At 59.4% G+C, this 55690-nt stretch carries 58 protein-coding genes (2 of these 58 cut by a window edge); 19 read left to right on the top strand and 39 right to left on the bottom strand.

Features of this window, described 5'->3' with window-relative positions:
• The 4 genes from hrpA to HJ583_RS17575 all read right to left on the bottom strand — a co-directional run.
• Positions 1 to 1310, bottom strand: partial view of an ATP-dependent RNA helicase HrpA gene (hrpA, locus tag HJ583_RS19210; protein ID WP_235943915.1) — the 5' end (the start) only. 3025 nt of this gene lie to the left of the window's left edge; the window shows 1310 of its 4335 coding nt (coding positions 1–1310); the start codon lies at positions 1308 to 1310; its stop codon lies beyond the left edge, outside the window.
• A 235-nt stretch (positions 1311 to 1545) separates the two neighbouring features.
• Complete coding sequence (gene infA / locus HJ583_RS17585; protein WP_101943769.1) at positions 1546 to 1806, bottom strand: translation initiation factor IF-1; 261 nt, start codon at positions 1804 to 1806, stop codon at positions 1546 to 1548.
• A gap of 101 nt (positions 1807 to 1907) precedes the next feature.
• Positions 1908 to 2111 carry a cold-shock protein gene (locus tag HJ583_RS17580; protein WP_101943770.1) on the bottom strand — a complete coding sequence of 68 codons (204 nt, stop codon included), beginning with the start codon at positions 2109 to 2111 and terminating at the stop codon, positions 1908 to 1910.
• 279 nt (positions 2112 to 2390) lie between these two features.
• Positions 2391 to 3287: a LysR family transcriptional regulator ArgP gene (locus tag HJ583_RS17575; protein ID WP_170023129.1), complete on the bottom strand. Its 897-nt coding sequence runs from the start codon at positions 3285 to 3287 to the stop codon at positions 2391 to 2393.
• Positions 3288 to 3396: 109 nt separating this feature from the next.
• On the opposite strand from HJ583_RS17575, the gene HJ583_RS17570 reads away from it, so the two are divergent.
• A complete protein-coding gene (locus HJ583_RS17570) occupies positions 3397 to 3996 on the top strand; it encodes a LysE/ArgO family amino acid transporter (protein ID WP_170023128.1) in 600 nt (199 codons plus the stop codon).
• 18 nt (positions 3997 to 4014) lie between these two features.
• Positions 4015 to 4479: a potassium channel family protein gene (locus HJ583_RS17565; RefSeq protein WP_170023127.1), complete on the top strand. Its 465-nt coding sequence runs from the start codon at positions 4015 to 4017 to the stop codon at positions 4477 to 4479.
• A 4-nt stretch (positions 4480 to 4483) separates the two neighbouring features.
• On the opposite strand, the gene HJ583_RS17560 is transcribed toward HJ583_RS17565, so the two are convergent.
• Positions 4484 to 6439, bottom strand: a complete 1956-nt coding sequence (locus HJ583_RS17560) for an acetoacetate--CoA ligase (protein ID WP_170023126.1) — start codon at positions 6437 to 6439, stop codon at positions 4484 to 4486.
• A 218-nt stretch (positions 6440 to 6657) separates the two neighbouring features.
• On the opposite strand from HJ583_RS17560, the gene HJ583_RS17555 reads away from it, so the two are divergent.
• Entirely contained in the window at positions 6658 to 7500 is an 843-nt protein-coding gene (locus HJ583_RS17555; RefSeq protein WP_170023125.1) for a class I SAM-dependent methyltransferase, read from the top strand.
• Positions 7501 to 7504: 4 nt separating this feature from the next.
• Here the strand turns inward: HJ583_RS17555 and cysE are convergent, their stop codons facing one another.
• Positions 7505 to 8242, bottom strand: a complete 738-nt coding sequence (cysE, locus tag HJ583_RS17550; protein WP_170023124.1) for a serine O-acetyltransferase — start codon at positions 8240 to 8242, stop codon at positions 7505 to 7507.
• A gap of 47 nt (positions 8243 to 8289) precedes the next feature.
• On the bottom strand, positions 8290 to 9036 hold the full coding sequence (locus HJ583_RS17545) for an RNA methyltransferase (protein WP_170023123.1): 747 nt from the start codon (positions 9034 to 9036) through the stop codon (positions 8290 to 8292).
• A 69-nt stretch (positions 9037 to 9105) separates the two neighbouring features.
• On the opposite strand from HJ583_RS17545, the gene HJ583_RS17540 reads away from it, so the two are divergent.
• Entirely contained in the window at positions 9106 to 9906 is an 801-nt protein-coding gene (locus tag HJ583_RS17540) for an inositol monophosphatase family protein (RefSeq protein ID WP_170023122.1), read from the top strand.
• 42 nt (positions 9907 to 9948) lie between these two features.
• Here the strand turns inward: HJ583_RS17540 and HJ583_RS17535 are convergent, their stop codons facing one another.
• The 9 genes from HJ583_RS17535 to HJ583_RS17495 all read right to left on the bottom strand — a co-directional run bounded on the left by HJ583_RS17535 (position 9949) and on the right by HJ583_RS17495 (position 20711).
• Complete coding sequence (locus tag HJ583_RS17535; RefSeq protein ID WP_170023121.1) at positions 9949 to 10719, bottom strand: TatD family hydrolase; 771 nt, start codon at positions 10717 to 10719, stop codon at positions 9949 to 9951.
• Between the two features lie 63 nt (positions 10720 to 10782).
• Positions 10783 to 11145, bottom strand: coding sequence for a PilZ domain-containing protein (locus HJ583_RS17530; RefSeq protein ID WP_101943784.1), 363 nt, complete (start codon positions 11143 to 11145; stop codon positions 10783 to 10785).
• Between the two features lie 118 nt (positions 11146 to 11263).
• Entirely contained in the window at positions 11264 to 13693 is a 2430-nt protein-coding gene (gene lon / locus HJ583_RS17525; RefSeq protein ID WP_170023120.1) for an endopeptidase La, read from the bottom strand.
• Positions 13694 to 13774: 81 nt separating this feature from the next.
• A complete protein-coding gene (gene clpX / locus HJ583_RS17520; RefSeq protein WP_101943788.1) occupies positions 13775 to 15043 on the bottom strand; it encodes an ATP-dependent Clp protease ATP-binding subunit ClpX in 1269 nt (422 codons plus the stop codon).
• Positions 15044 to 15076: 33 nt separating this feature from the next.
• Positions 15077 to 15661: an ATP-dependent Clp endopeptidase proteolytic subunit ClpP gene (gene clpP, locus HJ583_RS17515; protein ID WP_101944027.1), complete on the bottom strand. Its 585-nt coding sequence runs from the start codon at positions 15659 to 15661 to the stop codon at positions 15077 to 15079.
• A gap of 120 nt (positions 15662 to 15781) precedes the next feature.
• Complete coding sequence (gene tig, locus HJ583_RS17510) at positions 15782 to 17092, bottom strand: trigger factor (RefSeq protein ID WP_170023119.1); 1311 nt, start codon at positions 17090 to 17092, stop codon at positions 15782 to 15784.
• A gap of 219 nt (positions 17093 to 17311) precedes the next feature.
• Complete coding sequence (locus HJ583_RS17505) at positions 17312 to 17614, bottom strand: HU family DNA-binding protein (protein WP_101943790.1); 303 nt, start codon at positions 17612 to 17614, stop codon at positions 17312 to 17314.
• Positions 17615 to 17765: 151 nt separating this feature from the next.
• Positions 17766 to 18734, bottom strand: coding sequence for a TIGR01212 family radical SAM protein (locus tag HJ583_RS17500; RefSeq protein WP_170023118.1), 969 nt, complete (start codon positions 18732 to 18734; stop codon positions 17766 to 17768).
• A gap of 3 nt (positions 18735 to 18737) precedes the next feature.
• Positions 18738 to 20711 carry a DNA topoisomerase IV subunit B gene (locus HJ583_RS17495; RefSeq protein WP_170023117.1) on the bottom strand — a complete coding sequence of 658 codons (1974 nt, stop codon included), beginning with the start codon at positions 20709 to 20711 and terminating at the stop codon, positions 18738 to 18740.
• A 130-nt stretch (positions 20712 to 20841) separates the two neighbouring features.
• On the opposite strand from HJ583_RS17495, the gene HJ583_RS17490 reads away from it, so the two are divergent.
• The gene (locus tag HJ583_RS17490) at positions 20842 to 21948 is read left to right on the top strand and encodes an HD-GYP domain-containing protein (RefSeq protein WP_170023116.1); all 1107 of its coding nucleotides are present in this window, start codon (positions 20842 to 20844) and stop codon (positions 21946 to 21948) included.
• Here HJ583_RS17490 and dnaQ read toward each other — a convergent pair whose 3' ends face one another.
• The 5 genes from dnaQ to HJ583_RS17465 form a co-directional block, all read right to left on the bottom strand.
• On the bottom strand, positions 21949 to 22662 hold the full coding sequence (gene dnaQ / locus HJ583_RS17485; RefSeq protein WP_170023115.1) for a DNA polymerase III subunit epsilon: 714 nt from the start codon (positions 22660 to 22662) through the stop codon (positions 21949 to 21951).
• A complete protein-coding gene (gene tpiA, locus HJ583_RS17480; protein WP_101943799.1) occupies positions 22659 to 23432 on the bottom strand; it encodes a triose-phosphate isomerase in 774 nt (257 codons plus the stop codon). Before tpiA ends, dnaQ begins: the two co-directional genes overlap by 4 nt.
• Positions 23433 to 23507: 75 nt before the next feature.
• Positions 23508 to 24869 (bottom strand): DNA repair protein RadA, encoded by a 1362-nt coding sequence (radA, locus tag HJ583_RS17475; protein ID WP_170023114.1) that lies wholly within the window; start codon positions 24867 to 24869, stop codon positions 23508 to 23510.
• On the bottom strand, positions 24869 to 25936 hold the full coding sequence (alr, locus tag HJ583_RS17470; protein ID WP_170023113.1) for an alanine racemase: 1068 nt from the start codon (positions 25934 to 25936) through the stop codon (positions 24869 to 24871). Before alr ends, radA begins: the two co-directional genes overlap by 1 nt.
• Entirely contained in the window at positions 25933 to 26889 is a 957-nt protein-coding gene (locus HJ583_RS17465; RefSeq protein WP_170023112.1) for a LysR family transcriptional regulator, read from the bottom strand. The genes alr and HJ583_RS17465 overlap by 4 nt, the downstream gene beginning before the upstream one ends.
• A 172-nt stretch (positions 26890 to 27061) precedes the next feature.
• Here HJ583_RS17465 and lplT point away from each other — a divergent pair, with 172 nt between their 5' ends.
• Complete coding sequence (gene lplT / locus HJ583_RS17460) at positions 27062 to 28324, top strand: lysophospholipid transporter LplT (protein ID WP_170023111.1); 1263 nt, start codon at positions 27062 to 27064, stop codon at positions 28322 to 28324.
• A gap of 6 nt (positions 28325 to 28330) precedes the next feature.
• Here lplT and HJ583_RS17455 read toward each other — a convergent pair whose 3' ends face one another.
• From HJ583_RS17455 to HJ583_RS17440, 4 genes are read right to left on the bottom strand one after another with little or no spacing between them, the layout of a single operon-like run.
• Positions 28331 to 29116, bottom strand: coding sequence for a uracil-DNA glycosylase (locus tag HJ583_RS17455; protein ID WP_170023110.1), 786 nt, complete (start codon positions 29114 to 29116; stop codon positions 28331 to 28333).
• A complete protein-coding gene (gene rimI / locus HJ583_RS17450; RefSeq protein WP_170023109.1) occupies positions 29113 to 29571 on the bottom strand; it encodes a ribosomal protein S18-alanine N-acetyltransferase in 459 nt (152 codons plus the stop codon). The genes HJ583_RS17455 and rimI overlap by 4 nt, the downstream gene beginning before the upstream one ends.
• Positions 29568 to 30245: a tRNA (adenosine(37)-N6)-threonylcarbamoyltransferase complex dimerization subunit type 1 TsaB gene (gene tsaB / locus HJ583_RS17445; RefSeq protein WP_170023108.1), complete on the bottom strand. Its 678-nt coding sequence runs from the start codon at positions 30243 to 30245 to the stop codon at positions 29568 to 29570. The genes rimI and tsaB overlap by 4 nt, the downstream gene beginning before the upstream one ends.
• 36 nt (positions 30246 to 30281) lie before the next feature.
• Positions 30282 to 30842 carry a hypothetical protein gene (locus HJ583_RS17440; protein WP_170023107.1) on the bottom strand — a complete coding sequence of 187 codons (561 nt, stop codon included), beginning with the start codon at positions 30840 to 30842 and terminating at the stop codon, positions 30282 to 30284.
• On the opposite strand from HJ583_RS17440, the gene ompR reads away from it, so the two are divergent.
• The 6 genes from ompR to fabI all read left to right on the top strand — a co-directional run bounded on the left by ompR (position 30841) and on the right by fabI (position 35630).
• Entirely contained in the window at positions 30841 to 31575 is a 735-nt protein-coding gene (gene ompR / locus HJ583_RS17435) for an osmolarity response regulator transcription factor OmpR (RefSeq protein WP_170023106.1), read from the top strand. The two genes, HJ583_RS17440 and ompR, sit on opposite strands and share 2 nt — an antisense overlap.
• Positions 31575 to 32894, top strand: a complete 1320-nt coding sequence (locus tag HJ583_RS17430; RefSeq protein ID WP_170023105.1) for an ATP-binding protein — start codon at positions 31575 to 31577, stop codon at positions 32892 to 32894. The genes ompR and HJ583_RS17430 overlap by 1 nt, the downstream gene beginning before the upstream one ends.
• Before the next feature lie 56 nt (positions 32895 to 32950).
• Positions 32951 to 33589 (top strand): septation protein A, encoded by a 639-nt coding sequence (locus tag HJ583_RS17425; RefSeq protein ID WP_170023104.1) that lies wholly within the window; start codon positions 32951 to 32953, stop codon positions 33587 to 33589.
• 1 nt (position 33590) lies between these two features.
• Positions 33591 to 33863 (top strand): BolA family protein, encoded by a 273-nt coding sequence (locus tag HJ583_RS17420; RefSeq protein ID WP_170023103.1) that lies wholly within the window; start codon positions 33591 to 33593, stop codon positions 33861 to 33863.
• Between the two features lie 42 nt (positions 33864 to 33905).
• Positions 33906 to 34688: a peptidylprolyl isomerase gene (locus tag HJ583_RS17415; protein ID WP_170023102.1), complete on the top strand. Its 783-nt coding sequence runs from the start codon at positions 33906 to 33908 to the stop codon at positions 34686 to 34688.
• A 150-nt stretch (positions 34689 to 34838) separates the two neighbouring features.
• The gene (fabI, locus tag HJ583_RS17410; RefSeq protein WP_101943822.1) at positions 34839 to 35630 is read left to right on the top strand and encodes an enoyl-ACP reductase FabI; all 792 of its coding nucleotides are present in this window, start codon (positions 34839 to 34841) and stop codon (positions 35628 to 35630) included.
• Positions 35631 to 35639: 9 nt separating this feature from the next.
• Here the strand turns inward: fabI and HJ583_RS17405 are convergent, their stop codons facing one another.
• The 12 genes from HJ583_RS17405 to HJ583_RS17350 all read right to left on the bottom strand — a co-directional run bounded on the left by HJ583_RS17405 (position 35640) and on the right by HJ583_RS17350 (position 46154).
• Positions 35640 to 36077 (bottom strand): hypothetical protein, encoded by a 438-nt coding sequence (locus tag HJ583_RS17405; RefSeq protein WP_170023101.1) that lies wholly within the window; start codon positions 36075 to 36077, stop codon positions 35640 to 35642.
• Between the two features lie 9 nt (positions 36078 to 36086).
• A complete protein-coding gene (gene flgL / locus HJ583_RS17400; protein ID WP_170023100.1) occupies positions 36087 to 37301 on the bottom strand; it encodes a flagellar hook-associated protein FlgL in 1215 nt (404 codons plus the stop codon).
• A 5-nt stretch (positions 37302 to 37306) separates the two neighbouring features.
• Positions 37307 to 39244 carry a flagellar hook-associated protein FlgK gene (gene flgK / locus HJ583_RS17395; RefSeq protein ID WP_170023099.1) on the bottom strand — a complete coding sequence of 646 codons (1938 nt, stop codon included), beginning with the start codon at positions 39242 to 39244 and terminating at the stop codon, positions 37307 to 37309.
• Positions 39245 to 39444: 200 nt separating this feature from the next.
• Complete coding sequence (iscX, locus tag HJ583_RS17390; RefSeq protein WP_101943829.1) at positions 39445 to 39639, bottom strand: Fe-S cluster assembly protein IscX; 195 nt, start codon at positions 39637 to 39639, stop codon at positions 39445 to 39447.
• Positions 39636 to 39980 (bottom strand): ISC system 2Fe-2S type ferredoxin, encoded by a 345-nt coding sequence (gene fdx / locus HJ583_RS17385; protein WP_170023098.1) that lies wholly within the window; start codon positions 39978 to 39980, stop codon positions 39636 to 39638. Before fdx ends, iscX begins: the two co-directional genes overlap by 4 nt.
• A gap of 12 nt (positions 39981 to 39992) precedes the next feature.
• Positions 39993 to 41861 (bottom strand): Fe-S protein assembly chaperone HscA, encoded by a 1869-nt coding sequence (gene hscA / locus HJ583_RS17380; protein WP_170023097.1) that lies wholly within the window; start codon positions 41859 to 41861, stop codon positions 39993 to 39995.
• On the bottom strand, positions 41861 to 42373 hold the full coding sequence (hscB, locus tag HJ583_RS17375) for a Fe-S protein assembly co-chaperone HscB (RefSeq protein WP_170023096.1): 513 nt from the start codon (positions 42371 to 42373) through the stop codon (positions 41861 to 41863). Before hscB ends, hscA begins: the two co-directional genes overlap by 1 nt.
• 149 nt (positions 42374 to 42522) lie before the next feature.
• Complete coding sequence (iscA, locus tag HJ583_RS17370) at positions 42523 to 42846, bottom strand: iron-sulfur cluster assembly protein IscA (protein ID WP_170023095.1); 324 nt, start codon at positions 42844 to 42846, stop codon at positions 42523 to 42525.
• Entirely contained in the window at positions 42847 to 43236 is a 390-nt protein-coding gene (gene iscU / locus HJ583_RS17365) for a Fe-S cluster assembly scaffold IscU (protein WP_101943839.1), read from the bottom strand. It abuts the gene before it with no gap.
• Between the two features lie 19 nt (positions 43237 to 43255).
• Complete coding sequence (locus HJ583_RS17360; protein WP_456243328.1) at positions 43256 to 44467, bottom strand: IscS subfamily cysteine desulfurase; 1212 nt, start codon at positions 44465 to 44467, stop codon at positions 43256 to 43258.
• A 28-nt stretch (positions 44468 to 44495) separates the two neighbouring features.
• On the bottom strand, positions 44496 to 45650 hold the full coding sequence (locus HJ583_RS17355) for a cysteine desulfurase family protein (RefSeq protein WP_170023093.1): 1155 nt from the start codon (positions 45648 to 45650) through the stop codon (positions 44496 to 44498).
• A gap of 12 nt (positions 45651 to 45662) precedes the next feature.
• Positions 45663 to 46154 carry an Rrf2 family transcriptional regulator gene (locus tag HJ583_RS17350; RefSeq protein ID WP_170023092.1) on the bottom strand — a complete coding sequence of 164 codons (492 nt, stop codon included), beginning with the start codon at positions 46152 to 46154 and terminating at the stop codon, positions 45663 to 45665.
• A gap of 166 nt (positions 46155 to 46320) precedes the next feature.
• On the opposite strand from HJ583_RS17350, the gene HJ583_RS17345 reads away from it, so the two are divergent.
• The 3 genes from HJ583_RS17345 (at position 46321) to HJ583_RS17335 (ending at position 49988) form a co-directional block, all read left to right on the top strand.
• The gene (locus tag HJ583_RS17345; RefSeq protein ID WP_170023091.1) at positions 46321 to 46989 is read left to right on the top strand and encodes an RluA family pseudouridine synthase; all 669 of its coding nucleotides are present in this window, start codon (positions 46321 to 46323) and stop codon (positions 46987 to 46989) included.
• Positions 46990 to 47034: 45 nt separating this feature from the next.
• The gene (locus HJ583_RS17340) at positions 47035 to 47676 is read left to right on the top strand and encodes a VC0807 family protein (RefSeq protein ID WP_170023090.1); all 642 of its coding nucleotides are present in this window, start codon (positions 47035 to 47037) and stop codon (positions 47674 to 47676) included.
• A 107-nt stretch (positions 47677 to 47783) separates the two neighbouring features.
• On the top strand, positions 47784 to 49988 hold the full coding sequence (locus HJ583_RS17335) for a DEAD/DEAH box helicase (protein ID WP_170023089.1): 2205 nt from the start codon (positions 47784 to 47786) through the stop codon (positions 49986 to 49988).
• 53 nt (positions 49989 to 50041) lie between these two features.
• Here HJ583_RS17335 and HJ583_RS17330 read toward each other — a convergent pair whose 3' ends face one another.
• Positions 50042 to 50917 carry a class I SAM-dependent methyltransferase gene (locus HJ583_RS17330; protein WP_170023088.1) on the bottom strand — a complete coding sequence of 292 codons (876 nt, stop codon included), beginning with the start codon at positions 50915 to 50917 and terminating at the stop codon, positions 50042 to 50044.
• A gap of 109 nt (positions 50918 to 51026) precedes the next feature.
• A complete protein-coding gene (gene kduI / locus HJ583_RS17325; protein WP_217423493.1) occupies positions 51027 to 51866 on the bottom strand; it encodes a 5-dehydro-4-deoxy-D-glucuronate isomerase in 840 nt (279 codons plus the stop codon).
• A 255-nt stretch (positions 51867 to 52121) separates the two neighbouring features.
• On the opposite strand from kduI, the gene HJ583_RS17320 reads away from it, so the two are divergent.
• The 4 genes from HJ583_RS17320 to HJ583_RS17305 all read left to right on the top strand — a co-directional run.
• Positions 52122 to 53168, top strand: coding sequence for a hypothetical protein (locus HJ583_RS17320; protein WP_170023087.1), 1047 nt, complete (start codon positions 52122 to 52124; stop codon positions 53166 to 53168).
• A 68-nt stretch (positions 53169 to 53236) separates the two neighbouring features.
• On the top strand, positions 53237 to 54415 hold the full coding sequence (gene bioF, locus HJ583_RS17315; RefSeq protein WP_170023086.1) for an 8-amino-7-oxononanoate synthase: 1179 nt from the start codon (positions 53237 to 53239) through the stop codon (positions 54413 to 54415).
• On the top strand, positions 54412 to 55119 hold the full coding sequence (locus HJ583_RS17310) for an alpha/beta fold hydrolase (protein ID WP_170023085.1): 708 nt from the start codon (positions 54412 to 54414) through the stop codon (positions 55117 to 55119). The genes bioF and HJ583_RS17310 overlap by 4 nt, the downstream gene beginning before the upstream one ends.
• Positions 55109 to 55690, top strand: the 5' portion of a protein-coding gene (locus HJ583_RS17305) for a methyltransferase domain-containing protein (RefSeq protein ID WP_170023084.1). Its footprint extends 171 nt past the window's final position; 582 of the gene's 753 nt are visible here — the first part of the coding sequence; it begins with the start codon at positions 55109 to 55111; the stop codon falls past the right edge of the window. Before HJ583_RS17310 ends, HJ583_RS17305 begins: the two co-directional genes overlap by 11 nt.

Here is a 55690-nt window from a genome sequence, read left to right as displayed (position 1 = left end):
AGGCGACGATTGAAATCATCCTCGCTGTACAGTCGGATACAGATGCCGTCCTGCACCCGGCCGCAACGCCCGGCGCGCTGCTTGGCGGCACTCTGGGCGATCTTCTCGATCTGCAGGAGTTCGACCTTGTTGCGGTGGGAATAGCGATTCAGACGCGCCAAGCCCGCATCCACCACATAGCGGATGCCCGGCACGGTCAGCGAGGTTTCGGCGACGTTGGTCGAGAGCACCACACGGCGCCCGTTCGAGCGCGAGAACACACGCTGCTGCTCGGACGCCGACTGGCGCGCGAACAGCGGCAGGATCTCGGTGCTGGGCAGATGATCCTTGCGCAAGGCCTCTGCAGCTTCGCGAATCTCGCGCTCGCCCGGCAGGAAGACCAGCACATCGCCCGGCCCTTCGCGCTGCAGCTCGCTCACGGCTTCGACGATGCCTTCGTAGAGGTCGCGGTTCGGGTTGCGGTTTTTCGGCGCAGACATCCGCACACCGGCGCGAATCAGAGGCTTGAGAACGGCATCGTTCTCCTCTTCCTCGATCGGGCGGTAGCGCACTTCGATGGGATACAGACGGCCGGAGACTTCCAGCACAGGCGCCAGCTTGTCGCCCTGCGCGAAATGCTTGGCAAAGCGCTCGGCGTCCAGCGTGGCGGAGGTGACGATCACCTTCAGCTCCGGCCGGCGCGGCAGGAGCTGGCGGATGTAGCCAAGCAGGAAGTCGATGTTGAGGCTGCGCTCGTGCGCCTCGTCGATGATCAGGGTGTCGTAATGCGACAACAGCGGATCGCCCTGAGTCTCGGCAAGCAGGATGCCGTCAGTCATCAGCTTGATGTAGCTGTCGGCGCTGGTGTGGTCGGTGAAACGCACCTTGAAGCCGACTGTGCTGCCCAGCTCACTCCCGAGTTCTTCAGCGATACGCGTGGCAGTAGCACGCGCAGCCAGACGTCGCGGCTGGGTGTGACCGATCAGGCCGGCTTCACCGCGCCCGAGTTCGAGGCAGATCTTGGGGAGCTGGGTGGTCTTGCCCGAGCCGGTCTCGCCACAGATGATGACGACCTGATGCTCGCGGATCGCCTTGGCAATCTCGTCACGGCGCTGATTGACCGGCAGTTCAGCCGGAAAAGTCGGCCGGGGCAGCTTCTCGCGACGGATAGCACGCGTTGCAATGGATCTCTCTACACGCTCGCGCAAAGAGTCAGGAAGATCGGCAACCTTTGACGCACGTACTTTCAGCTCCCGCAGTTGATGACGCAGGGCCGAGCGGTCACGGGTGAGAACGAGATTGAGCAGATCGGGCAAATCCGGGGAGGACATCAAGGCACGCCAGCAGGCCAAAGGGCTGCTATTTTAACCGCTGCACACTTATCGGCTGGACAACTTGCAGATGCCGGAGAAATGCCCGGCAGGATCCGGTCAAAACGGATCACCGCCGATCACGCAAGCAATACAGCGCGTGTTTCGCCTGGATACGCCAAGCAGAACGGCCTATATCGCCAAGGCAGTACGCAACTGTTTGCAGTTCGCCCACGCAGGACGAAGCTGGATCTGATTAGCGGCGACGCTGAGGTGCCGGGCCACCAGGACCACGACCTTCGATATGACGGAAGGTAATACGGCCCTTAGACAGATCGTAGGGCGAAAGCTCCAGCGAAACCTTGTCACCCGCCAGAATGCGGATGTGGTGCTTGCGCATCTTGCCGGAGGTGTAAGCCACGAGCTGGTGTCCGTTTTCAAGCGTGACGCGATAGCGCGAATCCGGCAGCACTTCGTCGACCGCACCATTCATTTCGATGAGTTCTTCTTTTGCCAAAGGGAATCTCCTGAAAATATCGGGAAAAAGAAAAAGCCCGGCACAGGCCGGGCTCTTCCGGTGGAGCCTTGCAGCGCACATGGCGCTACATCGGCCCCCGCTTATTCAGCGCGAATGTTCGAGGCTTGCTCGCCCTTCGGGCCGGTGATGATGTCGAAGCTCACGCGCTGGTTTTCCTGCAGCGACTTGAAGCCACCGCCTTGGATAGCGGAAAAGTGAGCAAACAGATCCTTGCCACCACCATCGGGGGTGATGAAGCCGAAACCCTTGGAATCATTGAACCACTTCACGGTACCAGTTGCCATCTCTTGAATCTCCTGAAAAAAATTAAAAATAAGGGGATGCCCCCAGAGCGCGGTTAAAAACCAAATGCTCTGCGAAGCTCAAGACAGCGGGGGTCATGAAGGGAGGAACTACCGGAGAACCGGGGATTACGCCTGACAAAACTGAGCATTACTTGAAAATCGCGTGACTACTGTGCCTGTTTATTCCCGCTTTGGCAAATGTTTTCTTCACCCCTGCCCAATAGTTTGCAGTATCTGTCGCGCAGCAAGCTTTAGTGACAGGGCCATTCAGCGTTCTGACTAAGGCAGAGCATCCAGGGCTAATGCCGCACCTGCTACCAACGCCCGGCCGAGACTGCCAATCAATTCGGATTCGAGTTGCCATGTGTGCCAGTAAAGCGGAACCGCCACCGGCATCTGTGGGGTGACGTTCACTAGAAGCCCATCTTTCAGTGCGGCGCGACATTGGGCCAGCGGTGACATACCGTAGCCATAACCAAGAATCGCAGCTTCCAGATAGGCTTCGTAAGCTGGCACAAAGTGATGCGGAAAGCGTGGCTCAGCCCAATCCAGACAGCGCGCCAGATGATCAGCTTGGAGAGCATCCCGGCGGTTAAATACCAGAGCCGGTGCACGCTGCGCAGCAGCAATCGTCAAGCCACGCGGGAAATGACGTTGCGCAAACTCCGGTGAAGCGACGCACACATAAGGCATCTGACCCAGCGGCACAACCAAAAAACCCTTTGTCGCTCTCCCCTCAGAACCAATAGAGCCCAGTACCTCACCATTGCGTAAACGCGCCTGTGTCTGAGTCTGATCGTCTACCACAAATTCCAGAGTCAGCTCCGGATGGGCGTGTACCCAATCCTTCAGCGCTGGCAACACCCACGTTCCAAGGCTGTCGCCATTGACGGCAATTCGCAATTGCCCCTGGGTTGCAGCCGCTTTCATCTCCGGCCACACCTCCATAGCCAGCAAGCGGGTTTGTCTCGCAAAGCGCAGCAGCGGCTGAGCGGCCGGCGTAGGCCGCACCGGTCGGGTGCGAAACAACAACGGGGTTCCCACCTGAGACTCAAGTGCACGAATGCGCTGCGACACCGCTGACTGAGTAATTGCCAGCGTCGTTGCGGCCTTGTCGAAGCTGCCCTCGGTAGCAACAGCCTCCAGACACTCCAGTAGCGAGAAATCCAGATTCATTAGAAAACCTCATGAAACATGAGAATTATTCAAGATGCTAATACAAAACGCTATCTCGCCTTTAGATTCCTGCTTGGCCGCCAAGAGGGACGGCTCTGGGAGAACACAAATGAACAGCTTCATGCAGGGATTCACAATCAGCGGCGGTTTGATCCTCGCCATCGGGGCCCAGAATGCGCATGTTCTCAGAATGGGCCTTACCCGCCAGCATGTACTGCCAACAGTGTTGATTTGCGCTATTTCAGACGCTTTGTTGATCGGTTTGGGAATAGCAGGCATGGGCGCATTGCTGGATAAATGGCCGCATGCTGTCCAACTGGCAACCTGGGCTGGCGCAGCATTTCTGGCTTGGTACGCGATGAATTCGCTTCGTGCAGCCTTTTCACGCCGTCACATGAATGTAGCCTCAAAAGGAGAGGCGATCACTCTGCTGCGCGCGGTCATGTTGATACTTGCTTTCACTTATCTCAATCCCCATGCCTGGCTGGACACGGTAGTGCTGATCGGCTCAATCGGGGCACATCTGGCCGGTAGCGAGCGCTGGATATTCTGGCTCGGCTGCATCACTGCGTCGGCCACCTGGTTCACCTTGCTGGGCTTCGGCGCAGCCCGCCTGACGCCATTGTTTGCCAAACCAGCCTCCTGGCGCATACTCGATGCCCTTGTCGGAGTGGGCATGGGGGCCTTGGCCTTCAGCTTAGTGCATTGAAATCACTGGTGGGACTAGATGTTTGGAAAGGTACTCCTGATCGGCTTGAGTCTGGCAGTTGTAATCGTGCTGCTGCACGCTATTGGCAGTCTGGCCTGGGGCCTGCACATACAGCGCAAGATTCTGCTGAAAACCCAGAACGGTGGTCGCTTGCGTTTTGGCCAAGCACTCAACTTCCTTCTCCAGACCGCCAGTGTGATGATGCTGATGATGGTCGTCGAGACAGTGCTGTGGGCATTCCTCTACTTGCTTGTCGATGCCGAAAACAGCTTTCCCGATGCAATCCACTTTTCCTTGCAAAGCTTCACGACAGTAGGGTTCGGTGACATCATGCCTAAGAATGATTGGCGTCTGCTCGGTGGAATCGAGGCTATCAACGGTGTGCTGATCATTGGATGGACAACAGCTGCGTTCTATGCCGTGGTCAGTCAGATCATGAGCCATACCCAGGCCCTCAAGTCTCGCCTGCCCGGCCAAGGCTAAGCAGCTAAGCTTTCAGTTCACTGCGATTGCGGAAAAACTCCAGCGCCTCTGGATTGGCCAGTGCTTCGATATTCCTGACTGGCTGACCATGCACCACCGCGCGTACGGCGAGCTCAACCAGCTTGCCACTGCGGGTCCGCGGGATGTCAGTCACCTGCACGATACGGCCAGGAACATGGCGTGGACTGAGGTTTTCACGAATGGTCTGTCGAATCAGCGCCTCCAATTTACCGCCAAGCGTCAGACCTTCACGCAAACGCACAAAGAGCACGGTGCGTACATCGTGATCCCAGTCCTGCCCGATCACCAGGGATTCGAGCACCTCGGGCAATCGCTCCACCTGGCGGTAGATCTCCGCAGTACCGATGCGCACGCCCCCTGGGTTAAGGGTGGCATCAGAGCGGCCATAAATGACCAGACCATCATGAACGGTCTCCTCACACCAGTCGCCATGACACCATACGCCGTCGAAACGCTCGAAATAGGCCGCGTGATAACGCCGTCCCTCAGGGTCGTTCCAGAAGGCCAGCGGCATAGACGGAAATGCGGTTTTGCACACAAGCTCGCCGCGCTCGCCACGCACGGCATCTCCAGCTTCGTTCCAAACGGCAACATCCATCCCCAGTCCCTTGCACTGGATCTCGCCACGCCATACCGGAAGCAATGGATTACCCAGTACAAAGCACGACACGATATCGGTACCGCCGGAAATTGATGCAAGACAGACATCGCGCTTAACGTCCTGATAAACATAATCAAAACCTTCTGGCGCGAGGGGGCTACCGGTCGACATCAGGATGCGCAGTGACGTCAGATCGTGGCTCTCCATCGGCCGCAAGCCGAGTTTGGCCGCGGCATCGATGAATTTTGCAGAGACACCAAAATGCGTACAGCGCTCGTCACGTGCGTAGTCCCATAGAACATTGCCCTCCGCCGCAAAGGGGGCGCCATCGTACAGCAGCAGGGCAGCGCCGCTGGCGAGCCCTGATACCAGCCAATTCCACATCATCCAGCCGCAAGTGGTGTAGTAGAAAAGACGATCGCCGGCACGCAGGTCACAGTGCAGACGCTGCTCCTTGAGGTGCTGCAGCAATGTGCCGCCAGCGCCGTGCACGATACATTTAGGGACACCCGTAGTACCTGATGAGTACAGAATGTAGAGCGGATGAGCAAACGGTAGTTCAGCAAAATCGATCTCATTTACAGCTTGATGCGGAGCCAGGAAGCTTGCCCAAGAACAGGCATGGGGGATTGGGCGGCAATCGACCTCGCAGTGAATATAAGGCAGGACGACCACACGGTTGAGACTGGGCAGACGGGCGACGATCTGGGCTAGTTTTTCCAGCACTTCAATGCGCTTACCGTCGTAGAGGGCGCCATCGGCCGCCACCAGCAAGCTCGGCGTAATCTGACCAAATCGATCAATGACGCCCTCCACACCAAAATCCGGCGAGGCTGAGGAAAAAATTGCGCCTATGCTTGCACTTGCCAGCATCAGGATCACGGTTTCCGGCAGGTTAGGCATATAGGCCACCACCCTGTCGCCCTGAACCACGCCGGCCTGCTTGAGGGCGGCAGCGCAGCGTGCAACCTCGCGATACAACTCGGCATGGCTCATGCGCCGCCGCACACTGTCTTCGCCACGGAAGATCAACGCCTCACGCTCGTCACGGATACGCAGGAGATTTTGTGCGAAATTCAGGCGAGCCTGAGGAAACCAGGATGCTGACCACATTGCAGCCTCCTCGACCAACACCTCTTCACCTCGCTTACCGATCACGCCGCAATAATCCCAAACCTCAGCCCAGAAACGCCCACGCTCAGCAACTGACCAAGCATGCAGCGCGGCATAGTTGGCAAAACCGTATCCAAGCCGCCGCGCTAACTGGGCACAAAAAGCGTGCAGATGGGTATGTGGCTCGACATAAGGGTCGGGCTGCCAGAGCGGGCGGACGTTCATCACTTGCTCGTGCTTGAGGGGGGCGGTAATGCCCAGACTGCATTTGCCATCACTCTTTGTCGGCAACGTGCACCTTGCGGGACAGGATGTTGCCCCCTCAGGGCATACATCGCCTCTTCGACGGAATTCCGAGGCCCAGGGACAGAATTGCCCCACGAGGCAGCAAAGGTCCGTTCTACACTGCGATGTAGAATGCGCGACCCTTGCGAGCCCACATCATGAACACCAAGACCTACGATATCCGCCCCGGCCAGTCCGTTGAACTACTCAAAGCGCTGCACATCCTCACACGTGACGGCAAGATGAATCAGGACAGCCGGCGCAAACTCAAACAGGTTTATCACCTCTTTCAGTTCATCGAACCCCTGCTGCAGGACGCTCTCAATCACGGTCACGATCTGACCTTGGTAGATCACGGAGCCGGCAAGAGCTACTTAGGGTTCATCCTGTTCGATCTGTTCTTCAAGGAACACGCGCCTCAAGGCCGGATCTGGGGTATCGAAACGCGCGATGAGCTGGTCACAAGCTCGCGCGAGCTGGCTAAACACCTGGGTTTCGGTGGTATGGAGTTTCTGAATCTGTCTGTTGCGGACTCGATCAACTCCGCTGCCCTGCCTGCGCGAATCGATGTAGTGACTGCCCTACATGCCTGCAACACCGCCACGGACGACGCGATCCGCTTTGCGCTGGCACGCGGCGCCCGCCACATTGTGCTGGTTCCATGCTGTCAGGCCGAGGTCGCTGCCACGCTGCGCAAGAACAAGGGGCAGATGCTTGGGAAGTCCGCACTCACCGAACTGTGGCGCCACCCGATCCACACCCGCGAATTCGGTAGCCAACTCACCAACGTGTTGCGTTGCCTGCAACTCGAAGCGCACGGCTATCAGCTAAACGTGACCGAACTCGTAGGCTGGGAACACTCAATGAAAAACGAACTGATCATCGCCAGCCATACCGGCCACGGCAAACGAGCGTCAGCAACCCGGTTGGGCGAAATTCTGGCGACGATCGGACTAGAAGAGTTGCGCGAGCGCTTCTTCGTACCGGACGCCACGCACTGAACGATTAATCCACGATGCGGCTCAGATAGTCCAGGTCGAGTGGTTTCTGGCAGTCAGCCTCGTCCGCGCACAAGCCTGCTTCCTTCATGCGCAAGGCCATCGCCGCGAGGCGCTTATCCTGGTCAGCCACATGGTCAAGCAAGGCGTGCAGAGCCTTGGAGACTGGATCATCCATATTGCGTGTCACGCCGTAGGCGGAAAAATCGGGTTTATCGCCACGTTCATCTTTCGGCTCCAGAACATGGGCCGGATTTCCCACGGCCGTCGCCCCCGCCGGTACCGGCTTAACCACTACTGCGTTTGAGCCGATCTTGGCTCCCGCGCCAACCGTAAAGCCCCCCAGCACCTTGGCTCCCGCCCCTACCACCACACCAGCCTCCAGCGTCGGATGACGCTTCACACCCCGATACAAGGAGGTGCCCCCCAGCGTCACACCTTGGTAGATGGTGCAGTCATCACCTACTTCAGCGGTTTCCCCTATCACGACACCAAAACCATGATCGATGAACACGCGTCTGCCCAAGCTTGCTCCAGGATGGATCTCGATCCCTGTCAGCACGCGTGCGATATGCGACACACAGCGCGCCAACAGAAAGAGCTTTAGCTGCCAGAAGCGATGCGCCAGTCGATGCAGGAAGAGCGCATGCACGCCCGGGTAGCACAGCATGACCTCCAACCCGCTGCGGGCGGCAGGATCGCGCTGGAGAACACTGGCAATATCTTCTCGGAGATGAGCAAACATGGGGCTGTCAGGAAAACACTTGGAGGTTGATGGTAAGCCGGTGCGACTTAATCAGGTTTGCGGAAACGCTCCGGAAACTGAAAACTGTTCAGCATGCCGCGAAGAATGTTGACTTCGTCGCGCTCAAGGCGAATGCGCCCGAACATGCGGCGCAAACGTGGCAACAAACGCTTGGGGTTATCCGGATTGAAAAAACCACTGGCCGTCATGGTCTGCTGGAAATGGCCGATCATCTGCTCGACTTCATCCACCGTCGCCAGCTCGCCAAAACTTGCCGGCGCTTCGCCCGGCGCCACCGCAGCCATGCGCAATTCGTAGCACATTAGCTGTACCGCCGCCCCCAGATTCAACGAACTGTATTCGGGATTGGCAGGAATCATTACGGGCAATTGACAGATCGCCAGCTCTTCGTTGGAAAGGCCATATGTCTCATTGCCGAACACCAGCGCGACGTCTCCGCCTTGATTAGCGGCTTCGCACAAGGTACCCGCGGCCTCTCGAGCCCACTGCATGGGCAACGACAATTCGCGGCGCCTTGCGGTAAAGGCTGCGGCCATACTTACCCCAGTCAGTGCCTCTTCGAGAGAGTTGCAGACCGTTGCGTTGGCAAGCACATCCACGGCGCCCGAGGCACGCGACTCAGCTTCGGGGTGAGGAAAGTGCTTGGGATTGACCAGATAAAGGCGAGACAAGCCCATAGTCTTGAGCGCCCGAGCTGCCGCGCCGATATTCCCCGGAATGCCGGGTCGTGACAAAACCACACGAAATCGATTCAAAGAGAGGGCTTCAGCCATATATAATGTGCGGTTTCCTTTAGCGCACGCAGCGTGCCACCTGGCTTGCTGCAACGAGACCCGACGCACATGCATCCAATCCTGAATATCGCCGTCAAGGCTGCCCGCCGAGCCGGCACCGTCATCAACCGCGCCTCGATGGAGCTCGATAAGATCGAAGTCCGCTCCAAGCAGCCGAATGATTTCGTGACCGAGGTGGATCGTGCGGCCGAACAGGCCATCATCGAAGTCATCAGCGACGCCTATCCAGAGCACGCGATTCTAGCAGAGGAGTCCGGTGACACCGGCGGTGAGAGTGACTTCCAATGGATCATCGACCCGCTCGATGGCACCACCAATTTCATTCATGGTTTCCCGCAGTATGCCGTGTCCATCGCCCTGGCCGAGCGTGGCATCGTGCAACAGGCTGTGGTCTATGACCCGGCCCGAAACGAATTATTTACAGCCAGCCGTGGTCGTGGTGCCTTTCTGAACGATCGCCGCATCCGCGTAGCCAAGCGCACCAAGCTACAGGAGAGCCTGATTGGAACAGGCTTCCCCTTCAAGCACATGGACAATGTCGATGCCTACCTTGCCATGTTCAAGGATCTGGCCGGTAAGACTGCCGGCCTGCGTCGCCCAGGCTCAGCTGCACTGGATCTCGCCTGGCTGGCCTGTGGTCGCACGGATGGTTTCTTCGAGATGGGTCTGATGCCCTGGGATATGGCTGGCGGCGTACTGCTGGTAACGGAAGCCGGAGGACTCGCCAGCGATTTCGGCGGCGAAGGCGACTATCTCAAGACGGGCAATCTGGTGGCCGGCTCACCTAAAATCTTTACCCAGTTGCTGCAAGTGGTGCAATCGCACCGAACCGAAGCACTGATGGCCTAATTTCTGGCGAAACAACAAAAGGCGACCGATTGGTCGCCTTTTTCATGCCTGTGCGCGCTGAAACAATCGGAAAAAATTGTCGGTACTGGCTTTCGCTACTTCGTCGATGCTCAGGTTACGCAAGCGCGCCACCTCAGTGGCTACATGCGGAACAAAGGATGGTTCATTGAGTTTGCCGCGGTGAGGGACAGGCGCGAGATAAGGCGAATCCGTCTCGATGAGAAGACGCTCAAGCGGAATGCTGGCAGCAACATCCTTGATCTGACTGGCATTCTTGAAGGTCAGGATGCCTGAGAAGGAAATATAGAAGCCCAGAGCAATAGCAGCTTCGGCTACTGCGAGGTTTTCTGTGAAGCAGTGCATCACTCCACCCACTTCCTGCGCCCCCTCCTCCGCAAGAATGTGCAGAACATCCTCTGCCGAATCGCGGGTATGAATCACCAAGGGCAAACCAGTCTTCCGCGCCGCCCGGATATGCACGCGAAAGCGCTCACGCTGCCATTCCGGACGATCTTTATGCCAGTAGTAATCCAATCCGGTTTCACCAATAGCGACCACTTTCGGATGCGCAGCCAGCAACTGCAGGCGCTCCAGATCAGGCTCCTCACCTTCCGTATTCTCCGGATGCACCCCGACACTGGCGAAGACATTTGAACGAGACTCCGCCAGAGCGATTACGCGCGGCAGATTCTCGAGCGTCACGCCAATACATACGGCATGACTGACCTTAGCGCTGGCCATACGCTCGAATAAGGCTTCGCCCTGAACCGCAAGATCTTCAAAATCGATGTGGCAATGTGAGTCCACGAACATATTTGGCCTACCGTTAAACTGAAACCGGGCTTACGCCCGGTCAGAAAATAAAATGTGGAGTACTTACAAGGTATGCGTCGGGCGACTGGACCCTATCGCACCGCCAAGGATCTGTTCAATCTTGATCTTCACCGCAGTACCGCCCTCATCCGGTGCGAACTGCACTCCCACCCCCTGAGTCTTGTTGTTCTGGGCGTTGGCAGGCGTCACCCATACAACCCTACCCTTCACAGCGAGGCGTTGCGGATCATCCATAAGCTGCAGCAACATGAAAACTTCATCACCCGCCACATAAGCCCGGTTGGTCGGAATGAAGAGGCCACCGCCCTTTACGAAGGGCATATAGGCGGCATACAAAGCGGACTTGGAGTTGATGTTAAGGGAGAGAACCCCAGCCCGAACGCTCGCCTGTTGCTTGGCTTCCATGAAGAATCCTGAAAATGGTCTGAGACAATGGTATCAACAAGCCAGCATCCATCGCCAGCCCGGGCGACGACTGCGCCCCATGCGAAGAGGCCCGGTCACTGGACCGGGCCTCTCATCATCAGTGCGTGATCAAACCATTACCTGACAAATCCTCATCAGGCTCCACCGGCACCGCTGCCACAGGAGCAGCAACTTCGACAGTTTCCGGCAAAGGCTCTGGAAGACGCTCAAGGGTCTGCTCCAGCACCTGATCAAACCACTTCACAGGCACGATCTCGATGCGATCCTTGATGTCCCCCTGGATGTCTGCCAGATCCTTGACGTTTTCCTGTGGGATCAAAGCCTTGCGGATGCCGCCACGTACCGCGGCAAGCAGCTTTTCCTTGAGGCCACCGATCGGCAACACCTCACCACGCAAAGTGATTTCGCCAGTCATCGCCACATCGGCACGAACAGGAATGCCAGTCAGCACTGATACCAGTGCCGATGCGATGGCAATACCGGCTGACGGCCCATCCTTCGGGGTGGCCCCTTCCGGCAAGTGGATGTGGATATCGCTCTTGGAATGGAAATCTTCCGGAATGCCCAGCTGACGAGCGCGCTTGCGTACCACCGACAGCGCGGCTTGAATGGACTCCTGCATCACTTCGCCGAGCTTGCCGGTGGTGATGATCTTGCCCTTGCCCGGCAGATTCACGGCTTCGATGGTCAGCAACTCGCCACCCACTTCAGTCCAGGCCAGGCCGGTCACCTGACCGACCTGATTTTCCTTTTCGGCCATGCCGAAAGAGTAGCGACGCACGCCAAGGTATTTGTCCAGATTCTTGGCATTGACGATCACCTTCGACTCGCGTTTCTTCAGCACCAGCGCCTTCACCACCTTGCGGCAGATGCGGGACACTTCGCGCTCCAGGCTGCGCACGCCGGCCTCACGCGTGTAGTAGCGGATGATGTCGCGCACAGCTTCTTCGGTGACCGTCAGCTCGTTGGGCTTCACGCCGTTGTTCTTCATCTGCTTGGGCAGCAGATAACGCTGGGCAATGTTTACTTTTTCATCCTCGGTGTAACCCGAAAGACGGATGATTTCCATCCGGTCCAGCAAGGGGGCAGGAATATTGAAGGAGTTGGCAGTCGCTACAAACATCACTTCGGAGAGGTCGTATTCAACCTCAATGTAGTGATCGACAAAAGTCGAGTTCTGCTCCGGGTCCAGGACCTCCAGCAGTGCCGAAGACGGATCGCCGCGGAAATCAGCGCCCATCTTGTCAACTTCGTCGAGCAGGAAGAGCGGGTTGCGCACAGCCACCTTGGTCATGTTCTGCAGGATCTTGCCCGGCATCGAACCAATATAGGTACGGCGGTGGCCGCGAATCTCGGCTTCGTCCCGCACGCCGCCAAGCGACATACGCACGAACTTGCGGTTGGTTGCCTTGGCAATAGACTGACCAAGTGAGGTCTTGCCCACTCCGGGCGGCCCAACCAGGCACAAGATCGGCGCCTTGAGCTTGTCCACGCGCTGCTGCACAGCCAAATATTCGAGGATACGTTCCTTGACCTTGTCGAGGCCGAAGTGATCCGTATCAAGGACTTTCTGGGCTTCAGCCAGATCCTTGCTGATGCGGGACTTTTTCTTCCATGGCAGGCCGGTGAGCGTTTCGATGAAGTTGCGCACGACCGTGGCTTCTGCCGACATAGGCGACATCAGCTTGAGTTTTTTCAGCTCGCTTTGCGCCTTGGCCAAGGCTTCCTTGGAGAGGCCAGCCGTCTTGATCTTCTTTTCAAGCTCTTCTAGATCAGCCCCTTCTTCGCCCTCGCCGAGCTCCTTCTGGATCGCCTTGACCTGCTCGTTCAGGTAATACTCACGCTGACTCTTCTCCATCTGGCGTTTGACACGGCCACGGATGCGCTTTTCCACCTGAAGGATGTCCAACTCGGTTTCCAGCTGTCCCAGCAGGCGCTCAAGACGCTCACCGACATTGAAAAGTTCCAGCACAGCCTGTTTCTGCTCAAGCTTGAGTGGCAGGTGTGCAGCAATGGTATCGGCCAGACGGCCAGCCTCTTCGATGCCTGCCAGTGAAGTCAGGATCTCAGGAGGGATCTTCTTGTTCAGCTTCACATACTGATCGAACTGACTGATGATCGCGCGGCGCATCGCCTCAACTTCATGCGAGCCGCGCTCATCGTTGCTGATCGGGCTCACTTCAGCCACAAACAGCGCCTTCTGCTCTTCTACACGCTCAAGACGCGCACGCTGCGTACCTTCGACCAGGACCTTCACGGTCCCGTCCGGCAGTTTGAGCATCTGAAGGATATTGGCAATACAACCGATGTCGTAGAGATCGTCAGCCGACGGCTCGTCCTTGGCTGCAGACTTCTGGGCCACCAGCAGGATGCTCTTGCCTGCTTCCATGGCAAGTTCGAGAGCCTTGATGGACTTAGGGCGCCCCACAAAGAGCGGGATCACCATGTGCGGGAAGACCACCACGTCACGCAGTGGCAGCAAAGGGAGTTCAATGACTTCGGGGGGGAGTTCGGGCTTGTTCGACATGTTCTTTTCCTGAGGACCGCACTCAAACTACATTGGGGCTGTCTGGCGGGATTCAAGCCTTGAAGGCAAGAATCCCGGCTTTCAGTTGGAGCCTGAAACTTTGGCCTGCTCCGAATAAATCAGGAGCGGCTGTGCGCCAGTATCGATGGTGTTCTCATCGACCACCACTTTCTCAACATTCTCCATGCCCGGCAGCTCGTACATGATTTCGAGCAAGACGGATTCCAGGATGGAACGCAAACCACGGGCACCCGCGCGGCGCTTGATCGCGCGACGTGCAATTGCTTGCAACGCTGCAGGCCGCACCTCAAGCTCCACGCCTTCCATAGAGAAAAGCTTGGCGTACTGCTTGACCAAGGCATTCTTTGGCTCGATCAGAATCTGAATCAGGGCTTCTTCATCCAATTCCTGAAGGGTAGCCACGACCGGAAGGCGGCCAATGAACTCAGGGATCAGACCAAACTTGATCAGATCTTCCGGCTCACACTGACGGAGGGTCTCAGAAACCTTGCTGTCATTCTTGCTGCGCACTTCGGCACCGAAACCGATGCCGACAGTCTCGGTACGATTACGAATAACCTTTTCCAGTCCGTCGAAAGCTCCACCGCAGATGAACAGGATATTAGCCGTGTCGACCTGAACAAAATCCTGATTCGGGTGCTTCCGCCCCCCCTGGGGAGGAACCGAGGCCACCGTACCTTCAATCAGCTTGAGCAGCGCTTGTTGCACGCCTTCGCCTGAAACGTCGCGCGTGATCGAAGGATTGTCGGATTTGCGCGAAATCTTGTCGATTTCGTCGATGTAGACAATGCCTTGTTGAGCCTTCTCGACATCGTAGTCACACTTCTGCAGCAGTTTCTGGATGATGTTTTCGACATCTTCCCCGACATAACCCGCTTCAGTTAGCGTAGTGGCATCAGCCATTACGAAAGGAACATTCAGCAGACGGGCGAGCGTCTGAGCGAGCAAAGTCTTGCCCGAACCGGTCGGCCCGATCAGCAAGATGTTGCTCTTGGCCAGTTCCACGTCATCAGCCGTACGCGATTGATGACGCAGCCGCTTGTAATGGTTGTACACCGCCACAGCAAGAATGCGCTTCGCGGCACGCTGCCCGATCACATACTGATCGAGAATCGTGGCGATTTCTTTCGGCGTAGGCAGATCGCCCTTGTCGACGCGGGCAGATGCATCGCTGCCGATTTCATCGCGGATGATGTCATTGCACAGGTCAATGCACTCATCGCAGATGAATACGGAGGGCCCTGCGATCAGCTTGCGGACTTCGTGCTGACTTTTGCCGCAGAACGAACAGTAGAGCAGCTTCTCGCTGCCAGACTTTTTGTCCGTCATATTCAGCCTTCCTTCAAGAATAAGGGTGTGTGATCAGGCCGCCGCCACGTCTGCGCGGCTGGTGAGCACCTTATCGACCAGACCATAGGCTTGTGCCTCGGCAGCCGACATGAAGTTATCGCGATCCGTATCCTTCTCGATCCGGTCCACCGACTGACCCGTGTGATGTGCCAGCATGTCATTAAGCTTGGCACGCAAGGCCAGAATTTCCCGGGCATGGATCTCGATATCTGAGGCCTGCCCCTGAAAACCGCCCAGAGGCTGGTGAATCATGATCCGCGAATTGGGCAGCGAAAAACGCTTACCCTTTTCGCCTGCCGCCAGAAGAAACGCTCCCATGCTCGCTGCCTGTCCGATACACAGAGTGCTGACATTGGGCTTGATGAACTGCATCGTGTCGTAAATCGACATACCTGCGGTAACCGAGCCACCTGGCGAGTTGATGTAGAAATAGATGTCCTTATCCGGATTTTCGGACTCCAGGAATAGAAGCTGCGCCACGATCAGGTTGGCAGTCACATCGTTGACCGGCCCAACCAGAAACACTACACGCTCCTTGAGCAGGCGCGAGTAGATGTCGTAGGAGCGCTCGCCACGACCGCTTTGTTCCACCACCATCGGCACCAGGCCGAGGCCAACCGGATCCCAATCAGAATGCTGCGTGCTTGAGAATTTCAAAGCCGTCTCTCCATCTTCATCATCAAAAAGTGCCGGCGAGGGTCGCCGGCACCACCATCATCAGGCCTGCTGAGCTTGCTCCATCAACTCTTCAAAAGTAAAGCCCTTGTCGCTCACCTTCGCTTGGCCCAGCACCCATTCGACCACGTTATCTTCGACCACTGCATCTTCGATATCACGCAGATGCTCGGGCTTGGAGTAATACCAGCGCACCACGTCTTCCGGCTTTTCGTAGGTCTGCGCAAGATCGTCAACGCGCGCACGAATCTGTTCCGGTTTAGCGTTCAGGCTGTTCTTGCCCACAACCTCAGCAACAATCAGGCCAAGCTTGACGCGGTTCGAAGCTTGCTCGGTAAACCAGTCCTTACTCACCGGCACATTCTTCACATCCACACCACGCTGAACCAGATCACGCTTGGCAGCTTCAACCATGCGGCCAGCCTCGCCATCGACAAGAGCCTTCGGCACATCGAAGGCACACGCCTTGGAGAGGACTTCAAGCGCTTGATCACGCACGCGGGCACGAATGCGGCGAGCAACTTCGCGCTCAAGGTTTGCCTTGATCTCTTCGCGCATCTTGGCAGTATCGCCGTTAGGCACACCCAAAGCCTGAGCAAAGGTTGCGTCGACTTCCGGCAATACCGGAGCTTCAACAGCCTTCAGGGCGATTTCGAACTGCACGGTTTGACCAGCCAGGTTTGCAGCGTGATATTCAGCCGGGAAGGTTAGGTCGAAAGTCTTGCTGTCGCCCACATTCAGGCCACGCAGTGCGGCGTCAAAATCGGGCAGCATTTGCCCGCCGCCAACCACTACGGGGAAGTCGCTGGCCTGCCCGCCTTCAAAGACCTCACCATCCTTGCGGCCAGTGAAATCTATCGTCACGCGATCTCCCTCTTGCGAGGCGCGCTCAGCCTTGACAAAGGTAGTCCGCTGTTTGCGCAGCACTTCAATCGTACGATCCACTTCAGCATCGCCAACAGCAAGGCTCGGGCGCTCGATCTCGCTAGCAGCCAGATCACCCACAGCCACTTCCGGAAAAACTTCAAAGGTCGCCACGAATTCCATCTTGCCTTCAACCGAAGTTTCCTTCGGTACGATGTTCGGATAACCCGCAACACGCAAGTTCTGTTCCTGGACGGTCTTGCTGAAGGCTGCTTCCACGGCATCGCCGAGCACTTCGTTGCGCACTTGTGGGCCATAGGACTGCTCGACCATCTTCAGCGGCACTTTGCCCGGGCGGAAACCGGCCATTTTCACGGTACGGCCCAGATTCTTCAGACGAGCGGCCACCTGAGCTTCGACTTCAGCCAGATTGACAACCAAGTCGATACGGCGCTCCAGCGCGCCCAGCGTCACTTCATTCGTTTGCATGCAGAATTTCCTTGGAACAGAACGGAGGGGCGCGCTGCAGCGATGCCTGTAAATCCGACGCGAAGTCGGCCAGACCTTTTTGTTGCGGCAGCGCCCGGCTAGACAACCAACAAACCCACGATGCTATCACACTCGCCACTGCCTCCGAGCCTTGCGGGAGGCGCAAAAACAGACAGGGCGCCCGCAGGCGCCCTGTCTGTGCATTCGCGGAAAGCCTGATTACTTCTTGGCGGCCTTCTTGACCTTGCTGGTAGCAACCTTGGCCTTGAAGCCAGCGCCAGCGGAGAAACGCGGCACGGTGGTCGCGGCGATCTTGATCTTCTCGCCGGTCTTCGGGTTCTTGCCTTCACGAGCGGCACGGGCAGCAGCCTTGAAAGTGCCGAAGCCAACCAGGGTCACAGAATCGCCAGAAGCAACTGTTTCTTCGATCACGGCAACAGCGGCATCCAGGAACTCGCCCGTGGCAACCTTGGACTGATTGGTCTTCTCAGCAATCGCTGCGATCAGATCGGTCTTGTTCATGCGTTATCTCCGGTTAAATTTGGGTGTGCATTTCTGCAGGGCCGAGTATAGAGCCAAGTTTGCTGCTGTGTAGCCCCTCTGGCCTACAAACGGCATTTTTTTGTCCGATTCCCGCACTGTTTGGTTTTTTCTCCCACAACGCTTTGCCCGATCAGGCATCCAAGGACTTCGAAAACAACCGCCCCTGCCAAGTCTCACGCTCCGCCAAGCGCGCATCCAGGCGCCTTGAAAAGGCAGACAGACGCATTCCCCAGTCCGGCGACAGGCGCAGTCGGGGCGGTACTTCGCTCCCTAGGCGCTGAACCTTGATTGAGGGCGGCAGTAGTTCCAGCATGTCGATGACACGATCCAGATAAAGTCCGGGCTCTAGCAGGGGAACACTCTCAGGTGCACGCTGGTACTGAATCGCCAAGCGAGTATGACGAACGATCTGCAACTGATGGAATTTCAACGCATCGAGTGGCAAACGCGACAATTGACAGGCTCCCGCCAGCAGACTTTCGCGCGTTTCACCCGGCAAACCAAGGAGCAGGTGGCCGGTGAGGAACAGACCGCGCGTTGCGGCGCGACGAATGGCATCCTGGGTACAGGCAAAATCGTGACCACGTAGGCATTCGGCGAGCACGGCGTCCGAACAAGACTCTATGCCGATCTCCAGTTCAATGGTCTTGCTTCGGGCCAGCGACGCCAGATGATCAAGCACTTCATCAGGAAGACAGTCCGGCCGGGTACCAATGACCAGGCCACCTATTTCAGGATGATTCAAGGCTTCGGCATAAATCGCCTTGAGGTGATCAAGATCGCCGTAAGTATTTGAGTAAGCCTGAAAGTATGCAAGAAACTGCTTGGTTTCCGGATAGCGCCGGCGCATGAAGCTTAGGCCGGTATCAATCTGATCCACTACGAGAGCTTGTTCGCGCAAATAGGAAGGCGTGAATCCTTCGTTGTTGCAGAAGCTACACCCCCCCTGCCCCAATGCTCCATCGCGATTGGGGCAAGTAAAACCTGCGTCGATACTGATTTTCTGCAGACGACCGCCGTGTGTGCGCTTCACCCAGTCGTTGTACGCATGGTAACGACGGCCTGCATATTCAGCGGGAATGGCGTTTAGCGCAGACACGAATTACAGGTCCGCCTCGACAAGGTTGCCCTTGAGCTCCATCCAGGCCCGACGTCCCGAGGCTTCGCCCTTACCCATCAACAGATCGAAGAGCTTTGAGGTCGCAGCCGTAGCCCCCGCATCAAGGGTGACAGGCAGTACGCGTCGAGTGGCTGGCTCCATGGCCGTTTCCTTGAGTTGGGCCGGCTGCATTTCACCCAAGCCCTTGAACCGACCGACTTCCAATTGATCGGCGCGATACCCCTCCTTGGCAAGGCGATCGCGGATAGAAACCAGTTCATGTTCGTCCAGTGCATAAAAACGGCGCGCCGGACGCTTTTTGCCCTGCGCAGGCACATCAATCCGGTACAAAGGTGGCAGCGCGATGTAGACGTGACCGGCTTCGACCAGCTTGGGAAAGTGGCGCAGAAAAAGCGTGAGCAACAGGGTCTGGATGTGCGAGCCATCGACGTCAGCATCAGCCATGATGATGACCTTACCGTAGCGCAGATTGGTCAGCACTGAAGCTGCGGCTTCGGGCGTATGCGGATCAACACCGATAGCGACGGATACATCGTGGATCTCTGCATTCGCGAACAGGCGATTCGGATCAATTTCCCAAGCATTCTGAACCTTGCCACGCAGCGGCAAGATTGCCTGAGTTTCGCGGTCGCGAGCGAGTTTGGCGGAGCCACCGGCAGAGTCGCCTTCGACCAGATACAGCTCGTTGTCAGCGATATTCTCGGACTCGCAATCGGCGAGCTTGCCGGGCAGCACGGCCACACCACTGCTCTTCCTCTTCTCGACCTTCTGCGCGTCTTTCAGGCGCGACTGCGCCTGTTTGATCGCCACTTCGGCAATCGCCTTGCCGTGTTCAACGTTCTGGTTCAGCCAGGCTTCGAAGGGATGCAGCAGCATGCTGGAGACCAACTTCACGGCTTCGCGACTGTTGAGCTTTTCCTTCACCTGCCCCTGGAATTGCGGATCGAGAATGCGCGCAGAAAGCACGTAGCTCATCTTGCCGCAGACGTCTTCCTGCTGCAGCTTGACGCCCTTGGGCAGCAGGCTGTGATGCTCGATGAAGCTCTTCACGGCCTCGAACACCCCGGCACGCAAGCCGGACTCGTGGGTGCCGCCGGCCACGGTGGGAATCAGGTTGACATAGCTCTCGCCCAGTTGCTGGCCATCAAACCAGCCAAAAGCCCAGGCAGCGCCTTCGCCTATGGCGAAATCTTCGTCCTCGCCGGCGTATTTCTCAGCCGAGTAGATCGGTGCAACCGATTCGGCACCAACCATCATCTCGCGTAGATAGCCCGGCAAGCCTTCCTGGTAGCGCCAATCCTGTTTGATGAAAGAACCGTCAGCCTGCTCAATTTCCAGATAGACGCGCACCCCCGGCAAGAGCACCGCCTTGGAGCGCAAGAGACGTTCCAGTTCATTCATCGGCACCTTGGGGGAGTCGAAGTACTTGCCGTCAGGCCAGACCTTGACGCGAGTGCCCGTCTGGCGGCCACAGCTGCCGGCTTCGACAATCTGGCCGATCTCACGCCCGCCATCAGCAAAGGTGATCTGATAGATCTTGCCCTCGCGGCGCACTTCGACTTCCACACGCAGCGACAAGGCGGTAGTCACAGCCACGCCTACGCCATGCAGGCCGCCTGAGAAAGCATAGGCTGAATTGCCGGACTTCTTGTCGAACTTCCCCCCCGCGTGCAGCGCCGTATAAGCCAGCACCACGACCGGGATTTTCTCCTCAGGATGAAGGCCAACCGGGATACCGCGGCCGTCATCGGTCACAGTGATCGAGCCATCGCGCAGCACCAGCACATGAATGTTCTTGGCAAAACCACCCAGCGCCTCATCAGCCGCGTTGTCGATGACCTCCTGGATCATGTGGCAGGGCGAATCGGTGCGGGTATACATGCCGGGACGCTCGCGCACCGGCTCCAGCCCCTTGAGGACACGGAAGGAAGATTCGTCGTACTGCTTCTGGCTCATGGCGACTTGGCAAGAATGAAACGAGGCACGCATTTTTCCATATCGGGGCGCGCTTCGCTGGGCTTTATACTGGGTTCAAGTTTGCCTTGCAGGATCACGTTAATCCGGTAATAACCGGAATCCGGAAATCATGCCCAAGCACCGCATCCACGCCCGCCAGTTACTGATCAACGAAGACCTCCCCTGGGACGTCTATGACGAATCTGGGCAACTACTGCTCTGCAAGGGCTTTCGCATCTCTCGCGAATCCCAGCGCGAAGTGCTGATGGCGCGTGGCCTGTACGTGGATGAACTGGTACTGAGCCCGCAGCGCTCCACAGATGACAACAAGGGCTACAACCCCTTCCGCGTCTGGGACAGCATCATTGATGAACTGGAGGTGCTGCTGCGCGATATTCGCTTGGAAAAGGATTTTTGCGAGCAGATCTCCGGCTTGGCCAAGCTGATCCAGGAGCTCGCCCGGCGTAGCCCGGACATTGCCCTCGCAGCCATCATCCTGACCAACCAGCGGCGCTATCCGATCATTCACAGCGTGCATGTGGCGGTCCTTAGCGAACTGGTCGCAGCGCGCTTGGAGTGGCTGCCTGACCGGCGAATAAGCCTGATCTGTGCCGCCCTCACCCAGAATCTGGCCATGATTGAGCTGCAGATGAAGCTGTGTCATCAGCGCATCGCCCCCTCTACAGCTCAGCGCCAGGAAATTCAGCGCCACCCCAAACTGGCCCACGAAATGCTACAGTCTGCTGGCGTCAAGGATCCGATCTGGTTGCATGCGGTTCTGGAGCATCACGAACTCAATGGCGGTGGCGGCTACCCCTTCGGGATCGTGGCGCCCTGCGAAGAAGCGCTGCTGATCCAGACCACGGATATATTTTCTGCCAAGGTCAGTCCGCGCGCAGCGCGCAAACCCGTCACCCCGCAGGAAGCCGCTCGCTCGCTGTACCTGGGCTCAGACAAAGGAACAACGAATCGCTATGTGGCGGTACTGATCAAGGAGATCGGCATCTTCCCGCCTGGCACTTTCGTCACGCTCACCAACGGCGAGTTGGCGCTGGTCATCCGACGCGGAGCCGGGGCCAACACACCGGAAGTGCTGAGCCTGATCAGTCCGCAAGGCACGTCCTATATTGATCCGATCCAGCGCAACACCTCGCGCAAGCCTTATGACATCGCAACCGTAATCCCGCGCGATCAGGTCAAGGTGCAGATCAACCCAGAGCGGATCTGGCGAATCTGATCAGGTGGAAGGTACGGCCTCCTGCGGTGGCAACCACAGGCAGGGGCCCTTCTTGCCGATATCGGCAAGCACTTTCTCATGCTCAGCCACTTCAAGATCGCTGGCACGCAGCACCCGCAGCGGTCGCCGCTCGCCGCCCAGCACAAGACTGCTGGCAGTAGTCGTCGGAGCATCATCCAGACCGATGGTGAGGCTCTCTTGGCCACGCGTCATGGCCAGGTAAACCTCGGCCAGCAACTCCGCGTCAAGCAAGGCGCCGTGCAAGGTACGGTGCGCGTTGTTGATCGCATAACGATCGCACAGCGCATCTAGTGAGGCTTTCTTGCCCGGGAACATTTCCTTGGCGACCTTCACCGTATCGATCACCTGCGGACACAACACGCTCACCTTGGTACGCCGCAGCCGCTCCTGCTCCATGTTCAGGAAGCCGATATCGAAACTGGCGTTGTGAATGATCAGTTCTGCGCCAGCTACAAACGCCTCGAATTCAGCAGCGATTGCAGCATAGAGTGGCTTGTCAGCGAGAAAGGCGTCCGACAGGCCGTGAATGCGCTCGGAGTCACCGACATCACGCTCCGGATTCAGATAGACGTGGTAAGTGCGACCGGTCAGGCGCCGGTCTTCCATTTCCACGCAACCGATTTCCACCACCCGATCGGCGCCGCTGCGCCAATCCAGGCCGGTGGTTTCGGTATCGAGGAAAATCTGTCTCATTCGGCGGCAGACACCACGCTCAGAAGCTCGCGGTAAATGCTCACGAACTCTGTGGCATTCAGCGCTGCCGAACCGATCAGGCCGCCATCCACATCCGGCATCGAGAAAATCGACACGGCGTTAGCAGACTTCACGCTGCCACCGTAAATGATCGGCAGACGCGCAGCGAAATCCTTGTCGCGAATCGCAACGCGATGGCGCAGAAACTCATGCTCGGCCTGGATGATCTCGGGCGTGGCGGCAATACCGGTACCGATAGCCCAGCGCGGCTCGTAAGCCAACACGATCTTGTCATGAGCGGTGCGAATGTAGCCAAAGGCAGCATCGAGCTGGCGAGCCAGAACGTCATGAGTGCGGCCCGTGTCGCGCTCTTCAGCTGTTTCACCGACGCAGATGACCGGAATCAGACCTGCATCGATAGCCGCCAGTGCCTTGCGGCCCATCAGACCATCATTCTCTCCCTGGTACTGGCGTCGCTCGGAGTGGCCAATGATCGCGAAGCTGCCACCAAGTTCTTTGACCATCAGCGGCGAGGTTTCACCGGTATAGGCGCCTTGCAGGTGGTCGGAAACGTTCTGCACGCCAACACCAATACCGGTGCCGCGCGTTAGCTCAGCCAGTTGATACAGATAGGGGAAGGCCGGGCAGACGACCATTTCGGCGCCCTCGTCCAGCTCGGGCAACTCGGCACGGATGCTCGCGATGAGCGCCTTGTTGGCAGCAAGGTTGCCGTGCATCTTCCAGTTGCCGATCAGCCACTTCTTTTTCATGTTCAGTATTCCCCCGTGTCAATCCGGATATTTCACGCGGCGCGAGCTTACTCGCCGCCTGCACCACAAACAAGTTCAGAGTTCACGCAAAGCGGAAAACGCTTCCTCGATCCGTTCGACCGCAATCACCCGCATGCCAGCTATCGCCTGTTTGGGCGCGTTGGCCGCAGGAATAAGGGCCAGTTCGAAGCCCAGCTTGGCTGCTTCCTTGAGCCGCTCCTGCCCCCGTGGCGCAGGTCGGATCTCGCCCGCGAGGCCCACTTCACCAAACACGATCAGGCGCGGGGGCAGCGCTCGCCCCGTCAGCGAAGAGACAATTGCCAGTGATACCGCCAGATCAGCTGCAGGCTCGGCGATCTTCACGCCGCCCACTGCATTAATGAAGACATCCTGATCTGCACACTGGATACCTGCATGACGATGCAGCACAGCCAGCAGCATAGCCAAGCGGTTCTGCTCAAGGCCGACAGAGAGCCGGCGCGGATTGCCAAAAGCCGAATCGACCAACGCCTGGATCTCTACCAGCAAAGGGCGGGTACCTTCCTGGGTGACCAGCACGCAAGAGCCCGGCACCGGCTGCGCGTGCTGTGAAAGGAACAGCGCGGAGGGGTTGCTGACGCCGCGCAGCCCCTTGTCAGTCATGGCGAACACCCCGAGCTCGTTCACCGCGCCAAAGCGATTCTTGATGGCCCGCACGAGACGGAAGCTGGAGTGGGTATCTCCCTCGAAATACAGCACGGTATCAACGATGTGCTCCAGTACACGCGGGCCGGCCAATGCTCCGTCCTTGGTCACGTGCCCAACCAGCACCATGGCCATGCCGCAGGCCTTGGCGTGACGCGTCAGCTGGGCAGCACATTCGCGCACCTGAGCTACGGAACCGGGCGCAGATTGCAGCACTTCGGAATACATGGTCTGGATCGAATCGATCACCACCACGTCGGGTTTGGTCTCGCGCAGCGTCGGCAGGATCTTTTCCAGCGAGATTTCCGGCAGCAGCGGCATATCCCCGGCTTCCAGCTGCAGGCGGTGGGCGCGCAGGGCGATCTGCTCGGCAGACTCCTCGCCACTGACATAAAGAACTTTCTGCTTGGGCCCCAGACTGGCCAGTGCCTGCAACAATAGCGTCGACTTGCCGATACCAGGATCACCACCGATCAGCACCACCATGCCCGGTACCAGCCCACCGCCCAGCACGCGATCGAGCTCATCGATGCCGGTGCTCTGGCGCGGCGATTCACGCGGATCAATCTCGGAGAGTTTCTGCAGTTTGCCGGCCCCGGCAGCAAGCGCTGCAAAACGCGAGCCGGCCGGCGCGGCTTCTGCCATCCCTTCGACCAGCGTATTCCACTGCCCACAGGCCGGACACTGGCCCTGCCATTTAGGGCTTTGGCCGCCGCACTCGCTACAGATATAGACCGTTTTGGCCTTGGCCATCAGCCCAGCACCACCGGCACACGCGGGGCAAGTGCGCAGAACAGTTCGTAACTCACGGTGCCGGCGGCGCTGGCCACCTCGTCAGCCGCCAAACCCTCGCCCCACAGCGTCACGCTGCTGCCGACGTCAGCGGCCAGATCCGTAAGCTCGCAGGCCAGCATGTCCATCGAAACACGGCCGAGCGTACGGCTGCGCTGACCATTAACCAGAATCGGCGTACCGCTGGGAGCATGGCGCGGATAGCCGTCGGCATAACCGCAGGCCACAACACCAACCCGGGTCGGACGTTCTGCACGGAAAAGCGAACCATAGCCCACGCTTTCACCGGGCTGAAGGCTCTGCACCCCGATGATGCGGCTGGCCAGACTCATCACCGGGCGCAATCCAAGGGCCGCAGCGGTGTTCAGGTCGGGCATCGGTGAGCCCCCATAAAGCATGATCCCCGGACGCACCCAATCGCGCTGCGCTTGCGGAAAACGCAGCAAGGCCGCCGAATTAGCCACGCTGCATGGCAAACCGCTATCCGCAGCAATGCCCTCAAAACAGGCGAGCTGGGCTGCAATGCCCGTGTCGTCGGCATTGGCAAAATGCGTCATCAAGGTGATCTGGCCAACCTTGCCGCTGGCCCGCAAACGTGCCAGCAGTGCCGGTGCCTGTTGCGGCAGGAAGCCTAGCCGATTCATGCCCGTATTGAATTTCAGGCCTACATTCAGCGGACGCTCCAGCTCAAGTAACTCAAGCAGCGCGAGTTGCGCCTGGCTGTGGATCACCACGCTGATGTCGTGCGCGGCAGCGAGGCGCAGATCATCTTCAGCGAAGAAGCCTTCAAGCATCAGGATCGGCTGCGTGAAACCGGCTGCGCGCAGGCCCAGCGCTTCACTGATCTCCAGCAGCGCGAAACCATCGGCCACATCGCGCACGGCTTCGGCGCAAGGCAAGAGTCCGTGACCATAGGCATTGGCCTTGACGACGGCCCAGGCACGCGCTGCACCAGCGTGGCGTTTCGCCACCAGATAGTTATGACGGAATGCGGCCGTATCGATCCGCGCCAGGATCGGCCGGGTCATGAATTCGAGCTGTCTTGACTGCCGGGGATGACGATGCCGGAAGGCATGGCATCACCCCGTTCCATATTGGTAAACATGCTCACCGCAAACTCGGCAAAGGTCGAGTGCAGCCGCGCGCGGAAGCGATCCTTGGGCACCAACACGTTGAGCGAGGAGTACAGCCGCGGCTCCAGCGAGATACCGACCAGACCCCGGTTGTTGTAGTCGTTCAAAGCCGCCTTGGCGATGATGGCAAAGCCAAAGCCCTGCTTCACAAGGTGCAGAATGGAAGGCAGCGATCCAAGCTCACCACGCCGGTTAAGCGTCTCGGGCGGCACACCATTGCGGCGGAAGAAATCCTCGGCCAGAGCGCGGATGGCAGCGCCCGGATCGCGATCCACAAAGGGACGCCCCTGCAGGTCTGCAGCCTTAATCGACGAAGCGGAGGCCAGCTCATGTCCATGCGCTACGATGACCAGCAACTCATCCTGACAGGCTAGGGTGCATTCAAGGGTCGGATCTTCGGACTGCTTCTCTACCAGTCCCACATCCAGCTCATGCGCAGCCACCCGGTTTTCGATGTTTTCGGAGTTGGCCACGAACACACGCGGAATCACCCGTGGATGCTTGCGGATGAAGTTTTCCAGCAATCGTGGCAGCCAGTAGCCAGCAATGGTCTGGCTGCAGCCGATGGTCAGCACGCCGGTAAGCTCATCGGTGAGCTCCGCGATACGGGTTTCCATTTCATCGGAGAGACCCAGAATCCGTTCGGCGTAGGCAAACACGATCTCGCCGGCAGGTGTGAGCGTAACGCGTCCGTGACCACGATCAAGCAGGCGGGTGTTGAATTGCTCCTCCAGTTGCTTGATCTGGAAGGTTACCGCCGGTTGCGTCATGTAAAGCGTTTCCGCGGCCCGCGTAAAAGAGCCGTGTTTGGCAACGGCGTGGAACACCTGCAGTCTGCGATCAGCCATCACATTCCCCAAGATAAATGCGCTTTATCATTCTACGCGCAGAGCCCCTCAGCGTCGATTGCTGTTGCGCAACATTTTCCGCTGTTGTGTGCAACGCAAAGGCAGGTCGGGTGACTGTGGTATAAACGCCGCTCGGCTGCCCGAGCGGTCAGCGGATCTCAGAAGGACTTTCATGGGTTTGGGCTTCTACATTGTCATGGCCGCGCAGTTTTTCTCGGCGCTGGCAGACAACGCATTGCTGATCGCAGCCATCGCGCTGCTGGTCGAAATGAAGGCCCCGGCAGAACAGATTCCCCTGCTGAAGTTCTTCTTCACCCTCTCCTATGTTTTCCTGGCTGCCTTTGTTGGCGCCTTTGCCGACTCAATGCCCAAGTGGCGCGTGATGCTGTTCAGCAACACGATCAAGATTGCGGGCTGCGCCCTGATGTTCCTGGACGTCCACCCACTGCTGGCCTACGCGCTGGTGGGCTTAGGCGCAGCAGCCTACTCTCCGGCCAAGTACGGCATCCTTACCGAGATGCTGCCGCCAGCCAAGCTGGTTGCGGCAAACGGCTGGATCGAGGGGCTTACCGTAGGAGCAATCATCCTGGGCACCTTGCTGGGCGGCCTCCTGATCCACCCCGCACTGCTGGGCTGGGTCGAAAGTTTTCATATCCCGGCCATGGGCCCGATCTTCAATACAGCCGTCGACCTCTCGATCTTGCTGATCGGCAGCCTGTATCTGGTTGCGGCCATTTTCAACATGTATGTACCGGATACTGGAGTGGATCACAAACCACTGAGCAACAATCCGCTGTACCTGCTGCATGAGTTCTGGCACTGCAACAGCCTGCTCTGGCGCGACAAACTGGGGCAGATTTCGCTGGCCGTCACCACCCTGTTCTGGGGGGCTGGTGCCACGCTTCAATTCATCGTACTGGACTGGGCGCGCGCCAATCTGGAACTCAAGCTCTCTCAAGCCACCAATATGCAGGGCGTGGTGGCACTAGGTGTGGCGATCGGCTCAGTTTTGGCCGCCAAATTCATCACCTTGCGCCGCTCCCCCCGGGTCATCCCGATGGGCATCGCCATGGCGATCACGATCATGTTCATGGTGTTCATTCACAGCGTACCTCTAGCCATGGTGCTGATGGTGGCAGTGGGCGGTCTGGCCGGCTTCTTCGTAGTGCCGATGAACGCCCTGCTGCAGCATCGTGGCCATGTGCTGATGGGCGCAGGCCATTCGATCGCAGTGCAGAACTTCAACGAGAACCTGAGTATTCTCGCCATGACCGGTCTGTATTCCCTGCTGCTCTACTCCGGGCTGTCAGTCAATATCGTGATCTTGCTCTTTGCTGGTTTCGTGGCAGCTTCGATGTATATCGTCAAGCGCAGACACGACGCCAATCAGCGCGCCTATGATTCAGTCGCGCTGCTCGACGACCGCTGCCATTGAGCTATATCAGCGCTGGAGTTCTGCCATGCGGTCCAGCGCAAAACACAGATCTTCCCAGGCGCGCGCCTTATCCGCCGGATTACGTAACAAGTAGGCCGGGTGATAGGTCACCACGACCGGTACGCCCTCTCGCTCAAAAAGCTTGCCTCGTGCAGCCCCGATCTTGATTTCCTGCCCCAGCAGCGTTTGTGCGGCTGGGCGGCCGAGTGCCACGATCAGCCTCGGGCGAACCAACTCGATCTGGCGTGCCAGATAGGGCAGACAACTCGCCGCTTCGCTCGCTTCCGGCGTGCGATTGTTGGGCGGGCGGCATTTCACCGCATTGGCGATATAGACCTTCTCACCACGCTTCAGTCCGGCAGAACCGAGCATTGCATCAAGCAGTTTGCCCGCCTGGCCAACAAAAGGCTCACCCTGTTCGTCCTCGTCTGCCCCTGGGCCTTCACCCACGAAGAGCCAGTCAGCCTGACGATCTCCCACCCCCGGCACGGCCTGTTTGCGACGCTCACACAGCGCACAACGGCGACACTCGCGGATGCTGGTTTCAAGCGTATCCCAATCCATTGAGGCGACCGCATCCTGCTGCGCAGCGGGCAGCTCCTCGGCCGCAACAGGATTCGAGATCTGGAGGGCTGGCGCGGGACGAGCAGGCTCCTCAAGCGGCGCCACTACTGCGACAACCGGAGCAGCCTCGACCGGCAGGGGCTGTTCCTCCTGAGCCTCCCGGGCACGCAGGCGCCATTGCGGCTTAATGCCCATTTCAGCCAACATCTGCTCATTGCGTTGGTTCATAGTTCCAGCCTCATGACCAAAGCGTCTTCGCGCTGCCCGTTCTGTGCTGGATAGTAGGCCTTGCGCCTGCCAATCTCGGCAAAACCGCGCTTGCCATAAAGCGCCAGGGCATGGAGGTTGGATGGGCGCACTTCAAGAAACATTTCGCGCGCCCCCTGCTCCGCCGCGCACAGGCATAGATGATCGAGAAGCTGGCGTCCGAGACCCATGCCTTGCCAGGCCGGACTGACGCTGATGATCAGCAAGTGAGCCTCATCGAGCACCCGCATCATTACCCCCTGCGCCAGCAAGACTCCGCCTGAGCGCATGACCCAGCAGGAATTGCCAGCGTGCAGGGCATCCCTAAAATTCTGCAAAGACCACGGATGCTCAGTCGCCTCAACCTCACAGTCAGCCACTTCAACCAGATCGGCTTCCTGCATCGGCAGGAACTGCAGGTGCGGATCGGGCCTCATGCCCTGCCCCCGTTTGCCAGCCGCTCGGCCACTGTCTGAGCTACGCGATCACGCACATACAGCGGCGCAACCAGGGCTGGATCCACACCCGGGATCTGACCGGCCAAACGTGCAATGGAGGCTGCATCCGGCACACAGGCCACGTCCGGCACGCGGACCCGGCTCTGCAGGTGTTCCCCCAGGGCAGGATAGGCAGCAAAAGCATTACCAGCGCCCAGCCAGCACCCCTCCGGCACCAGCGGAGCAGCATCTGGCGCTACGCAGCAAGGCGTGATCACTTCCACCCAGCCAGTGGCCTCGCGCCTATACGCAGCGACATAGACTTCGCCCATACGCGCATCCATGGCGCAGTACACCTCACGCGCGTTCATCGCTTCAGCCAGCGCCAGCAGGCTGCATACAGGGTGAACCACAAGATCGGTGCCCAGAGCGAGGCCCTGGGCCACGCTGCAAGCCAACCGGACACCAGTAAACGCCCCGGGCCCGATACCGCAGGCAATTCCATCCAGCGCCGTCAGTGCCAGGCCCTGCCCGGCAAGCAGTTGGCGAATCTCGGGCAGAAGGGTGGCGGAATGCGCAGGGGGGCTGCTCAGGCGGGTCTGGATGATCTGGCCATCAAGGCTCAGGGCGATCGAGGCAAGCTCGGTAGAGGTTTCCAAGGCGAGGATTTTCATTGCGCCGCCATTCTAACGCAGCACAGCCTGCCAGCCTCAGGGACGCCGCCGTTCCCGCACAGCTTCACGCATTTCACGGCGCAAGCGCTCCCGCTCTTCAGGCGGCAATTGCCGCAGACCGCGCCCAGGACCATTACCCATCCCGTCCGCGCGCCCGAAGCCCTGCCCCGGCGGATGATCCATCGTGGGTGCCAGAGCGGGCTTGCCGGCAGCCTCATCCACTTGGCGTTGCTCAATCAAGGCCTGGCGAATCGCCCGCATCCGCTCCCGGCGCAGTAGCCGCTCTTCGGCATTGAAGCCCGGCTGCGACAAGGGGGCTGACTGCCCGGCTACGCGCAGCAACGACTCTGCCTGCAGCGCCGGCGGGCAGATGCAGATGCACAGCAGAAAGAGAGTTGGGCAGAAAATTTTCACAATCAGCTCACACTTGCGCAGGCACCAAGAGCGGTACATGTCTGAATTATCGCCGCCTTCCGCCGGGCGATCAGCGCAAGATGTAAGCACATGTTTCAGACAGAGCAAAAACCAACATTTGCTCACGATTGCTGCGACCGGGAAGCTGACAGGCTCACGCCGAGCGCATACGATGCAGACCATGAATACCGAACGCCACCGCATTCTCGTCGTCGATGACGACGCTCGCCTGCGCAATCTGCTCGAACGCTATCTCGACGAACAGGGCTTCAGCGTCAAGGCAGTAGCGGATGCCCAGCAGATGGACCGGACGCTCGCCCGCGAACATTTCGATTTGCTGGTGCTGGACCTGATGCTACCCGGTGAGGACGGATTATCGATCTGCCGACGGCTGCGCGCCGGTAACTCGGTGCCGGGGAACGAGCTGCCGATCGTGATGCTCACTGCCCGTGGTGACGAGGTTGATCGCATCATCGGCCTTGAACTCGGCGCCGACGACTACCTGCCCAAGCCCTTCAACCCACGCGAACTGGTTGCCCGCATCCATGCTGTACTGCGCCGCCGCCCGCGCGTGCTGCCAGGCGCACCGGCCGAGGCGGGTAGCATGGTGCGTTTTGGCCTGATCGAAATTGATCTGGGCACACGCCGCCTGCTGCGTGTAGGCAAGGAAGTGACCCTGACCACCGGCGAATTCGCCCTGCTCAAGGTACTTCTGCAGCATCCGCGCCAGCCTCTGTCGCGTGATCGCCTGATGGAGCTTGCGCGCGGCCGCGAATACGATGCCTTTGATCGCTCCATCGACGTACAGGTCTCGCGCCTGCGCAAACTGCTCGAGGAGGATCCGGCCAAACCACGCTACCTGCAAACTGTATGGGGCTTTGGCTATGTTTTCGTGCCGGACGGTGAGGCTAGCTGATGCGCCTACCCTGGCCACACTCCCTGCTGTGGCGCAGTTTTCTGTTGATTGTGCTACTGCTGGGCGCCTCCTTTGTCATGTGGTTCCAGATCTACCGCGAATACGCACAGGAACCACGCACGCGCCAGATCGCCCAGCTCGTGGTCAGCGTGATCAACCTGAGCCGCTCCGCCCTGCTGGCGGCGGACAGCAACCAGCGCCTCGAATTGCTGCGCGAGCTCGAAGCGCGAGAAGGCATGGCTATTCTCCCGGCCGAGACAGACGACCCGCTGCTACCGTTCACCCACGGCCAACAGATGGCAATCGTGCAGGAGCAGGTGCGCCAGCGCTTGGGTGAGCACACCCGCTTCACCGGTAATCTGCATGGAGAAAGCGGCTTCTTCGTGAGCTTTCGCCTCGATGACCGGGTGCCGGACGACGAATACTGGCTCAGACTGCCCGCCGAACGCGTTGAGCGCCTGCTGCCGACGCATTGGCTGGCCTGGAGCGCAATCGCCGTCATCGGTTCCTTGCTCGGCGCCTGGTTGCTGGTGGTTGGTATCAACCGGCCGCTGCGTGCCTTGCAGGAAGCCGCTCAGATACTCGGCCGCGGCGAACACCCGCCACCACTGGATACGCGCGGGCCGCTTGAGCTCGCCACGTTGGCCACAACATTCAATCAGATGTCGCAGGATCTGCAACGCATCGAGTCAGACCGTGCCCTGATCCTCGCTGGCGTCTCCCACGACTTGCGCACACCGCTGGCGCGCCTGCGTCTTGGCCTGGAGCTATCGGGCGCCCAAGCCGAGGATCTCGCTGCGATGAGCTGCGACATTGAAGAAATGGACCGCATCATCAACCAGTTCCTCGATTTCGCCCGCGATCAGCAGGCGGAGAGCCCGCTCTCACAGGACCTCTCCTCCCTGCTCGCTGAGCTGCTGCAGGCCTGCCGTCTGCGCGGCGTGAAGATCCAGGCCGATATTCAGCCAGAGATCGTACTGCCGCTGCGGCCGCAATCGATCCGCCGCGCGACATCCAACCTGATCGACAATGCCACGCGTTACGCGGGCAACGAATCTCCACTGGATATCAGTCTGCGCCGCGAGGGACGTGAGGTGGTGCTGGAAGTGGCTGACCGCGGCCCCGGCATTCCACCCGCAGAGGTTGAGCGCCTCAAACGCCCCTTCACCCGCCTGGAAGCCGCACGCAGTAATGCTGGCGGCTCCGGTCTGGGGCTGGCCATCGTAGAACGTGTGGCGCGCCTGCATGGTGGCCATCTGGCGCTGCTTCCGCGCCCGGGAGGCGGGCTACGCGCCAGTCTGCACCTGCCTGCAGACTGAACTTCCCACCGGAGGAGGCTTCAAACATCAGTCCCTCGTTTATAATCCTGCGCCACATGAAACTATTTTTCGATTTTTTCCCGGTCGCCCTCTTTTACGCCGCCTTTCAGTACGCCAGAGCCAACAAGGAGCTGGCCGCGCAAAAGGCGACCGAGTGGTTCGGCTTCATGGTTTCCGGTGGCGTGGTCGGGCCAACCGAAGCGCCAACCGTGCTAGCCACGGTTGTCGTCGTACTGGCAATTGCCGCACAGATCGGCTGGCTGCTGGTGCGGCGGCAGACTGTCAGTAAAATCCTGTGGGTCAGCATGGCGGCGGCCGTCATCTTTGGCGGCGCCACGGTATGGTTCCACGACCCTGCCTTCATCAAGTGGAAGTTCAGCATCGTTTACTGGTTGATGGGCAGCGGCTTTTTCATCAGTGCCCGCTTCTTCCGCAAGAATCTTATCCAAGCACTCATCGGAGAAGGCATCAGCCTGAATGAACAGGCTTGGCATCGCCTGAACCTCGCTTGGGTGCTGTTCTTCCTTGGCATGGGCTGCCTGAATCTGGCGATTGCCTATAACTTCTCCGAGAACGTCTGGTTCAATTTCAAGCTCTTTGGCAGCATGGGCCTGACGCTCCTCTTTGCCCTGGCTCAGGGCCTGTATCTGGCGCGTTTCATCAAGAGCGACCCCAAGGAAGAATCCCAAGCCTGAAATGGACCTTACCGAAGAAATCCGCCAGCGCCTTGCTGCACTCGAGCCGCTACTGATAGAACTTGAAGACGAGAGCCATCGCCATGCTGGCCACGCCGGCGCACGTAGCGGCGGCGGCCATTTCGAATTGCGAATCGTGGCTACCTGCTTTGCCGGCAAACCAACGCTGGCACGCCACCGCTTGATTTATGCCGCTCTGGGCGAGCTGATGCAGACTCGCATCCACGCCCTGAGCATTCTTGCCCAGACCCCGGAAGAAGCCACGCAAGCCTGAGCTTCGTCCATTTTCAAACCGCAATCCTCACCAGGAAATACCATGTCCGCGAAGCTGAGTTGTGTTGCCCTCTCCCTTCTTCTTGCCGCCGGCGTCGTCCAGGCTCAAGCGCAGAAGCCCTTTGCCAAGGTCAATGGGGTCACGATCCCGGCCTCAATTGGTGAGCTCATGATCGCCGAACAGGTGGCCCAGGGCGCGCCCAACAACGAGGAACTGCGCAAGGCCGTCAAGGATGAACTGATCCGCCGCGAGCTGCTTGCCCAGGAAGCCAAGAAAAGCGGCCTCGACAAGAAGCCGGAAGTGATCGCGCGCATGGATGTGGCGCGCCAGGGCATCCTAGTTGGCGGCTTCATCAACAACTGGATGAAAGCCAACCCGGTTTCGGATGCCAGCGTACGCGCCGAGTATGACCGTCGCGTCAAGGAAATGAGCGGCACCGAATACAAGGTCCGTCACATCCAGGTCGAAAAGGAAGAGGCCGCCAAGGCCATCATTGCCAAGCTGCAGAGTGGCGCAAAGTTTGAAGACCTGGCCAAGGAGTCAGTTGATGCTGGCTCCAAGGACAATGGCGGTGATATCGGCTGGGTGGCCCCCGCCGGTCTGCCGCCGGCTATGGGCGAAGCGCTGGCCAAGCTGGAAAAGGGTAAGTTCCACGCCCTGCCGGTGCAGTCCAACTTCGGTTATCACGTAGTGAAGCTGGAGGATTCCCGTCAGGCCGTGCCGCCCAAGTACGAGGAAGTCCAGGGCAATCTGCGGCAGGGTCTCGAGCAGCAAGCGCTCTCCAAGTACATCAACAGCCTGATGGCCAAGGCCAAGGTCGAGTAAGCCTGCCTCCGGGCTCCGACCCCTACCAGCAGGTAAGGGGCGGAGCCCGCGACTTTGCGCGGCGCCCTGCCGCGCACAGCCAGTCCCCAGGAAACCATGCGGGGCGAATGGCTATAATCGCGCCACAATCAAAATTACCGGGGAACGGAAATGGGTTTTCTCGCAGGCAAGCGCATCCTCATTTGTGGGTTGCTGAGCAATCGCTCGATTGCGTACGGCGTGGCAAAAGCCATGCATCGCGAAGGCGCTGAACTCGCTTTCACTTACCAGCACGAGCGTTTCCTGCATCGCGTGACAGAAATGGCGCGTGAGTTCGACAGCGAACGAGTATTCCTGTGCGATGTGCAGTACGACGAGCAGATCACTGCCCTGTTCGACTCAATCGCCCAACATTGGGACGGACTGGATGGCATCGTGCACTCGCTGGCCTTTGCACCAGCAGAGGCCCTCAAGGGAGACTTCCTTGAAGGGTTTTCGCGTGAGGCATTCCGTACCGCTCACGAAGTGAGCAGTTACAGCTTCGCGGCGCTCGCCAAAGCCGCTCGCCCGCTGATGAAGGGGCGCAATGGTTCGCTGCTGACCCTCTCCTATCTCGGCGCGGTCCGCACCCTGCCCAACTACAACGTGATGGGCCTTGCAAAGGCCAGCCTGGAGGCTTCGGTCCGTTACATGGCCAATGCACTGGGCCCGGAAGGAACCCGTGTGAATGCCATCTCGGCCGGACCGATCCGTACCCTGGCGGCCTCTGGCATTGGCAACTTTGGCAAGCTGCTGACCTTCAATGAACACAATGCGCCGCTGCGTCGCAATGTGACCATCGATGAAGTCGGCAACGCCGCGGCCTTCCTGTGTTCCGATCTGGCCTCGGGCATCTCGGCCGAGATCATGTATGTGGATGCTGGCTTCAATTCGGTCGCCATTGGTACTGACGAGCCGCTTTAAGCCGCTGCGCTATCCGCCTACGGCCTTCGCCGGGATCATCCGGATCTCGGCGTAGGCCGTGCGGCGCGGCAGCAGGATACGGTTATCCACGGCTTCCTCAAAGCGCTCGATCCGGTAATCCTCCATCCCCAGCTCGCGCACCAGTGATTCGGCGCGCCGCCGCATGATGTAGCCCGCTTCGCCATCCCCACCCACGCTGAGATACTGCTTGTTCATCTGATAGATCACGCGCTGGTCAGGCAGGCGGGTCTCACTGATTTCCCAACTTGGTGCCCTCGGATCGGTAATGTAGTAAAGCGTACCGATCAGGAGCCCAACCTTCAGTACATCGCCATAGGTCACGACATACTCTAGCCCCTCAGACGCTGGAATTGGTTTGCTGAGCGTGCTGCACGCTGCCATCGCCAGCCAGGCTGGCAGCAGGAGGGTTGGCAGGAGTCGCTTCATGGCGCGCCCTTAAGAAATGAAGTTGAACAGGGACAGCCCCGTGACTTTGGAGAAGGTGCTGCGGGCAGCCTCCAAGTAGGTCTGCTGCTGTTGGAAGTCCGAAATCGCGGTTACGTAATCCAGCCCCACCAGACGATCCAGTCGGTCCGCATACTGGATCTGCATGTCCTCCCCTACGCTCTCCAGCGCCTCGACTTCCAATTGTCGAGAGCCTCCCTGCGCCCGCAGACGCAGCACATTCTCCAGCGCATTGTCGAGCCGGCTGATCGATTCAGCGATCGTTGTCTGGTAATCCGCCCCGGTGGTGTTCTCCAGCCCCACGATCAGCTGCTGCAGACTTGTGAACATGTCAGTGCTGGCTCCAGGCAGGGCATTGAAAGTGTCACCGGCAGAGGGGGTTCCAGAAATCACGATGGCGATTTCCTGGGTCGCAGCATTCGCCGGATCAGGCAAGCCAATGGACTGCCCGGAGACATACGCCCCCGATGTCAAGGGCGCCCCACTCATGGTCGGATCAGTCGCTAAATCGAAAATATCGTAAGTCGTAGGGCTGCTGAAACGGATGCCGTATTGCCCACCAGCGTAAGCCACGGGGCCGGTTACATCGCCATCGCTGATGGTGGCGGTGGTAGATGTGGAATGCGTGGAAAAAGTGCCGTTGCCGGACTCGATATTAAGGAAGAGCTCGCTGCCATTCACACTGACCGGAATCAGGCGGGTACTTGAAACCTGAAGGGTTCGAGTGCCCTGATCCCCTTGGTAACTCACGCCTGAAAGATTACCGGTGAAAGACTGTGCGTCGCCTTTGTAGCCGGAGAACATGTATTCGCCAGACGAATCCTTGGCGTTGGCAAGGCTCATCAACTCCTCGAACTGCGCCCGCACATCCACCGCGATGGAACGCCGGTCTTCCGCTGAGAGTGCATCATTACCCGCCTGAACCGCACGTTCACGCACATAGGTCAGCAACTCACCGATGGCGCCCAACTGGCTGTCGAGCGCCTTGAGCGAATCGGAAGCCGTCCCCTGGTTCTCCTTTTCGAGATTGATACGACTGACGGACTGGGAGATTTCCAGCGCCCGCGCCGAGGCCACCGGATCATCACTCGGCGCGACCACGCGAGAGCCAGTCGAGAGTTGTTGTTGGGTATGCAGCAGATCCACCTGCTGGCGACCAATGGTAGCAACGTTGGTGTCGTAAATAAGGGAGGTGCTGACTCGCATGATGCTTACCTCATGACCGAGAGGATGTCGTCGAACAGGCTTTGCGCTATACCGATGCAGCGCGCGCAAGCTTGATAGGCTTGTTGGTAACGCAGGAGGTTGGCGGCCTCTTCATCCAGGTTCACGCCTGAAAGGCCTTGCTGCTCTGCCGTTGCCTGCTCCAGCAGCCCAGCTTGTGCTGTGGCATTGACCTTGGCTTCGCTGGTTTGGGTGCCAACATTGCTGACCATCTGCGAATACGCATAACCCAGGGTCGCCGTACCCCCGAGCAAATCCTTGGCCGAGGCGATCGCGTATAGCGCATTGGCGTTGCGCCCATCCTTGGTGCCACCAACATTGGTCTCGATGGTGAAGGTATCGCCATTGGCAGGGCGACCTGCAATCGCAAAACTCAGATTGGGATTGGTGAGGGTTACGGTGGTTCCCGCAGCGTTGCTGGCCGGATCGTAGGCAATGGTGGCTGGCACAGCGCCGGAAACGTTGAACTGATTCAGCGCCGAATCAAAAGTCAGGGTGATCGGAGTGGCAATGTGAGCGGCGGCGGGCGCAAGAATGCCGGTCAAGCTCTCAGCGACCGGCTGAGTCACGGAACCGGTACCGGTATTGGTACTTGCGGCAACACTACGCACCGGAGAGCCTGCGGCAATCAAGGCGGTATCCTGAATGGCTACCGAGATATCGCGTGCGGCAAAGCGGGTTGGCTGGATCAGCACCCGGTCTCCGGCCGCCATCGTGCCGGAAATACTCAATCCATCGACATTCGTCGGCAGCGTAGCGCCAGAATACACAACGCCACTGTCCGACGTCCGGCTCAACGTATAGGTGGCCCCATCGAAACTCATCACGTAGTCATCCGTGGTGAGCCCGCCCACATCCACCACGCTGGTCGTGAGGCTCGCGGTTGAAGGGGCTGATGTGAGCAGATTCGGCAAATTCTGCATGGTCGAGGTGAGCGAGCCGAAAAAATTGCCGCCCATAGTGCCCTGCAAATCCTGCCCGAGCTGATGTTGCGCGTTGAAAGTGGTAGCCAGACTCAGCGCGATCCGGCCCAGGGCATTCTGGGCTTCGTCCAGCGATTCACTGCGGTATTTGATCAGGCCACCCAATTCACCGCCACTGAGCAGGTTCTCTGGAATCGGCACGATGCCGCCGCTGGGTAGCTGCACCCCCACTGCGACGCGATTCTGGTCTGTCGCAGAAGGCGCTGTGTTGAGCGAAAACACATCGGTATTCATCACCAGCGGCTGCCCACTACCAATGAATACATTGATGGTGCCATCGGTATTGCCGGTGACCGTAACCTTGATCAGGGTATTGAGCTCAGTGACGATGGCGTCACGCGTATCCATCAAGTCATTTGCCGGAACATTGGGGCCGGCCGACTGGGCGGAAACGATCTTGTTGTTGAGATCCGCAACCTTGCTGGCTAAGGTGTTGATTTGCCCCACCACCTGGCTGATCTGGGTTTCGACGCCATCGCGAACTTCCTGAATACGCGCCTGCATGGCCTTGAAACGGGTAGCCAGCGCTTCGGCATTGGACAGCATGGACTGGCGCGAAGGCACGCTGGAGGGATCTGCCGCCACTTGTTGGACGCCGCGGAAAAATTCGTCGAGCGCTGGACTCAGACCGGCAGTGGAATCCGCAAGCAGGTTATCTACCTGCTTGATCTGGTTGTAATAGGTTTCAAATTCAGCGCGCGAAGTATCTGCGGCGAGCACCTGCCCGGCGAGAAACTGGCTATAGACGCGTTTGACTGTGCTGACTTCGGTGCCCTGCCCGAAGAATCCCACCCCGCTGAACATCGGCTGGGCAGACTCCAGCACGACCTGCTGACGGTTATAACCCGCCAGATTGGCGTTCGAGATGTTATGGCTGGTCGTGTTCAGCGCTGCCTGTGAGGCATTGAGACCGGTAAGAGAAATACTGAGTAGGCCTGACATGGTCGCGCGCTCCGCTGCTGTTACGAGCTTCTAACGCAAATCCGGTGCCAGTTTTCTCCCTCGCCTTTAATTACAATACAAGTATTTGATTTTATTGGATTAAATGCGCTCCCAGAAACACCCCAAGGAGGAATTGGAGCGCATGAAAAAGGCGGCATAAATTGCCGCCTCGCCGCACGCCAAATCTGCGTATTCCGGCTTTATTCGCGCTCTTCGATCCAGGCGCTCTGGATGGCTTCAAGAATGCGCTCACCACACCGATCGCTGGCATCGTCAAAGCCTGGCAGAGCTTTCACCCAGTTCATCAGGTCGACGAAATTGATCCGGGTCGGATCCACATCCGGATATGCATCGGAGAGTGCGATAGCGATTTCAAGTGTGTCAGTCCATTTCATTTGGAGTTTCCTTCACTGACCATGTTAACGGTATAGCGCGGAATCTCCACCACCAGGGGTGTCTCCGCAACCACGGCCTGACACGAGAGGCGCGATTGCGGCTCCAGGCCCCAGGCCTTGTCCAGCATGTCCTCTTCAAGTTCGTCAGCCGCTTCGAGCGAGTTGAAGCCTTCCCGCACGATTACATGGCAGGTGGTGCAGGCACAGGACTTCTCACAGGCGTGTTCAATATCGATCTCGTTGGCGAGCAACACATCACAGATGGTTTCGCCAGGAGCGGCTTCAAGAACAGCGCCATCGGGGCACAATTCGGCATTCGGGAGGACGACGATCTGAGTCATGGTCTTCTCCTTTCAGATAGGGAGGTTATCGACACGGCTACCAGTGAGCGCCTGGCGAATGGCCTTGTCCATACGCCGCGCAGCAAGCTCGCCAGTTTGTGCCGAGAGGGCATCGATGCCAGTCTTGATCGCAAGGTGATCCGTGCCGGTGGCCAGTTGCTGCAAACGACTCATGGCCGATTCAACCAGCAGCAGTTCATCAGCTTCGAGCAAGGCAGCATCTTCGTTGAGCGCCTGGCGAGTCGCTTCGAGTAGACGTTCAGCTTCGACCTGCTGCTCGCGCAGGGCACGAGCCTGCATATCTTCCGACGCGTGCTCGAAACCAGACTTGAGCATGCCGGCAATCTCATCGTCAGAAAGCCCGTAGCTGGGTTTCACCGTGACATTGGATTCAACACCCGTAGTCTGCTCACGGGCGCTTACCGACAGCAAACCATCGGCATCGACCTGGAAGGTCACCCGTATCCGGGCACCACCGGCTGGCATAGGGGGAATTCCGCGCAGCTCGAAGCGTGCCAAGGAACGGCAGTCCTGCACCAGCTCGCGCTCTCCTTGCAGCACATGGATCGCCATGGCCGTCTGACCATCCTTGTAGGTCGTGAACTCCTGCGCTTTGGCGACCGGGATGGTGGAATTGCGCGGAATGATTTTCTCGGTCAGCCCACCCATCATCTCAAGACCCAGCGACAGCGGGATCACGTCGAGCAGCAGCCAATCCTCGCCAGGGCGACGATTCCCGGCCAAAACGTTTGCCTGGATCGCGGCACCGATGGCTACGACTTTCTCCGGATCAATCTCGGTGAAGGGCTCACGGCCGAAAAGCTGCGCCACGGCCGTACGCACATGCGGCATGCGGGTCGCTCCGCCAACCATCACCACAGCCTGAATTTCATCAACCTTGAGGGCCGCATCACGCAGCGCCTTTCGCACCGGCAACAGAGTGCGCTCGACCAATTCTCGAGTCAGCTGCTGGAAATCGGCCAGACCGACTTTCAGTTCGCGCAGCCCGTCAGCCGCGACAGGAACGCGAGCGATCACCTCAGGATGGGTCGTGAGTGCTTCCTTGACCCGCCGCGCCTCTACCAGCAGAGCGCGGGATTTGGAGCAATCCAGATCTACTCCACTGGCCTGCCGGTGCATCCAATCAGCCAGCGCCTCATCGAAATCATCACCACCCAACGAGGAGTCCCCACTGGTGGCCATCACTTCGAACACTCCACGTGAAAGACGCAGGATCGAGAAGTCGAAAGTGCCGCCCCCCAAGTCATACACCGCGTAAATACCTTCGGCGGCCTCATCGAGACCATAGGCAATGGCGGCCGCCGTTGGCTCGTTGAGCAGGCGCAACACGTTCAGACCGGCTACGCGGGCAGCGTCCTTGGTGGCCTGGCGCTGAGCGTCATCGAAATAGGCCGGCACCGTGATCACCGCGCCCACCAGCTCATCGCCCAGAGTAGCTTCGGCGCGCTCACGGAGCACGCGCAGGATTTCGGAGGAAACTTCAACCGGGGTGCGCGGCCCGGCCACGGTATTGATACGCACCATGCCGCCGGTATCCACCAGATCGTAACGCGCGCGCATGCCGGCATCGGTATCCGCCAGGCCACGTCCCATCAGGCGTTTGACTGACGCGATGGTATTGCGCGGATCAGCCGCCTGGGCCGCCAGAGCTTCCTGACCAACGATGGTCTTGCCATCGCGCTGATAACGCACCACGGAAGGCAGGATCACGCCGCAGCCGTCACCCGCCAGGCATTCCGGGATTGAATGGCGCACGGTCGCCACCAAGGAATTGGTCGTGCCGAGATCGATACCGACTGCGAAACGTTGCTGATGCGGATCCGGCGTTTCGCCCGGTTCGGAGAGCTGCAGGAGGGCCATCAGTTATCCAGTTGTGCGAGAGCGTCATCAATTTCATGACGCAGTTTTTCCATGAACATGAGGCGACGCACGAGTTCGGTAGCCACGACCAGATCTTCAACCTCATCGATGGCGTGCTTGAGATCGTCGAGCATCACACGCTCGTCACGCGCCAGCTCCTTCTGCAGGCGCTGCAGCTCGGCTGCGTCGCCACTGGCTTCTTCAGCCGCTTCGCGCCACTCCATCTGCTGCATCAGGAACGCGTGGGACATGCCGGTATTGCGCTCGGCTTCAACTGCATGGCCACGGCGCTCTAGCAGGTAGCGGGCCCGATTGAGCGGGCTCTTGAGAGTTCGGAAGGCTTCATTGGCGAGCGTAGCCCATTGCATGGCCACTCGCCGTTCAGCCTCAGGGCGATGGGCAAAGCGGTCCGGATGCACCTGTGCCTGCACATTGCGATAGGCCGCTTCGAGCTGGGCAGAATCGAGCGTATAGCGCTCGGGCAAACCGAAGAGTGAGAAGTACTCTTGCATGGTGTGGAACGCCTTGCCACACACGGGGCACGGCAAGGCGTCTGATCAGGTTAGGTTCCAGAAGGGCTGCAAAACAAGACGGTAGGCTTTACCGCCACCGACAATACCGCATTGGCAAAGTATTGCCGGGGGCATTGTCTGCACAGGCCCTAGACGTTGAAGCTCTCGCCGCAGCCGCACTCGTTCTTCACGTTCGGATTGTTGAACTTGAAGCCTTCGTTGAGGCCTTCGCGCACAAAATCAAGCTCGGTGCCATCGATGTAAGGCAGGCTCTTCGGATCGACCATGACCTTCAGACCCTGACTTTCAAAGACCAGATCATCGGTTTCAGATTCGTCCGCATACTCGAGCTTGTAAGCCATGCCCGAGCACCCGGTCGTTTTCACGCCCAGGCGAACGCCGATGCCCTTGCCACGCTTGGCGAGAAACTTGGTGATATGCCGCGCAGCGGCTTCGGACAGGGTGACAGCCATTTACTTTGCCTCGTGCTTCTTGCGATAGTCGTCGACAGCAGCCTTGATTGCATCTTCGGCCAGAATCGAGCAGTGGATTTTAACCGGGGGCAGCGCCAGTTCTTCCGCAATCTGCGTGTTCTTGATGTTGAGCGCCTCGTCCAGCGTCTTACCCTTCACCCATTCGGTGACCAGCGAGCTCGAAGCAATAGCAGAGCCGCAGCCATAGGTCTTGAATTTTGCGTCTTCGATCACGCCAGCTTCATTGACCTTGATCTGCAGTTTCATCACATCACCGCAAGCCGGCGCACCGACCATGCCGGTGCCCACAGTGGTGGCCTCATCCTTGCCGAAGCTGCCAACGTTACGGGGGTTTTCGTAGTGGTCCAGGACCTTGTCGCTATATGCCATTATGTTTCTCCTGCCAGATTCAGTGTGCAGCCCACTGCACGGAATTCAGATCAACGCCTTCCTGCACCATTTCCCACAGCGGCGAGAGCTCGCGCAGCTTGTCGATCTTGGCGTGCATCAGCTTGATCGTGTAGTCAACTTCTTCTTCGGTGGTGAAGCGGCCGATGGTGAAACGGATCGAGCTGTGAGCCAGCTCGTCCGAGCGTCCAAGGGCGCGCAACACATAGGAAGGCTCCAGCGAGGCCGAAGTACACGCCGAGCCACTCGATACGGCAATGTCCTTCACCGCCATGATCAGCGACTCGCCTTCCACATAGTTGAAGCTGATGTTGAGGTTGTGCGGCACACGATGCGCCACATCACCATTCACATAGGTTTCAGGAATGTCTGAGAGCCCCTTGAGCAAACGATCCCGCAATGCGCCGATACGCGCGTTTTCGCTGGCCATTTCTTCGCGGGCGATGCGGAAAGCCTCCCCCATGCCAACGATCTGATGCGTAGCCAAGGTGCCTGAGCGCATGCCGCGCTCGTGGCCACCGCCGTGCATCTGCGCTTCGATCCGCACCCGCGGTTTGCGACGCACGTAGAGAGCCCCAATGCCCTTAGGACCGTAAGTTTTATGGGCCGAGAAGGACATCAGATCAACCTTGAGGGTTTCGAGATTGATGTCGACCTTACCGGTAGCCTGCGCTGCATCAACGTGGAAGATGATGCCCTTCTCGCGGCAAATTTCACCGATCTCAGCGATCGGCTGGATCACGCCGATTTCGTTGTTCACGAACATCACAGACACCAGGATGGTGTCCGGACGCAGCGCCGCCCTGAAGGTTTCCAGATCCAGCAGGCCGTTTTCCTGTACCTCAAGGTAGGTCACTTCGAAGCCTTGTCGCTCCAGTTCGCGCATGGTGTCCAGCACAGCCTTGTGCTCGGTCTTCAGCGTGATCAGATGCTTGCCCTTGCCCTTGTAGAACTGGGCAGCCCCCTTGATGGCGAGGTTGTTGGACTCGGTGGCGCCGCTGGTCCACACGATGTCTTTGGAGTCAGCCCCCACCAGCGCTGCAACCTGCGTGCGCGCCTCTTCCACTGCGGCCTCAGCATCCCAGCCATAGGGATGCGAGCGGCTAGCCGGATTACCGAAATGTTCGGTCAGCCAGGGAATCATTTTCTGCGCCACGCGCGGATCAACCGGGGTGGTTGCTGAGTAATCGAGGTAGATGGGGAACTTCATCAGCTGCTCCAGGGGGCTTGTTGTCTTTGTTTCAGACTGCAAGCGCAGTCAGGTTCTTCAATTCATTCAGGGTCTGACGCAAGGCCAGCAGGAAACTTTCAATTTCGCTCATCTGTGTGCCCTGCCCCACGCTAACCCGCACCGCGCCACGCGCCAGCTCAGGGGCAACTCCCATCGCCAACAGGGTGCGCGAAGGTTCGGGGTTGGCCGATGAACAGGCCGCGCCACTCGCCATTGCAAAACCGGCACGATCCAGCTTGCCAACCAGGGTTTCGCCGTCGACACCCTCAAAAGCGAAAAAACTCGTATTCGGCAAGCGCGCAGCCTGAACGCCGAAGAGACAGGCCTGCATTTTTTGCAAACCGATCTCCAGGCAATCACGCAGCGTCTGCATATGCTGAACCCGCTGCGGCAGATCATCTTGCTGCAGTTCGCAGGCAAGCCCGAAGCCCACGATGGCCGCGACATTTTCGGTACCGGAGCGCAGCCCACGCTCCTGACCACCGCCGCCAATCAGCGCCTCTAGTTCGACCCGCTTGTCCAGCACCAATGCACCAGCCCCAAGGGGGCCGTAAACCTTATGCGACGAGAGCGTCAGTCCATGCACACCCAGCGCGCGGAAGTCGAGCGGGATTTTACCCAAGGCCTGCACCGCGTCACAGTGAATATATCCACCCTGTGCACGCTGGGTTTTGGCCAGGGTCACAAGATCATTCAGCACGCCTGTTTCATTGTTGGCCAGCATCACCGAAACCAGCGCAGGCTTGTCACGCAGCACTTGATCAAGCGCTGCCTGTGTATCAAGCGCACCTTCAGCACTCAGCGGCAACTCGTCCAGCCGCCAGCCCGCACGCTGCAACTGCCGGGCCGGTTCGCGCACACAGGGGTGCTCAGTGGCGCCGATGGCGATTCGCCCCACAGGCAGATTCGCGGCCGCGCCCTTGATGAACAGGTTGTTGGATTCGGAGCCGCCACTGGTAAAGATCACCTCGGTCGGGTGCGCATTCACCGCCGCCGCGACTTGCTGGCGAGCCTGATCAATCGCAGCGCGTGCCTGCCGGCCATATTCATGACGACTCGACGCGTTGCCCCAGCGCCCTCCGCCCAACCAGGGCAGCATGGCCTCACGCACACGCGCATCAAGCGGCGTGCTGGCATTGTGATCGAGATAGGCCGGGGCAAACATGCCAGTTCCCGCTCAGGCCAGCGCCTCAGCATCGGCCTTGCTGCCGCGACGAAATTCGTCGCACAGCACGACAGCCTGATGCGGGTTTTCGCGCTGACGAATCTGGCTGACCAGGGTATCCAGATCCACTGATTCGAGATACTCGAACATGCGGCGGTTCAGATTGGACCACAGATCATGGGTCATGCAGCGGTGATGCGGCTGGCCATTGCAGTCTTCCTTGCCACCGCACTGGGTGGTATCCAGCGGCTCGTCAACAGCAATGATGATGTCTGCGACGGTAATCTTGTCCATGGCACGGGCCAGGCAATAACCGCCGCCGGGGCCACGCACGCTGGAAACCAGCTGATGGCGACGCAGCTTGCCGAACAGCTGCTCAAGATAGGAAAGCGAGATACTCTGACGCTCGCTGATGCCGGCCAGCGTTACTGGCCCCTTGTCCTGGCGCAGGGCCAGATCGATCATGGCGGTAACGGCGAAACGACCTTTGGTGGTGAGGCGCATGTTCTGCTCCGGTCTCTGTGGGTGGCTGGCTGAAATCCTTTGCGGGGCTGGCGCGCGGGGCCTCAGGGCAATACTTGATTGTTTTGCTCAAGAATACAATTCCCGACCAATCTGGTCAAGCATTCCCGAACCCGGAAAGACGCTATCGGCACGATAGAATCCTCGCATGTTCCCTCCCCCTTCGCCCTATCAGCCACCGCCCGACCAAGGCCTGCCACTCATTTACGTTGACGAGGCTTTGCTGGTGCTGGACAAACCTGCCGGCCTGCTGACCGTGCCAGGCAGAGGCCCCGAAAAAGCGGACTGCCTCGCTGCAAGGGTGCAAAAACTCTTCCCTGAAGCACTAATCGTTCATCGGCTGGACATGGAAACCTCTGGGCTCGTCCTGATGGCACGCGGCCCGGCCATGCAACGCGCGCTGAGTCAGCTTTTCGAGCAACGGCGCATCAACAAGCGCTATCTGGCGCGGGTGGCAGGCCGGCTGACCCCCGAGCGCGGAGCAGTCAACCTGCCGCTGATCACGGATTGGCCCAGACGCCCGCGCCAGATGGTCGATCATGGTATTGGCAAACCTTCGCTGACCCACTATTCCAGCCTGCACTTCGACGCCGCAACGCAGAGCAGTCGGGTAGCACTGGAACCACTCACCGGCCGCTCCCACCAACTCCGGGTGCACATGCTGAGCCTTGGGCATCCGATCCTGGGCGATGCGCTCTACGCACCCGAAGCGGTGCGCCTGGCCGCCCCGCGTCTCATGCTGCATGCTGAGTGGCTGGGTTTTCCGCATCCGGATAGTACTGAGCCGGTCGAATTCACTGCACCCTGCCCGTTCTGAGGCACAATCCCGCCCCCTGTCCATAGCCACCCTTCCATCCATGCAATGAAGGTCCGCCTGCATACATTCCTTGAACTATTGCTTAACCTGCTGGCGCCTTGGCTCGCCTACTCGGCCGCCGAACCCCATTACGGCGAATTTGGCGCCCTGATCGCGTCCTCCCTGCCGCCCTTGGCATGGAGCGTCTTCGAGTTGCTCCGCTATCGGCGCGTGGATGCCCTGAGTTTCTTCATTCTCGGCGGCATTGCGCTCTCGCTGCTGGCCATGGCTTTGGGCGGGGATGCCCGCTTGTTGCTGGTGCGCGAATCACTCATTTCCGGCTTGTTCGGAATTGCTTTCCTGGTTTCGCTGCTGTTTCAACGCCCGCTTGTTTACTATCTGGCGTGCGCAATGGCAAAACGTGGAGACGAGCAGCATGGCGCTGGGCGTTTCCATGCCTGGTGGCAGCTTGCCGGCAGCCGCAAGCTCATTTGCGAGATCAGTTTCGTATGGGGTACGGGCCTGGCACTGGAGGCGGCGCTACGCATCTGGCTAGCCTGGCACTGGGAACCACAACGCTTCCTCGCAATCGCTCCGCCACTGGGCTACGCAATCGCCGGCCTGATGGGCGCATGGACATTCTGGCGTGTGCGCCGGCATTTATCGGGCCCGCCCGAAGCGACAAAGACTTCAGCAACTGCTGAATAAATCCGCTAAACATCCTGAATCGGCGACAATAGCGGCATTCCCGCGCTGTCGCCTTCCTGCATTTCCCCGGCTCGCCCATTTGCGCAGCCCAATCCGGTACCACTGCCATGTCAGACTCCATCGCCAGCTTCGCCGACCTGAAGCTTTCCGCCCCCATTCTCCAGGCCCTTGCCGACGTCGGTTATGAAACCCCGTCGCCCATTCAGGCTGCCTGTATCCCGATCCTGCTTGATGGCGGTGACATTCTCGGCGAAGCCCAGACCGGTACCGGCAAGACCGCAGCCTTCGCGCTACCGCTGCTTGAGCGCCTCGATGCCAGCGACCGCCGGCCGCAGATTCTGGTTCTCACACCGACCCGCGAACTGGCCATCCAGGTCGCCGAAGCTTTCCAGAAGTACGCCCGCTACCTACGCGACTTTCATGTACTACCGATCTACGGCGGCCAGAGTATGGTGGTTCAGCTACGTCAGCTCTCGCGCGGTGCTCAGGTCATTGTCGGCACACCCGGCCGCGTCATGGACCACCTGGAGCGCAAGAGCCTTGATCTCACCAACCTGAAAGCCTTGGTACTGGACGAAGCTGACGAGATGCTGCGCATGGGTTTCATCGACGACGTCGAGTGGATCCTCCAGCACATCCCCGATACGCGCCAGACCGCGCTGTTCTCCGCCACCATGCCGGACGTGATCCGCCGTGTGGCGCACAAGTATCTGAAGAGCCCGCAAGAAATCAAGATCAAGGCTTCGACCAGCACCGTGGCGGCAATCAGCCAGCGCTACTGGCAGGTACGCGGCGTGAACAAGCTCGATGCACTGACCCGAATCCTTGAAGTCGAGGAAACTTTCGACGCCGCGATCATCTTTGTTCGCACCAAGATCGCGACCGAAGAGCTCGCCGACAAACTCGAAGCCCGTGGCTATGCTGCTGCCGCCATCAACGGCGATATGAACCAGGGCATGCGCGAGCGTGTGATCGAGCAGCTCAAGAGCGGCACCCTCGACATCCTCGTTGCCACCGACGTGGCCGCCCGGGGCATTGACGTACCCCGCGTCTCACATGTCATCAACTACGACATTCCCTACGACACCGAAGCTTATGTGCACCGTATCGGCCGCACTGGCCGCGCAGGTCGTACCGGCAACGCCATCCTCTTTGTCGCCCCGCGTGAGCGCGGCATGCTGCGCGCCATCGAGCGCGCCACGCGTCAGCCGATCGAGCAGATTTCCCTGCCGACGCGCGAAGATGTTGAAGGCCGCCGCATCGCTCAACTCAAGCAGCTGATCCTTGACACTATCGAAGCCGAAGACATGCAGTACTTCAGCGAAGTGCTGGATCAGCTAGCGGAAGAGAATGAGCTCTCGGTTGAAGAGATCGCCCCGGCTCTGCTCTTCATGGCTCAGAAGGAACGCCCGCTGAAGGTTGAAGAACACGGCCATGGCTGGGACGTAGCCACGGCACCGGCCGATGCCCCGCGCAAATTTGACGGTGGCAGCTTCTCCGAGCGCAACGAACGCCCGGCCCGCTTCGAGGAGCGTGGTGAGCGCCCCCGTTTCGAGCGCGAAGAGCGCGCCCCGCGCGAACGTGCCCCCCGTCAGGAGTTCGTCTCGGACGGCAAGACTCAGCGTTACCGCATCGAAGTGGGCCGTGCTCATGGCGTGATGCCCAAGGAGATTGTTGGCGCCATCGCTAACGAAGGGGGTATCGACGGCCGCATGATTGGTCAGATTGACCTCTTCGATGACTTCAGTACCGTTGATCTGCCGGTGTTGCCTGAACCGCTGCTGGGCGTGCTCAAGCGCACCCGCGTACGCGGCCAGGCCATCAATATCCGTGCCCTGGCAGAAGGTGAGCGCTACGAAAAGAGTCGCGCCCCGCGCGAAGAACGCCGCCCGCAAGGCGCCTACGACGAAGGCCGCCGTGGCGGTTTCTCGCGCGACGAGGCCCCGCGCCCTCGCCGTGAGGGCGGCTTCCCGGAAAAGCGCAGCTTTGACGATCGCCCACGCAGCCCCTACAACAACGAAGCTCCGCGCCGCAGCTTCGACGATCGCCCGCCGCGCCCACGTGAAGGTGGCGCTCCCTTCGATGGCCCACGCAAGAGCTTTGGCGGCGATTCCGCCGCACCGCGCCGCAACTTCAGTGATGCACCACGCAGTTTTGGCGATGCGCCCCCGAAACGCAGCTTCGCTCGCGATGACAGCGCCCCGCGCCGTGATGATCGCCCGACGCAGCCGCGTGAGGGCTTCAGCAAACCGGCCTTTGGTGACAAACCCAAGACCGGCTTCAAGGGCGGTAAGCCAAAGAAGAGCTGGTAAGCAGAAACGAAAAGCGGACCCACAGGTCCGCTTTTTTTGTGCCATCCACTGCCTCAGATCGCCATTGGCATCGCCATGCCTCCGAAATGGAAGAAGCGGGCATAGTCAAGCAAGTCCCGGCGTTGAGCCGGCTGAAGCCGGCTGATCAACTGGCGGGCGCGTACTTCAGCAGGCGCGTCTGGCAGCCAGCGCGGCGGACTGCGCAGAGCAAGCATGAAGGGCGCCATCCAGGTTCGGTGGAGACTGACGTCGGGGCCCAGCACGGGCGCCAGTTGGCGCAACTCAGGCTCGCTGAAGGCAGCGCGTAGTGAGTGGCGGTAATCTTCGGTGAACAATTCCGGCTGCAGATCGGCCCGATCCGTAGCAAAAAACTCCTGGGTCTGCCGACGACGCAGACGACCAAAGTCGATCAGCAAAACGCCGCCACCAGGCCTTAGGACACGTCTGAGCTCGCGAAAACAGGCTTCGAGTGCTGCCAGATCTGGCAGATGATGCAGCGACAGGGTAGACGTCACCACGTCAATGGAAGCATCCGCGAATTCTTCCAGCCTGCAGATATCTCCCTGCAGCAGACGCATGTTGTCCAACTGCTGGCGTGCCAGCGTAGCTTGGCCGTGTTCAAGCATCGCTGCCGAAGCATCTAGGCCGATGAACTGTGCCTGCGGATGCAGGCTTGCCATCACACCAAGCTGGTTCGCCGGGCCACACGCCAGATCCAGCACGGTATCACCGGGGCGAATCAAGGACAGGGTCTGAAGCGCGTTATAGACATAGGTAAAGGCGAGGATGCCATCCTCGCGCCCGGCACGCATGAAGGCCTCGACCTTGGCCGGATCCTCCATCACCAGCGCCGGCTCCGGAACGCGCACCTGCTCGTGACGAGCGAGGCGATCGAGAACGAGATGGAACATCATGACGAGGCCGGACATGGCAAGAGCGTGAGCAAATTGAAACGCGATTGTAATAGGCAATCCCGCGCACCAACAAAAACGCCGGTCATTCGCACGACCGGCGCTCAGGCAACCGCAAAACCCGGAATTACTTCAGGGCAGTCATGGCCACGTGATCCATGTCCGGGAAGGTCTGGTTTTCGCCCGCCATCCCCCAGATGAAGGTATAGGTCTGGGTTCCGACGCCGGTATGGATCGACCAGGACGGCGAAATCACGGCCTGCTCGTTGCGCATCACGATATGACGGGACTCGGTCGGTTCGCCACACATGTGGAAAACCACTCCATCCGCATTCATGTTGAAGTAGAAGTACACCTCCATGCGGCGCTCGTGGGTATGACAGGGCATGGTGTTCCACATGCTGCCTTCTTCCAGCTTGGTCAGGCCCATGATCAGCTGGCAGCTATCCACCACGCCCGGCACGATGTACTTGTTGATGGTACGGCGATTGGAAGTCTTGGCGTCCCCCATGGTTTGCGGGCTGGCCATTTCTCGGGTGATTTTCTTGATCGGATAAACCGCGTGGGCCGGGGTGCTGTTGTAGTAAAACTTGGCGGGATGCACAGCGTCCATACTCCTGAACACCAGCTCCTTATTGCCCTTGCCAACGTAAAGCGCTTCTTCACCATTCACTGCGTACTCGACACCATCGACGACGACGACACCGTCACCACCAATATTGATCAGACCCAGTTCGCGACGCTCCAGGAAATAGGCAGTGCCATAGGTTTTGCCCAGATCCGGCATGGCGATCGGCCCTGTCACCGGCATGATCCCGCCAAAAACGATGCGGTCGACGTGGCTATAAGTCATGGTGATCTGGTCGGCCACAAAAACCTGCTCGACCAGGTACTCCTTGCGCAGACCTTCGGTATCAAGCGTCTTGCTGTAGGCGGCGTTGCAGGATTGGCGAATATCGATTTGCATGCTTGCTCCAAAGAAATGAGGGTCGGCGCGGCAAGCGCCCGACCAGTGAGAGGGTCTGACAAAGCCAAAGGCGAGCCATTGTAAGAGGGCGTCAGGGCTTCCTGCTGCTGGAAGGGCCGCCAGCCCTTGATCCAGACCACATTTCCTGTCGAAATTACGGCCCTGCCGGGTATGATCACACGGAAAACCAAATGAAAACGCCGTCACTATCCAGCAGTTGTGGTGACAGCGAAACAATAGGCAGGGGACTCTGTAATGGCAAGCGAATACCGCGTCGTATTCAAGGGTGAGATTCTTGACGGTTTCGATCCGGAAGCCGTGCGTATCAAGGCATCAGCCAAACTCAAGGCATCGCCTGAGCAGGTCGAACGCCTGTTTTCCGGACGCAGTTCGGTACTTAAGAAAGGCATCGCTGCTGATGTCGCCGAACGTTATGTGAAAGAGCTGGGCAAAATCGGCATGCGGGTGAAGCTCGAAGCCGTGGCTGAAGCAGCCCCAACACCGCCGCCCACACCTGTCGTTCAGGCCCTCTCCGATCTGGAAAAAACTCAGCTCGCTGATCCCCTGGCGCTTTCGCGCTATCTTCAGGGCGAACAGGACGAAGCCAGCGCGCCCACCGTGATCGTCACCCCTGCTCAGCGGCAGGAAGTTCTGGACGCCGTTGCCAGCATGAGCGCTGCGAACGCTCCAACCCTGATCGTGACGCCTGCGCGACGCGCCGGTTTGCTTGCCGAGCACGCGCCCAGCGCGGCCGACATGCCGACCGTGATCGTCAGTCCCGCCCCCCGCGGCAGTACCCCCGGCATGGTGGTACGCGAGGAAAAAACCAGCCCGCCGCGACACGATCCAGAACGCACCCTGATTGCCAATCCTGCCGCGCTGGACGCTTATTTCAAGGCGGAAAGCAGTGCCCAGCCCGCCGCAGCCCCGACCCAATCCCAGTTCCCGACAGGCGCGCCACTGGACCCACACAAGACCGAGCTGAACCCGGATGCGCTTGACGCTTACCTGAGCGCCCATCCTCAGCCACCGGCCATCACCAAGCCGGCGCCGCTGCGCGAGGTGACCGTCAGCGTCGCCAAAGACTTCAATACCGGGTCAGGAGATCAGGCGATCAGCGTGTTTGCCCCCTCCACACCCAGTGGGCCCTTTGCCGCCGCAACGAGTCCGACTCCGTGGATGGAAACCGAGCAGGACGAGGATCTGGCGCCACCATCCGACCACGCAGCAACCCGAGTGCGCAAGATCAAGATCGGCGCCGCTATCACCTTGGCCTTCCTCCTGCTCTGGTGGCTACTGTAGGCCGTAGCCACCAGAGCGGACGTCCGGGCCGCTACAATGGCGGCCCTTTGCATTTTTGTTGACGTGCCATGCCCCTCGAACACCCTGCGCATGAAGCACTCCAGGCGCAGCTTGCAGAGCTGGATGCCGCATCGCTCAAGCGCCAGCACCGGATACAGGCCCACGCCTGCAGCCCGGCGACCTTGGCCGATGGCAAGTCGCTCCTGGCATTTGCCAGCAACGACTATCTAGGGCTTGCCAATGCGCCAGAACTGATTGCCGCGGCCCAGGCTGCCGCCGCTCGCTGGGGCGTTGGAGCCGGCGCTTCGCACCTTGTCAGCGGACATACTGAAGCCCATCAAGCACTGGACGAAGCGCTCGCTCGCTTCACCGGCTTCGAAGCCGCGCTAGGGTTTGCTACCGGCTATCTCGCGAACATTGCCGTCATGCCCGCGCTGCTCGGGCGGGGCGATGCCATTTTTGCCGACCGTCTCAATCACGCCTCACTGGTCGACGGCGCGCTCCTCAGCCGTGCCGAGCTGAACCGCTACGCCCATTGCGACCTGACCATGCTGGGTGCGCAACTATCAGCCAGCCGTGCCCGACGCAAGCTGATCGTTACCGACAGTGTGTTCAGCATGGACGGTGATGTTGCGCCACTTGCCAAGCTTCTGGCACTCGCCGAACAGTACGACGCCTGGCTGCTGGTCGATGACGCACATGGCTTCGGCGTGCTCGGCCCACAGGGACGCGGCGCACTGGCCGAAGCAGGCCTGAGCTCCGGGCGCCTGATCCTGATGGGTACCCTCGGCAAGGCAGCCGGCGTGGCGGGCGCTTTCGTCGCCGCTTCGCGAACCGTCATCGACTGGCTGCTGCAAACCGCCCGCCCCTATATTTTCACCACAGCCACACCTCCGATGCTGGCAGCGACGCTGCAAGAAGCTCTGACGCTGATTGCCGTCGGTGATGAACGCCGTGCCCATCTTCAGAGGCTGATTGCCGCACTCACAGCGGGGCTTGCCGGCACGCCCTGGCAGCTACTCCCTTCGCGCACCGCCATCCAGCCAATCCTAATCGGCGACAACGCCCGCACACTTGCCATCTCTCAGGCGCTTGAAGCGCACGGCCTGCACGTTCCGGCAATCCGCCCCCCCACGGTACCTCAGGGCACGGCGAGGCTTCGCGTCTCTTTATCAGCCGCGCACACCGCCGAAGATGTCGCCCGCTTATGCAGCACACTGCACGACTTAGCACAGGACTTCGCGTGACGCCCGCCCTGGTCTTCCTCCCCGGCTGGGCTTATCAGCCCACGCTCTGGGACGCTCTGCGCGCAACGCTCAGCGAATTCCACTCCCATGCCCCTGAATTGCCCATTCACGCTGGGGGGCTTGAGTGCTGGGCTGATACGCTTGCTGGCAAGCTGCCGGAAAACACCCTCCTGGTCGGCTGGTCGCTCGGAGCCCTGCTCGCCCTGGTGCTCGCGGCACAGCACCCTGAGAAAGTGCGTGGCCTCTATCTGATCGGGGCCACCCCGCGTTTCGTCACCACTCAGGACTGGCCATATGGGCTTGATGCATCGACGGTCAGCGCCTTCCGCCGCGGATTTGCCAGCGCACCCGAACGCACCTTGCAGCGCTTTCTGACCCTGCAAGTGCTGGGAGACGCGCGCCGCAGCACCCTCACACCGCAACTTGAAGCCTGTCTGGCCAAAACCACAGCGCCCGGCCTTGATGAAGGCCTGCAGCAACTCGAACGCGCCGAACTGCGGCCGCTGCTCGTACATGTGCGCCAGCCAGTCTATTTGCTGCATGGCAGCCGGGACGCGCTGATGCCGGTCGGCGCAGCAAAGTGGCTGGCCAGCCAATTGCCCACTGCCAAGCTGGAAACTCTTGCTGAGGCCGGCCACGCACCGCTGTTTGACCAAATTCCCGAGTTGGCTGGGCGCATCCGGAGCTTTGCCAATGCGAGCTGAGAAGCAACTCATTCGCGCAGCCTTCGGCGCGGCCGCGACACGCTATGACGCGGTCGCCGAACTCCAGCGCAGCATTGCGCGCGACTTGCTGAGCCGCACTCCTGCCGCCCGCCGGATACTGGACGCCGGTTGCGGCACCGGCTTTGGCGCCCGCCTGCTGCGCTCGGCGCACGCTGAAGCGAACGTGTTTGCGCTGGATGCAGCACAGCCCATGTGTGCTCACTCAGGCGAAGCGCTAGCCACCTGCGGCGATATCGAAGCCCTGCCCTTCGCCAACGCCAGCTTCGATCTGTACTGGTCCAGCCTCGCCTGGCAATGGACCACCCCTCTGCTGGCCGCGCATGAAGCGGCGCGTGTTCTCGCGCCCGGCGGGGTCTTGCGCGTCGCAACACTGGGGCCGGACAGTTTGCGTGAGTTGCGCGAGGCCTTTGCCAGCGTGGATAGCCATGCTCATGTGCGTGATTTCGACAGTTTTGAGCACCACGCCAATGCCTTGAACACGGCAGGCTTCAGCGCTCTATATATCGAGCGTGTCGTCATCCAGGCATTCCTGCCCGATCTCAGGACCATC

The organism is Uliginosibacterium aquaticum, from assembly GCF_012972705.2.
In the GTDB taxonomy this organism is placed as follows: domain Bacteria; phylum Pseudomonadota; class Gammaproteobacteria; order Burkholderiales; family Rhodocyclaceae; genus Uliginosibacterium; species Uliginosibacterium aquaticum.
The sequence above is the reverse complement of the archived record's forward strand: the minus strand, read 5'-3'. Positions and strand labels throughout refer to the sequence as shown.

What these genes read in the sequence shown, in the direction of transcription:
- cysE (WP_170023124.1), bottom strand. Translation starts at nt 8,242, where the DNA reads ATGTTTGCTCATCTCCGAGAAGATATTGCCAGTGTTCTCCAGCGCGAT.
- HJ583_RS17530 (WP_101943784.1), bottom strand. Translation starts at nt 11,145, where the DNA reads ATGGAAGCCAAGCAACAGGCGAGCGTTCGGGCTGGGGTTCTCTCCCTT.
- flgK (WP_170023099.1), bottom strand. Translation starts at nt 39,244, where the DNA reads ATGTCAGGCCTACTCAGTATTTCTCTTACCGGTCTCAATGCCTCACAG.
- HJ583_RS17355 (WP_170023093.1), bottom strand. Translation starts at nt 45,650, where the DNA reads ATGTTTGCCCCGGCCTATCTCGATCACAATGCCAGCACGCCGCTTGAT.
- HJ583_RS17440 (WP_170023107.1), bottom strand. Translation starts at nt 30,842, where the DNA reads ATGGTCTGCATCGTATGCGCTCGGCGTGAGCCTGTCAGCTTCCCGGTC.
- iscX (WP_101943829.1), bottom strand. Translation starts at nt 39,639, where the DNA reads ATGAAATGGACTGACACACTTGAAATCGCTATCGCACTCTCCGATGCA.
- HJ583_RS17535 (WP_170023121.1), bottom strand. Translation starts at nt 10,719, where the DNA reads ATGTTCGTGGACTCACATTGCCACATCGATTTTGAAGATCTTGCGGTT.
- alr (WP_170023113.1), bottom strand. Translation starts at nt 25,936, where the DNA reads ATGACCCGGCCGATCCTGGCGCGGATCGATACGGCCGCATTCCGTCAT.
- HJ583_RS17555 (WP_170023125.1), top strand. Translation starts at nt 6,658, where the DNA reads ATGAACACCAAGACCTACGATATCCGCCCCGGCCAGTCCGTTGAACTA.
- HJ583_RS17540 (WP_170023122.1), top strand. Translation starts at nt 9,106, where the DNA reads ATGCATCCAATCCTGAATATCGCCGTCAAGGCTGCCCGCCGAGCCGGC.
- ompR (WP_170023106.1), top strand. Translation starts at nt 30,841, where the DNA reads ATGAATACCGAACGCCACCGCATTCTCGTCGTCGATGACGACGCTCGC.
- HJ583_RS17430 (WP_170023105.1), top strand. Translation starts at nt 31,575, where the DNA reads ATGCGCCTACCCTGGCCACACTCCCTGCTGTGGCGCAGTTTTCTGTTG.
- HJ583_RS17495 (WP_170023117.1), bottom strand. Translation starts at nt 20,711, where the DNA reads ATGAGCCAGAAGCAGTACGACGAATCTTCCTTCCGTGTCCTCAAGGGG.
- HJ583_RS17335 (WP_170023089.1), top strand. Translation starts at nt 47,784, where the DNA reads ATGTCAGACTCCATCGCCAGCTTCGCCGACCTGAAGCTTTCCGCCCCC.
- lon (WP_170023120.1), bottom strand. Translation starts at nt 13,693, where the DNA reads ATGTCGAACAAGCCCGAACTCCCCCCCGAAGTCATTGAACTCCCTTTG.
- iscA (WP_170023095.1), bottom strand. Translation starts at nt 42,846, where the DNA reads ATGGCTGTCACCCTGTCCGAAGCCGCTGCGCGGCATATCACCAAGTTT.
- radA (WP_170023114.1), bottom strand. Translation starts at nt 24,869, where the DNA reads ATGGCCAAGGCCAAAACGGTCTATATCTGTAGCGAGTGCGGCGGCCAA.
- HJ583_RS17575 (WP_170023129.1), bottom strand. Translation starts at nt 3,287, where the DNA reads ATGAATCTGGATTTCTCGCTACTGGAGTGTCTGGAGGCTGTTGCTACC.
- HJ583_RS17420 (WP_170023103.1), top strand. Translation starts at nt 33,591, where the DNA reads ATGGACCTTACCGAAGAAATCCGCCAGCGCCTTGCTGCACTCGAGCCG.
- HJ583_RS17560 (WP_170023126.1), bottom strand. Translation starts at nt 6,439, where the DNA reads ATGAACGTCCGCCCGCTCTGGCAGCCCGACCCTTATGTCGAGCCACAT.
- iscU (WP_101943839.1), bottom strand. Translation starts at nt 43,236, where the DNA reads ATGGCATATAGCGACAAGGTCCTGGACCACTACGAAAACCCCCGTAAC.
- rimI (WP_170023109.1), bottom strand. Translation starts at nt 29,571, where the DNA reads ATGAGGCCCGATCCGCACCTGCAGTTCCTGCCGATGCAGGAAGCCGAT.
- tig (WP_170023119.1), bottom strand. Translation starts at nt 17,092, where the DNA reads ATGCAAACGAATGAAGTGACGCTGGGCGCGCTGGAGCGCCGTATCGAC.
- kduI (WP_217423493.1), bottom strand. Translation starts at nt 51,866, where the DNA reads ATGCAAATCGATATTCGCCAATCCTGCAACGCCGCCTACAGCAAGACG.
- fabI (WP_101943822.1), top strand. Translation starts at nt 34,839, where the DNA reads ATGGGTTTTCTCGCAGGCAAGCGCATCCTCATTTGTGGGTTGCTGAGC.
- HJ583_RS17415 (WP_170023102.1), top strand. Translation starts at nt 33,906, where the DNA reads ATGTCCGCGAAGCTGAGTTGTGTTGCCCTCTCCCTTCTTCTTGCCGCC.
- HJ583_RS17340 (WP_170023090.1), top strand. Translation starts at nt 47,035, where the DNA reads ATGAAGGTCCGCCTGCATACATTCCTTGAACTATTGCTTAACCTGCTG.
- fdx (WP_170023098.1), bottom strand. Translation starts at nt 39,980, where the DNA reads ATGACTCAGATCGTCGTCCTCCCGAATGCCGAATTGTGCCCCGATGGC.
- hscA (WP_170023097.1), bottom strand. Translation starts at nt 41,861, where the DNA reads ATGGCCCTCCTGCAGCTCTCCGAACCGGGCGAAACGCCGGATCCGCAT.
- clpP (WP_101944027.1), bottom strand. Translation starts at nt 15,661, where the DNA reads ATGGTGGTGGAACAAAGCGGTCGTGGCGAGCGCTCCTACGACATCTAC.
- HJ583_RS17505 (WP_101943790.1), bottom strand. Translation starts at nt 17,614, where the DNA reads ATGAACAAGACCGATCTGATCGCAGCGATTGCTGAGAAGACCAATCAG.
- HJ583_RS17345 (WP_170023091.1), top strand. Translation starts at nt 46,321, where the DNA reads ATGTTCCCTCCCCCTTCGCCCTATCAGCCACCGCCCGACCAAGGCCTG.
- HJ583_RS17545 (WP_170023123.1), bottom strand. Translation starts at nt 9,036, where the DNA reads ATGGCTGAAGCCCTCTCTTTGAATCGATTTCGTGTGGTTTTGTCACGA.
- HJ583_RS17565 (WP_170023127.1), top strand. Translation starts at nt 4,015, where the DNA reads ATGTTTGGAAAGGTACTCCTGATCGGCTTGAGTCTGGCAGTTGTAATC.
- clpX (WP_101943788.1), bottom strand. Translation starts at nt 15,043, where the DNA reads ATGACGGACAAAAAGTCTGGCAGCGAGAAGCTGCTCTACTGTTCGTTC.
- HJ583_RS17455 (WP_170023110.1), bottom strand. Translation starts at nt 29,116, where the DNA reads ATGAACCAACGCAATGAGCAGATGTTGGCTGAAATGGGCATTAAGCCG.
- tpiA (WP_101943799.1), bottom strand. Translation starts at nt 23,432, where the DNA reads ATGAAAAAGAAGTGGCTGATCGGCAACTGGAAGATGCACGGCAACCTT.
- HJ583_RS17580 (WP_101943770.1), bottom strand. Translation starts at nt 2,111, where the DNA reads ATGGCAACTGGTACCGTGAAGTGGTTCAATGATTCCAAGGGTTTCGGC.
- HJ583_RS17465 (WP_170023112.1), bottom strand. Translation starts at nt 26,889, where the DNA reads ATGGCTGATCGCAGACTGCAGGTGTTCCACGCCGTTGCCAAACACGGC.
- tsaB (WP_170023108.1), bottom strand. Translation starts at nt 30,245, where the DNA reads ATGAAAATCCTCGCCTTGGAAACCTCTACCGAGCTTGCCTCGATCGCC.
- bioF (WP_170023086.1), top strand. Translation starts at nt 53,237, where the DNA reads ATGCCCCTCGAACACCCTGCGCATGAAGCACTCCAGGCGCAGCTTGCA.
- HJ583_RS17570 (WP_170023128.1), top strand. Translation starts at nt 3,397, where the DNA reads ATGAACAGCTTCATGCAGGGATTCACAATCAGCGGCGGTTTGATCCTC.
- hscB (WP_170023096.1), bottom strand. Translation starts at nt 42,373, where the DNA reads ATGCAAGAGTACTTCTCACTCTTCGGTTTGCCCGAGCGCTATACGCTC.
- HJ583_RS17425 (WP_170023104.1), top strand. Translation starts at nt 32,951, where the DNA reads ATGAAACTATTTTTCGATTTTTTCCCGGTCGCCCTCTTTTACGCCGCC.
- HJ583_RS17350 (WP_170023092.1), bottom strand. Translation starts at nt 46,154, where the DNA reads ATGCGCCTCACCACCAAAGGTCGTTTCGCCGTTACCGCCATGATCGAT.
- dnaQ (WP_170023115.1), bottom strand. Translation starts at nt 22,662, where the DNA reads ATGAGACAGATTTTCCTCGATACCGAAACCACCGGCCTGGATTGGCGC.
- HJ583_RS17330 (WP_170023088.1), bottom strand. Translation starts at nt 50,917, where the DNA reads ATGTCCGGCCTCGTCATGATGTTCCATCTCGTTCTCGATCGCCTCGCT.
- HJ583_RS17490 (WP_170023116.1), top strand. Translation starts at nt 20,842, where the DNA reads ATGCCCAAGCACCGCATCCACGCCCGCCAGTTACTGATCAACGAAGAC.
- HJ583_RS17320 (WP_170023087.1), top strand. Translation starts at nt 52,122, where the DNA reads ATGGCAAGCGAATACCGCGTCGTATTCAAGGGTGAGATTCTTGACGGT.
- lplT (WP_170023111.1), top strand. Translation starts at nt 27,062, where the DNA reads ATGGGTTTGGGCTTCTACATTGTCATGGCCGCGCAGTTTTTCTCGGCG.
- HJ583_RS17405 (WP_170023101.1), bottom strand. Translation starts at nt 36,077, where the DNA reads ATGAAGCGACTCCTGCCAACCCTCCTGCTGCCAGCCTGGCTGGCGATG.
- flgL (WP_170023100.1), bottom strand. Translation starts at nt 37,301, where the DNA reads ATGCGAGTCAGCACCTCCCTTATTTACGACACCAACGTTGCTACCATT.